This window comes from Streptomyces sp. NPDC096152, from assembly GCF_044763235.1.
Classification (GTDB): Bacteria; Actinomycetota; Actinomycetes; order Streptomycetales; family Streptomycetaceae; genus Streptomyces.
In genome coordinates, this window is sequence record NZ_JBIWFW010000010.1 from 1 (window position 1) to 56,739 (window position 56,739).

The following is a 56,739-nucleotide window of genomic DNA, read 5'->3' on the forward strand; positions in this document are numbered from 1 at the left end:
CAGCTCGCGGGTGTCGGAGACGGTGACCAGCTCCCGCAGCGGATACCGGGCCAGCGCCGCGTCCACCTCCGGCGTCAACCCCGCCGACAGCCGGGAGGACGCCGGAAGGCTCTCGTCCCGCAGGGCGCCGACCGCGGCCACCAGGGCGTCGCGCCGGCCGTCCTCCTCGGGGATCCCGGCGGCGGCGCGCTCGTACAGCCGGGCCCCCTCCTCCAGGACCAGCTCCGTGTCCTGACCGGCGGGGATCTTGATCTGGGCGTGGTGCCGCCAGGTGGTGACGGGATCGCCCCACGCCTCGACGGTGTACGTCCAGCGGCCGGGCTCCCCGGCGGTCACGGTGGCGCCCCAGCGGTCGGTGCCGGGGGCCAGTTCGCGCATCGGGGTCCAGGGGCCGGCACGCCCCTCCGGATCGCGCAGGACGACATTGGCGGCCACGGCGTCGTGGCCCTCACGGAAGACGGTGGCCGAGATCTCGAACGACTCTCCGGTCACCGCCTTGGCGGGGCGGCGGCCGCACTGGACGACCGGGCGCACGTCGAGGACGGGTATCCGGCCGACGGCGGTGGCGCCGCCCGCGGAGGGTCGCTCCGGGGCCGGCGGGCCGGCCCCGAGGGGGTGCGCCGGTGGTGCTTCGGTGCCGGGAATGCTGCTGGTCGGGGGTGCTGCCGAGTGGTGCGTGGCGGGCATGACCGCTCCTGTCCGCGTCAACGAGGGTGTGGGCGGATGTCTGTGGGGAGGTGGGTCCTGCGTGGTCTACCTGGGGCGTACCGGTGGAGCCTTCCCACCCTATTCGGGTGAGCAATCCGGCACTTTGTTAACTACTCACGCGTATGTCTACACACAAGACCGGCCCCGTCCAGGAGCGGGCGGGGCCGGGGTCCTGGACATCCCGCCTACCCCGTGGGCACCTGCACAAGCCGGTTCGGCGAGCCGGGGCCCGGGTCGCCGACCCTGCCGGTCGCGGCCCCGGTGACCAGTGCCTTCGCGACCTGCGCCGGAGCCGCCCGCGGATGGCCGGACAGGTAGAGGGCGGCCGCGCCCGCCGCGTGCGGGGCGGCCGTCGACGTGCCCGAAAAAGTTGCCCGGGAAGTGTCGCTCGCCGCGGAGGCGGAGGTGATCGACACGCCGGGGGCGAACAGGTCGAGTGCCGAGCCGGTGTTCGAGAACCCGGCCCGGGCGTCCCGGCCGTCGACGGCGCCCACGGTGATCGCCTCCCGCACGTCCGCGGGCGAGAACAGGGCGGCGGCACGGCCGCCGTTGCCCGCGGCCACGGTGTAGGTGACCCCCGACCTGATCGAGGCGCGCACCGCCGCGTCGAGCTGGGCGTCGTAGGGACCGCCGAGGCTGAGATTGGCGACCGCGGGCTTGCGGGCGTGCCGGGTCACCCAGTCGATCCCCGCGATGACCTGGGACATCGTCCCGGTGCCGTCGTCCCCGAGGACCCGCACGGCGACGACGCGGGCCCGCTTCGCGACGCCGTAGGCCGTGCCCGCGACGATGCCCGCGATGTGTGTGCCGTGGCCGTTGCCGTCCCCGGCGGCCGGGTCGTGACCGACGAAGTCCCAGCCGTAGCCGGCGCGGCCGCCGAAGTCCCGGTGGGTGATCCGGACCCCGGTGTCGATCACGTAGACGGTGACGCCCCGGCCGCCGGCGTCGGGAGCGGTGTACGTCCGGTTCAGCGGCAGCGTGCGCTGGTCGACCCGGTCCAGGCCCCAGGACGGCGGGTTCGTCTGGGTGCGGTCGAGCCGCACGCGGACGTCCTGGACCACCGAGGCGACCCGGGGGTCCGCCGCGAGCCGCCGCGCCTGTCTCGCGTCGGCGCGCACGGCGTAGCCGTTCAGGGCCCTGCCGTAGGCCTGGCTGACTCTCGCGCCGTAGGCCGTGGCGACCGCCCGCCCGACCGCCGACGCGGCCGGTGTGCCCGCCCGTAACGTGACCAGGTAGCTTCCGGTGACGGAGCCGGGCCGGCCGGCGCCGAACACCTGCCCCTCCGGGGCGGCGTGCGCGGGCAGGGTGGCGGCCGAAAGCGCCGCGGCGCAGACCGCCGCGATCAGGCCCCCCGCCCGGCGCAGACGCCGCGTACGCGTCCGTGCCATGGTCCGAGTCCCCTCCTCCACTCGGCGTACGGGAGCAGCCTCTCGTGGGCGGGAGGGGGCGACAAGAACGCCTGCGGGGCCGGAACCGGCCAAAGCGGAGGGAGCGCTTTGCCGGGCCGTGGGCCGCAGGCCCAGCGGTACCCGGCCCGTCACCGGTACCGTTCTGAGTGACCGTACGCACAGTGCCGTGCGTCCATCCAGCGAACGCGCCGAGGTGGAGTGTGAAGGCGATCCGTCGGTTCACCGTCCGTCCCGTTCTCCCCGAGCCCCTCCGGCCACTGAGCGAGCTGGCCCGCAACCTGCGCTGGTCCTGGCACGCCGAGACGCGCGACCTCTTCCAGTCCGTCGACCCGGAGCGCTGGGCCTCCTCCGGCGGCGACCCGGTGCGCCTGCTCGGCAGCGTGGCCCCCGCGCGCCTCGCCGAGCTGGCCGGGGACCGCCGTTTCCTGCGCCGCCTGACCGCGGCCGCCGACGACCTGCACGACTACCTGACCGGCGACCGCTGGTACCAGACCCAGTCCGCCGGACTGCCCGCCGCCGTCGCCTACTTCTCGCCCGAGTTCGGCATCACCGCCGCCCTGCCGCAGTACTCCGGCGGGCTCGGCATCCTCGCCGGCGACCACCTGAAGGCGGCCAGCGACCTCGGTGTGCCGCTGATCGGGGTGGGCCTGCTGTACCGGCACGGCTACTTCCGCCAGACCCTGTCCCGGGACGGCTGGCAGCAGGAGCACTACCCGGTCCTCGACCCCAACGAGCTGCCCGTCGGCCTGCTGAAGGAGGCCGACGGCTCCGCCGCGCGGGTCTCGCTCGCGCTGCCCGGCGGCAGGGCGCTGCACGCCCGTGTCTGGCTGGCCCAGGTCGGCCGGATCCCGCTGCTGCTGCTGGACTCCGACGTCGAGGAGAACGACCTCGGCGAGCGCGGGGTGACCGACCGGCTCTACGGCGGCGGCAGCGAGCACCGGCTGCTGCAGGAGATGCTGCTGGGTATAGGAGGGGTCCGGGCGGTACGGACGTACTGCCGGCTCACCGGCCATCCCGAGCCCGAGGTCTTCCACACCAACGAGGGGCACGCCGGGTTCCTCGGCCTGGAGCGCATCGCGGAGTTGTGCGACCGGGGGCTGGACTTCGACGCCGGCCTGGAGGCGGTGCGCGCGGGGACCGTCTTCACCACCCACACCCCCGTCCCGGCCGGCATCGACCGCTTCGACCGCGAGCTGGTCGCCCGGCACTTCGGGCCCGAGGCGGAGCTGCCGCGCATCGACGTGGAGCGTGTCCTGGCGCTCGGCATGGAGAGCTACCCGGGCGGCGAGCCGAACCTGTTCAACATGGCCGTGATGGGCCTGCGCCTGGCGCAGCGCGCCAACGGCGTCTCGCTGCTGCACGGGCGGGTCAGCCGGGAGATGTTCGCCGGCCTGTGGCCCGGATTCGACCCCGACGAGGTGCCGATCACCTCGGTCACCAACGGGGTGCACGCCCCGACCTGGGTCGCCCCCGAGGTCTTCCGGCTGAGCGCCCGGCAGATCGGCGCCCAGCGCACCGAGGACGCCCTCTCGGTCGGCGGGTCCGAGCGCTGGGACTCGGTCGCCGACATCCCCGACCAGGACGTCTGGGAGCTGCGCCGCGACCTGCGGGAGCAGCTCGTGACGGAGGTGCGCCGGCGGCTGCACGCCTCCTGGCGGCAGCGCGGCGCGGGGGAGGCCGAGCTGGGCTGGATCGAGGGGGTGCTCGATCCGGACGTCCTGACCATCGGGTTCGCGCGCCGGGTCCCGTCGTACAAGCGGCTGACGCTGATGCTGCGGGACCGCGACCGCCTGATGGACCTGCTGCTGCACCCCGAGCGGCCGATCCAGCTCGTGGTCGCGGGCAAGGCGCACCCGGCGGACGACGGTGGCAAGCGGCTCATCCAGGAACTGGTGCGGTTCGCCGACGACCCGCGGGTCCGCCACCGGATCGTCTTCCTGCCGGACTACGGCATGGCGATGGCGCAGAAGCTCTACCACGGCTGCGACGTGTGGCTGAACAACCCGCTGCGGCCGCTGGAGGCGTGCGGCACCTCCGGGATGAAGGCCGCGCTCAACGGCTGCCTGAACCTGTCGGTGCTGGACGGCTGGTGGGACGAGTGGTTCCAGCCCGACTTCGGCTGGGCGATCCCGACCGCGGACGGAGCGGGCACCGATCCGGACCACCGTGACGACGTGGAGGCCGCCGCCCTGTACGAGCTGCTCGAACAGCGGGTCGCCCCGCGCTTCTACGAGCGCGGGCGGGGCGGGCTGCCCGACCGCTGGATCGAGATGGTGCGCCGGACCCTGACCCTGCTCGGGCCGAAGGTGCTGGCCGGACGCATGGTCCGCGAGTACGTCGACCGCCTCTACAGCCCGGCCGCCCACGCCCACCGCGCGCTGGACCACGACGCGGCGCGTGAACTGGCGGCCTGGAAGGCGCGGGTGCGGGCGGCCTGGCACGAGGTGACCGTCGACCACGTGGAGACCTCCGCCGCCACGGCCACCGCTCAACTCGGCAGCACCCTCGACCTGCGGGTACGGGTCGGTCTCGGGGGCCTGGGCCCGGACGACGTCGAGGTGCAGGCCGTCTCCGGCCGGGTGGACGAGGAGGACCGCATCGCGGACGCGACCACGGTCCCGCTGAAACCGGCGGGCGGCCCCGACCCCGAGGGCCGCTGGCTCTACGACGGCCCCCTCGCCCTGGACCGCACGGGCCCCTACGGCTACACGGTCCGCATCCTCCCCTCCCACCGCCTCCTGGCCTCCAGCTCCGAACTGGGCCTCCTGGCGGTCCCCTCGGAGGAGACGGGAGAGGGAGCGGGCGTTCTCATGCGCTGATCACGACGGGCCGTACGCTCTCCGTCAGGGGCGAGCGATCTTTGCTCGCCCTTGACGCCCGCCATGCTCTCTCTATCCGCGTCATACCTGACGCATACTCAGCCTCATTACGGTCGTGCGTGACATGCGCACAACGTGAGCCCCGCCGCGTCGGTCGTCCTGGGCCTGGCCCTGACGGTCGCGGGCGCCGGCGAGGAGGTCGCGGGCGGGCTGCTGGACTGCACCGTCATCGGAGCCGCCCTCGGCATCCCCATCAACGTCGCCGCCGCGGCCCAGATGGCCGTCGGGGTGTCCATCGCGGGCGCCGGGATGGCCAACATCCTCAACGACGCCGCGGGCCCCGACCGGGTCCAGATGTCGTCCGACGGGTCGGGCGGCGGCGGGGGCGGTGACTGGGACCCCGCGGCCGCGGAGCGGACCAGGCCCTCGGGGCAGGCCGACCCGAATGCCCGGCCCCGCGGGAAGCCGGAGTCGCTCAGCAAGAACGACGACGCGGAGACGGTTCGCGCGAAGGGGCGGGAGGTGCACTCGGCCGACACCCTCGCGAAACAGGGATACGACGTCGAACAGACACCGGGTACCATCAACGGGAAAAATCCTGACTTTCGCATCGAGGGCAAGGTTTTCGACAACTACGCCCCCACGGCGAAGAATCCGCGTTCCATCTGGACTGCGGTGCAGAAGAAAGTGGACGCAGGCCAGACGGAACGCGTCGTGCTGAATCTCGGTGACAGTGACGCCGATCTCGGGGCGCTGCGGAGTCAGTTTCAGAGCTGGCCCATGGGCGGTCTGAAAGAGGTCATGGTGATCGACCGCGCGGGCAATGTGGTCCACCTTTATCCGTAGCATCCGGAGGAGTCCGTATGGCCATCGCATACGACCTTGACTGCGCGACGCGGTTGCCCGCGGACGAGGTTGCGGCCCACGTGCAGGAAATCGGCAGGGAGACCGGTGTCCTCGACGCCTCGGTCACGTCGGAGCGACTGGCCGGGGACGGTGCGGCGACACGGCTCGGCACCTGGATCCGCGTGGTCACCTCGAGACCGCCGCAGCCGTGGGACCCCATCGTCACCGACCTCGCCTTCACTCCGACGGTCGGCACTGTGTTCCGGATGGCCAAGGGGGTCGAGGTCTCGGACCAGCAGGACGACATGATCCGGCTGGTCGTCCCTCTCCTGGAGCGGATGGACGGCGACGCGGTGCTGCACTCCGATTTCGAGACCGTCTGGCTGCTTCGCAAGAAGGACGAGCTGAGCCTCAACGAGGACGACGACCTCTGGCGTCCCCAGCGGCTGGCGCTCGTGAAGCAGCCCTACCGTCGGGAAACGCACATCATGGAATCTCTTTTCTCGGACTGACTGGGTCATGACGTTCAGATTTCACTCCAGCGACCTGCCCGGACGGGACATCTGGTGTCCCGGCGCGGAGGTCGCCCACGCCTTCATCGGCAGTGCCACGGTCTTCTCCGGGGTGTTCGGCGTGGGCTCGGGCGTCGGCATCCCCGTCGACGGCGTATGCGTCGTGGACGTCCGGGACCTCGGCGCGCTCGTCGGCGCGGCCGTTCGCCGGTTCACCAGGACCGAGCAGGGCATCCTGCGCTCCCTGTCCCTCGGCTTCATCACCACGTCCCTGGTGCTCGTCGACCGGGCCGGGCACCCCGTGCCGGCGATGCCCGGACCGGAGCAGGAGCGGGCGTGGACGGCGCTGCGCGACCAGCACGCGCGGGCGATGCCCGTCTGACCGAATCCCGGCCGCGCCGCCGGAACTCTCAGAACTCCGAGGCGTCCGCGCACAGTCTGCGCAGGACGGTGCCGCAGCGGCGGGCGTAGGCGTGCTGGAGGCCTCGGGCGGCGGGGCCGCCGGCGCGGGTGTACCACTTGGCCGGGCGGCTGAAGGCGGACACCGTCAGCCAGACCGTGCCGTCGCCGGTGCGGTCCACGACGAAGGCCTCCTCGCCGCACTCCGGGTGGCCGGGCAGGGTGCCGTAGGCCCAGCCCGCCCGACGGGATTCGGCCATCGTCCAGACGACCCGGCACGGCGCCTTGATCACGCCGGCCACGGTGACGGTGACCTCGGCGCCGGGCTCCGCGCGCTCGGCGCCGGTCTCGATGCCGACGCCGATCGCCCGGTGCAGCTCCCAGCTCAGCAGGGCCTCACGCGCCCGCCGGAACACCTCCTCGCCCTCGCCGATGCGGGTGCGCACGTGCAGGTGGTGGAAGCCCGGCGGGCAGGTGGAGAGATCGTCGCGCGTGGCGCCGACCTCCGTGTAGGTGAAGTCCTGCGAAGACATGGGACCCAAGCGTAGGGCGGCACCCGGAACGTCTCCGTCCCGGGTGCCGCTTGCCTCAACAGCCTTTTGATCAGGCGACGTTGACGGCAGTCCAGGCCGCCGCCACCGCGTTGTACTCGGCGCTGCCGGAGCCGTACAGCGCCGACGCCGCGCTCAGGGTCGCCGTACGGGCGGCCGTGTAGTTCGTGGTCGACGTCATGTACGTGGTCAGCGCCTTGTACCAGATCTGCAGCGCCTTGTCGCGGCCGATGCCGGTGACCGTGGAGCCGTTGTACGTCGGCGAGTTGTAGCTCACGCCGTTGACCGTCTTCGCGCCGCTGCCCTCGGACAGCAGGTAGAAGAAGTGGTTGGCGACACCGGACGAGTAGTGCACGTCCAGGCCGCCCACGGACGAGGACCAGTAGTCGGCGGAGGAGCCGTCCTTGCTGGGCTTGTCCATGTAGCGCAGCGGGGTGCCGTTGCCGTTGATGTTGATCTTCTCGCCGATGAGGTAGTCACCCGGGTCGGACGCGTTGTTGGCGTAGAACTCCACGCCGGTGCCGAAGATGTCGGAGGTGGCCTCGTTCAGGCCGCCGGACTCACCGGAGTAGTTCAGGCCCGCGGTGTTGGAGGTGACACCGTGGCTCATCTCGTGGCCGGCCACGTCCATCGACGTCAGCGGGTGGGTGTTGCCCGAGCCGTCGCCGTAGGTCATGCAGAAGCAGCTGTCGTCCCAGAACGCGTTGACGTACGCGTTGCCGTAGTGGACGCGGGAGTAGGCGCCGACACCGTTGTTCTTGATGCCGTTGCGGCCGAAGGTGTTCTTGTAGAAGTCCCACGTCACCTGGGCGCCGTAGGCGGCGTCCGCGGCGGCCGTCTCGTCCGAGGCGGAGCTGGAGGCGGTGCCGGTGCCCCACACGTCGTCCGAGCCGGTGAACAGCGTGCCCTGGGTGGGGCTCTGCTGGTGGGCCTTGTTGTACACCTTGTGCCCGCCGCGCGTGGTGTCGTACAGCTGGTACGTCGACCCCGACAGGGTGGTGTTGAGGGTCACCGTGCCCGAGTAGAGGGTCTTGCCGGTGCCGGTCTCGATGCCCTGGTACTCGTAGAGCTTCTTGCCGGTGGCCGCGTCGGTGATGACGTGCAGCTCGTTCGGGGTGCCGTCGTCCTGGAGGCCGCCGACGACCGTCTCGTAGGCGAGGACCGGGGTGCCCTTGCCCGCCCAGATGACCTTGCGCGGGGCGCTGTCGGCCGCGGTCTTCTCCGAACCGGCGGCCCGGGCGACGGACAGGGCCTGCTTCTCCGCCTTGGCGGCGGCGATCTGCGGCTTGAGCGAGGCGACCTTGATGGCCGACTTGGCGGCCCGGGTGACGCCCTCCGTCCTGCCGGCCTCGGAGGTGTGCACGATGAGGTCGCCGCCGAGCACGGGCAGGCCGGCGTAGGTGCGCTCGTAGCGGGTGTGCAGGGTGCCGTCGACGTCCTTCACGACGTCCTTGGCGACCAGCTTCTCCTTGGTGCCGAGGCCTATCCGGCGAGCCGTGTCGCTCGCGCCGGCCTGCGCCTGCTGGATCAGGGTGTTGCGCGCCGCGGCGGACAGCGCGGTCGGGGCGGCGGCCAGGGGCGCCCTGCCGGCCGTGTCGGCCACGGGCTGGGCCGACGCGCTGGTGGTCAGAGCGGTGCTGAGCAGGGCTCCGGCGGCGACGGCGGTGGCGAGGGCCAGGGTGGTGCGGTGGTGACGCGCGTAGCGGGGAGTCACACAAGCTCCTTGGTGGGGGAGTCCGGTCGGTGTGGGGTCACCGGGCCGGATCGCTGGTGAGGGGTTGTGCAGTGCTCGTGCGGCGGGTGCAGGAAGAGTGACACCTGGGGCGCGTACATGTCAGGAGCCTGAAGTGATGTTGGCTGAAAATCGACTGTCCGGTAAATGTTTCGGCTACATGAACGGGCGCCGCCCCGGGCGTGCAATCGCCGGGACGGCGCCCTGAACGGGAGTGTCCGACGGGCCTACGGGAAGGTCAGCTTCCAGCCGTCGATGTAGCCGGTGTCGTAGGTCGCGACGTCCTGGACGCGCAACTTCCAGGTGCCGTTGGCCGTTTCGGAGGAGGCGTTGACCGTGTAGGTCGCGTGCACGTCGTCCGCCGAGTCGGAGCCGCTGGAGTTCTTCAGCCGGTAGGCGGTGCCCGACGGGCCGATCAGGTCGATCACCAGGTCACCGCGCCAGGTGTGCACGATGTCGACCGAGACCGAGAGGTTCGACGGGGCGTTGCCGGACCGCCCGGAGACGGTGATCGACGAGGTCACCGCGGGACCGTTGTCCGGAATCGAGACGTTCGTGGTGTTCTCGAACGAGGTGCCGCCGCCCCCGCCGCCACCGGACCGCGAGCCGACCGCGACGCCCGCCCACGCGTCCTGCACCGCCTTGTACTCGGCGCTGGAGGTGCCGTACAGCTCGCCCGCCGCCGCGAGCGTGCCGGTACGGGCGCCCGCGTAGTTGGTGGTCGAGGTGAACTTCGTGGTGAGCGCCTTGTACCAGATCTGGAGCGCCTTGGCGCGCCCGATGCCGGTGACCGGAAGTCCGTCCGCCGTGGGCGAGTTGTAGCTGACGCCGTTGATGACCTTGGCGCCGCTGCCCTCGCTCAGCAGGTAGAAGAAGTGGTTCGCCGGGCCGGACGAGTAGTGCACGTCGATCGACCCGATGCCCGAGTACCAGCTGTCCTTGGACGCGCCGTCCTTGCTCGGCTTGTCCATGTAGCGCAGCGGGGTGCCGTCGCCGTTGATGTCGATCTTCTCGCCGATGAGGTAGTCGCCGACGTCGGAGCTGTTGTTGGCGTAGAACTCCACGCCGGTGCCGAAGATGTCGGAGGTGGCCTCGTTCAGGCCGCCGGACTCGCCGGAGTAGTTCAGGCCCGCGGTGTTGGAGGTGACACCGTGGCTCATCTCGTGGCCGGCCACGTCCAGCGAGGTCAGCGGGTCCGCGTTCCCGGAGCCGTCGCCGTAGGTCATGCAGAAGCAGCCGTCGTCCCAGAACGCGTTGACGTACGCGTTGCCGTAGTGCGTCCGCGAGTAGGCGGCCACGCCGTCGTTGCGGATGCCGCTGCGGCCGAAGGTGCTCTTGTAGAAGTCCCAGGTGACCGCCGCGCCGTAGTGCGCGTCCGCGCCCGCGGTCGCCGCGTTCGACGTGGTGCCGTTGCCCCAGGTGTCGGTGGACTGCGAGAACAGCGTGCCGGTGCCCGAGGTGCCGTGGTTCAGGTTGTACGTCTTGTGGCCGCCGCGCGCGCCGTCGTTCAGCGTGTACGTCGAACCCGACTGCGTCGTCGTCAGGTTCACCTGCCCGCTGTACTGGGTGTTGCCGATGCCGGTCTCGATGCCCTGGTACTCGTAGAGCTTCTTGCCGGTGGCCGCGTCGGTGACGACGTGCAGCTCGTTCGGGGTGCCGTCGTCCTGGAGGCCGCCGACGACCGTCTCGTAGGCGAGCACGGGCCTGCCGCTCGCCGCCCAGATGACCGTGCGCGCCCTGTCGGCCGCCGACTTGGTGCTGCCGAGGGCCCTGGCGCGCTGGACGGCCTGCTTCTCGGCGGTCGCCCTGGACACGCTCGGGGTGAGGTCGCCGACCGCGAGCGCGGCGTTCGTCGCCTTGACGACGTGCTCGGTACGGCCGGATTTGGCGGTGTCGACGACGAGGTCGCCGCCGAGCACGGGCAGGCCGGCGTAGGTGCGCTCGTAGCGGGTGTGCAGCGTGCCGTCGGCGTCCTTGACGACGTCACGGACGACGAGCTTCTCCTTGGCGCCCAGACCGATGTCCCGCGCCGTCCGCGTCGTGGCGCCGTCGGCGGCGCGGATCAGCTCCGCGCGCTGCGAGGGCGTCAGCTTCACGGCGAGGTGGGCCGGGTCGGCCTTCCCGGACGGGGCCTGGGCCGGGGCGGCGGTCGCGGCGCCCGACTGGACGGCCACGGCGATGAGGGCGGCGACGCCGGCCAGGGCTATGCCGGCCGTGCGGCGCTGGGGGGTGTGGGAGGTGCGTCTGCGCGAGGAAATGCTTCTCAACACTGACTCCTTCTGCGGGCCGTGGGTCGCACGGCCAGGGGAGACCGGACGGAATGTGGGCCGTCCGGGCAGAACTGGGAACGCGGAACCAGGTGCGGAGGTGCCGTGCCGGGTCACAGGGGATGGTGCCGTGGACGGATCCGTGGGTGGATCCGTGGGCGCGTGGGGGGATCTGTGGGGGGTTTCGTGGGGTGATGCTGTGGGGCTGCTGTGCTCCCGGCCGTGGGAAGAGTGGCAGGAGATCGCCACTTCTGTCAGGAGCGCGTCACATATTTGGCCGGAATTCGTTCGTTGTCCGGATGTTCATGTTCGGTATGCGGACCGTCTGCCGGGCGGTCGACAGGGGGTGCGAGAGGCGGTTGCCGACGCGACGCTTCGGGGTCGCGGCCACCGGAGTCGGGGAAGGGCGAAGCGCTGGTCAGGCGCCGTGCCAGGTCCGCCACAGCGCCGCGTACGCCCCGCCCGCCGCGACCGGTTTCAGGCGTCGATCAAGGTCACACCAGGCTGTCGCGCCAGGCGCGGTGCAGGTCCGCGAAGTGGCCCGTGCCCGCGATGAGATCGGCCGGACGGCCGTCCTCGATGATCCGGCCGTGCTCCATCACCAGCACCCGGTCGGCGATCTCCACGGTGGACAGCCGGTGGGCGATCACCACGGCCGTCCGGCCCGCGAGGACGGTCGCCATCGCGCGCTGCACGGCCCGTTCACCCGGGATGTCGAGCGAGCTGGTCGCCTCGTCGAGGATCAGCACCGCCGGGTCGGCCAGCAACGCCCTTGCGAACGCGACCAGTTGGCGCTGGCCGGCGGAGATTCGGCCGCCCCGCTTGCGGACGTCGGTGTCGTAGCCGTCGGGCAGCGCGGCGATGAAGTCGTGCGCGCCGATCGCCTTCGCCGCCCGCTCGATCTCCTCGCGGCCCGCGTCCGGGCGGCCGATGGCGATGTTCTCGGCGACCGTGCCGGAGAAGAGGAACGCCTCCTGCGTCACCATGACCACCCCGCGCCGAAGTTCGGGCACGGCGAGGTCGCGCAGGTCGGTGCCGTCCAGCAGCACCCGGCCGTCGGAGGGGTCGTAGAACCGGGCGAGCAGCTTGGCCAGCGTGGACTTGCCCGCGCCGGTGGAGCCGACGACCGCGACGGTCTGCCCGGCCGGAACGGTCAGGTCGAAGCGGGGCAGCACCTCCCCGCCGGTGCGGTAGCCGAAGCGGACCCCGTCGAAGACGACCTCGCGGCCCGGCTCGCGCGAACGGCGGTCCGGAAGCCGCCTCGGCTCCGACGGCTCGGGCACGGTCGGCGTCTGCGCGAGCAGCCCGGCGATCTTCTCCAGCGAGGCGGCCGCCGACTGGTAGGAGTTGAGGAACATGCCCAGCCGGTCGATCGGGTCGTACAGACGGCGCAGGTACAGCACCGAGGCCGCCAGCACACCCAGCTCCAGCGAGCCCTCCGCCACCCGGTAGGCGCCCCACAGCACGATCACCGCGACCGTCGTGTTGGCCACCAGCCGGGAGCCGACGACATAGCGGGCCATCTCCAGCAGCGCGTCGCCGTTGGTCCGCTCGTGCCGCCCGTTCAGCACCCGGAAGTCGGCGTCGTTGGCCGCCTCGCGGCGGAACGCGCGCACCGGCCGGATACCGTTCATCGTCTCCACGAACTTCACGATCACCGCCGCGATCGCGGTGGACCGCGCGCGGTACACCCGGCCCGCGCGGCGCTGGTACAGCCGGACGAGCAGGTACAGCGGCACGAACGAGGCCACCGCCACCGCGCCCAGCCCGAGATCCAGCCACAGCAGCATCGCCGAGATGTAGACGAACGACAGCACGACGGTGACCAGTTCCTGAAGCCCCTCCTCGAGGAGTTCGCGCAGCGACTCGACGTCCGTCGTGGAGCGGGAGATGAGCCTGCCCGAGGTGTAGCGCTCGTGGAAGTCGACGCTGAGCGCCTGCGCGTGGCGGAAGATGCGTCCGCGCAGGTCCAGCAGCACGTCCTGGTTGACGTGGGCCGAGGCCACGATGAAGGCCCACTGCAGGGCGCCGGCGGCCAGCGCGCACAGCAGATAGGCGACGGCCACCGCGACCAGCGGTCCGCGCTCGTGCGCCCGGAAGGCCGGTACGGCGTGGTCGATGGCGTACGCCACCAGCAGCGGGCCCGCCTGGACGGCCGCCTGCTGGAGCAGCAGCAGGACGGTGGTACCGGCGACGCGGGCCCTCAGGGGGGCGAGCAGCGAGCGCAGCAGCGCCCCCGTGGCGCCGGGGGCGCTCGGCAGGACGTCCCGGTCGAAGGGGTCGCCGGCGTCGCCGGGGCCGGGCGGATCCTGCTCGTCGTCGGTGGCGGGGACGGACGTCATGGGGGCGGTCATCGTTCGTCCTCCTCCTCTTCCCGTGCGGTCCCGGACATCAGATGGGCGTACTCGGCGTTGGTGCGCAGCAGTTCGTGGTGGGTGCCTACGGCGCTGATCCGGCCGCCGGAGAGCAGGGCGACGCGGTCGGCGAGCAGGACCGTGGAAGGGCGGTGCGCCACGATGAGGGCGGTGGTGCCGGTGAGGACCTGCCGCAGCGCGGCCTCCACGGCGGCCTCGGTGTGCACGTCCAGGGCGGACAGCGGGTCGTCCAGCACCAGGAAGCGGGGGCGGCCGACGACGGCCCGGGCCAGCGCGAGCCGCTGCCGCTGCCCGCCGGAGAGGCTGAGCCCCTGTTCGCCCACCTGGGTGTCGGTGCCCTGGGGGAGGGCGTGCGCGAAGTCGGCCTGCGCGACGGACAGCGCGCGGTTCAGCTCGGCCGGGCCGGCGGGACCGCCGGCGCCCATGAGCACGTTGTCCCCGACGCTCGCCGAGAAGAGGGTGGGCTCCTCGAAGGCGACGGCGACGCGGGCGCGCAGGTCCGCGCGGGACAGGGCGGTGATGTCCTCGCCGTCCAGCGTGATCCGGCCCTCGGTCACCTCGTGCAGGCGCGGGACCAGGGCCGTGAGCGTGGTCTTGCCGCTGCCGGTCGCCCCGACGAGGGCAATGGACTCGCCGGGCCGGATGTGCAGGTCGATCCCGTCCAGCACGGGAGCGGAACCGGGCGGGGCGTCGGGGTAGCGGAAACGGACGCCGTGGAATCGGAGCCCCGTCTCCTCGGGGGCCGCCTCCGCCGCGGCCACCGAGCCGCGCCGCGCAGCCGCGGCCGCAGCCGTAGCCGCGGCCGTCTCCGTCTCCGGATCGGAGTCCATCACCTCGAAGTACCGCTCGGTCGCCGTCGCCGCCTCCTGGCTCATCGCCAGCAGGAAGCCGATCGACTCCACCGGCCAGCGCAGCGCGAGCGCCGTGGACAGGAAGGCCACCAGCGTCCCCGGCGACAGCTCTCCGTCGGCGACCTGCACGGCCCCGGTCACCAGCGCCGCGCCGATGGCCAGCTCCGGCAGGGTCATGATGACCGCCCAGATCGTCCCCAGCAGACGGGCCTTGCGCAGCTCGGTTCCGCGCAGCGTCCGCGACAGCTCCCGGAACGCCCGCGCCTGGCTGCGGTGCCGCCCGAACCCCTTGACGACCCGGATGCCGAGGACGCTCTCCTCTACCACCGTCGTCAGGTCCCCGACCTGGTCCTGCGCCTGCCGCGCCGCGGTGGCGTACCGCTTCTCGAAGACCACGCAGGTGGCGAGCAGAGGCGCCGCCGGACCGAGGATCACCAGCCCCAGGGTCCAGTCCTGCAGCAGCATGATGACGACGCCCACGACGATGGTCACGCCGTTGACCAGCAGGAACGTCAACGGGAAGGCGAGGAACATGCGCAGCAGCATCAGGTCCGTCGTGCCCCGGGACAGCAACTGGCCGGAGGCCCAGCGGTCGTGGAAGGCCACCGGCAGCCGCTGCAGATGCCGGTACAGGCCGGCCCGCATCTCCGCCTCGACGTGCGACAGCGGCCGCGCCACCAGCCAGCGCCGCAGCCCGAACAGCAGCGCCTCGGCCAGCCCGAGCAGCAGCAGGTACAGCGCCCCGAGCCATACGCCCCGCGGATCGCGATGGGCGACCGGTCCGTCCACCATCCACTTCAGGACCAGCGGGATCACCAGCCCCACACAGGAGGCGACGACCGCGACGAACGCGGCCGTGAACAGCCGCAGCCGCACCGGCCGCACATACGGCCACAGACGCAGCAGCGAGCGGACGGCGGAGCGCCCCGCGGGTTCCTCTAACGAGGCAGGCGTAGTGGACATCAGCAGCGAGCCTACGGATTGTTACTGACATCGCCCACCGAGTTTTGGCCGGACCTCGTTCGGCCGTTGGTCCTACGACCCGGCGGTTCGAGCGGTCGTACGGCGACTCGCGGTCACGGTGATTGCCCGCCCCGCCGTTGATCGCCAGCATGGGCCCGTGGTTCTGGTTCCGGGCTGGGTGTGGCAAGGGGGCCCGGTACGCAGGGCGCTGGGCGTCGGTCTGTGCGCCGGCGTCCTCTTCGGGGCCTTCGTCGCCGTCGAGTCCGGCTCCTGGGCGGCCGCCGCCGTGGCCCTGGTGGTGCTCGTTCCGTTGTACGGCGTTCGGTCGGCTCGCCGGATGAGCAGGGCGTGGCCCGGCGGCGCCGGCCTCGGGCCCGCGGACCGGGCGGAGGTGGTGCGGGCCACGCGCCGTGGCGAGGCCGTCGCGGACGCCCGGCTGGCGCCCGCGGTCCTCCAGTACGCCGGGGCGCTGCGCACGGTGATGGAGGAGGACCGGCTCCGATGGTGGGTGATGGCGCTCGTGGCCGCCGTGGCGGTGGCCCTGGGCGTGTACGACACGGCGGCCGGAACAGCCCGGGAGGCCCTGGTGTCGTGGCTGGTCGTCGTCCTGGTCGCGCTCGAGCTGACGTGGGCGCCCAGGAGGCGGGACCGCCTGGAGGCCCGGGTGGAGCGAGCGGAGGGCGAGGCCCGCGCGCTGTTGCGACCGGCCCCGTGAGCGGGGTCCCGCACCACAGGAGATCGCGGCACAGGGGATCGAGGTTCCCGCCGGGCGGCATCACGGCACCCCGAGTTCGAAGAGCGCGTATCCCGCGTACGACCCCGATGCCAGGGCCGCGACGCCGAGCACGGCGCACTGCGTGCGCAGGCCGAGCCGGCGCACGGCGACGGCCAGGGGGACGAACAACGGGAAGCAGGGGAGCAGGTAGCGCGAGACGTTGGCGAAGATCTGCTGGCTGCCGAGGACCAGGACGAGGGTCACAGCGGTGTGGACCATCAGCACCAGCGGTGGACGCAGCCGCAGCAGGAGCGGGACGAGGAGGACGGCGAGCAGAACGACTCCGACGCCGACGACATCCGCGAAGGGGAACGCCGACAGGTAGGTGAAGTGGCCCACCGGTACGGGCGTCAGCACGTCGAAGGTCTGCCGGCCGTAGTCGAAGCGGTGGGCCCAGGCGCCCGACTGGAGCTTGAAGTAGCCGCCGTAGTCGCCCATCCGGTGGCCCACCCAGCCCAGGTAGCCGAGCAGGCCGAGCGGGGCCAGGGCCACGGCCAGCAGGGGGCGCAGGACACCGTCCCGGCGGTCGCGCAGCGCGCCCAGCGCGGCCACGCCGAGCGCGGCGATCAGCGCGGCGGCCGTGGGACGGCTCAGGCCGGCCGTGAAGGTGAGCACCCCGGCGGTGAGCCAGCGGCGGGTCGTCACCGCGTAGCAGGTCCAGGCGGCGAGGGCGACGTAGAGGGACTCGGAGTAGACCGCCCACTCGGTGCCGGAGCCGGGCCAACCGCCCACAGGCCGGCCGCGGCGAGCCCGGCCCGCCGTCCGCCGAACCGGCCGGCGACGGCGCCGATCCCGAGGGCGGCGGCGAAGGAGGCGACGATCGAAACCAGCATCCCGGCGCCGTACGCACCCAGGCCGGTCGCCTCCGACGTCAGCCGCATCACCGCCGGGTAGAGCGGGAAGAAGGCCGCGGAGTTGCCCTCGAGGGTGATCAGGCCGGTGGCGCCCGGGACATGAACGAGCTTCGGGTCGTAGCCGTGCAGCGCGATCTGCCGGTACCACCAGCCGTCCCAGGTGGCCAGGACGTCCTACGGGTGCGCACCGCCACCGAAACGGGGGTTCCTGGTGCGGAAGTCACCGGCCGAGTGCAGCAGGTACATGAACGAGCAGAAGCCCGCCAGCTTCAGCGCGCCGAAGAAGGCGAGAACCGGGCCGTGCCGGCGGGCGGCGGCACGCAGCCGTTCCCGGGGGGCCGCGCACGCCCGCGCGGGCCGGCGCCGGCCCGCGGTCCCCGGGCCGTGCCCACCGGGCAGCCCAGGGTCTCCGCGACCTGCCGGTCCGGCAGGTCCTGGTAGTGGCGCAGCACGACGGCGGCCCGCTGCTGCGGGCGCAACTGGGCGAGCGCCGCCTCCAGTCGGGAGCGCTCGGCGACGGTCGCGGACATGTCGCCGGCCGCCGCCACCTCGGGCAGGTCCTCGACGGGACGCTCGCCCCACCAGCGCCGGCGGGCCGAGCGGGCCGCGGCCCGGGCCAGCACCTTGCGCACGTACGCCTCCGGCGCCTCGTCGGCGATCTTCGGCCAGACGAACCACAGCTTGACCAAGGACTCCTGCAACAGGTCCTCGGCCCGATGCCGATCACCTCCGGTGAGCAGACGGGCCAGATGGAACAACACCGGCCAGCGGGCCGCCACGAACGCGTCGTACTCACCGGCCCGAGCCTGCTCCATCCCCACGGTCCCCGTCCTCGCCGGCTGTCTGCACAAGGGGAAAGGCGCTGGACCCCCGCCCGCGCTGCACTCGGCGAACGTGAGCCGCGTCACGCGCGGAGGTCACACAGGGTCAGCCGACCCGCAGGAGCAGGACGGACCGTGCCGGAACCGTGGTCTCCGTGCCTGCCGCCAGGACCGTACCCGGCGTCCCGTCCTGGTCCTCGCGCGAGGTGTCCACGACGACCTCGTACCGCTCCGCCCACGGCGGCCCGGGCAGCACGAAGCTCACCGGGCGGTCCCCGGCGTGCAGCACGGCGAGGAAGCTGTCGTCGAGGACGGGCGCGCCGCGCTCGTCCCGCCCGGGGATGTCCCGGCCGGACAGGTACAGGCCCAAGGTGGCGGCCGGGGCGTACCAGTCCCGCTCCGTCATCTCCGTGCCGCGCGGGGTGAACCAGGCCAGGTCCCGCAGCCCGTCCGCCGAGTGCGCGCGGCCGGAGAAGAACGCGCGGCGGCGCAGCACGGGGTGCCGGTGGCGCAGCGCGATCAGCCGGGCGGTGAGCTCGAACAGCCCGCGCCAGCCGGGGTCGTCGAGCAGGCTCCAGTCCACCCAGCTGATCTCGTTGTCCTGGCAGTAGGCGTTGTTGTTGCCGCGCTGGGTGCGGCCCAGTTCGTCGCCCGCGACCAGCATCGGCACGCCCGTAGACAGCAGCAGCGTGGTCAGCAGGTTCCGCAGTTGCCGGCGCCGCAGCGCCCGGACCCGCCCGTCCTCGGTCTCGCCCTCCGCCCCGCAGTTCCAGGAGCGGTTGTCGTCCGTGCCGTCCCGGTTGCCCTCGCCGTTGGCCTCGTTGTGCTTGTGCGTGTACGACACCAGGTCGCGCAGGGTGAAACCGTCGTGCGCGGTGACGAAGTTGACCGAGGCGTACGGGCGCCGGCCGCCCCAGGCGTACAGGTCGCTGGAGCCCGAGAGCCGGTATCCGAGGTCCCGGACGTCCGGCAGCGCCCCGCGCCAGAAGTCCCGTACGGCGTTGCGGTAGCGGTCGTTCCACTCCGTCCACAGCGGGGGGAACGCGCCCACCTGGTAGCCGCCCGAGCCCACGTCCCAGGGCTCCGCGATCAGCTTCACCCGGCGCAGCACCGGGTCCTGGGCGATGACCGCGAGGAACGGCGAGAGCATGTCGACGTCGTGCATGGAGCGCGCCAGCGCGGCCGCCAGGTCGAAGCGGAAGCCGTCCACGCCCATCTCGGTCACCCAGTAGCGCAGTGAGTCGGTGATCAGGCGCAGCACGTGCGGCTGCACCACGTGCAGGGTGTTGCCGCAGCCGGTGTAGTCCGCGTACCGGCGGGCGTCCTGCTGGAGGCGGTAGTAGCCGTGGTTGTCGATGCCCTTCAGGGACAGCGCCGGGCCGTACTCGTTCGCCTCCGCGGTGTGGTTGTAGACCACGTCGAGGACGACCTCGATGCCGGCCGCGTGCAGCGCGCGCACCATCCGCTTGAACTCGCCCACCTGCTCGCCGGTGGTGCCGGAGGCGGCGTAGGCGGCGTGCGGGGCGAAGTAGCCGATCGAGTTGTAGCCCCAGTAGTTGCGCAGGCCCCGGCGCAGCAGGTGGTCCTCGTGCGCGAACTGGTGCACCGGCAGCAGCTCCACCGCCGTCACGCCCAGCCTCACCAGGTGCTCGATCGCCGCCGGGTGGGCCAGGCCCGCGTAGGTGCCGCGCAGTTCCTCGGGGATGCCGGGGTGCAGCCGGGTGAAGCCGCGCACGTGCAGCTCGTAGATCACCGAGTCCGCCCAGGGCGTCTTGGGGCGGCGGTCGTCCGACCAGTCGTCGTCGTCGTGCACCACCACGCCCTTGGGCACGAAGGGCGCCGAGTCCCGCTCGTCGCGCACCGTGTCCGCGACGGACTGGTCGGGCCAGTCCCGCACATGCCCGTAGACCTCCGGCGGCAGGGCGAACTCGCCGTCCACCGCGCGCGCGTACGGGTCGAGCAGCAGCTTCGCCGGGTTCCAGCGGGCGCCGGTCCACGGGTCCCAGCGGCCGTGCACCCGGTAGCCGTACCGCTGCCCGGGCATGACGCCCGGGACGAAGCCGTGCCAGATCTCGTGGGTCAGTTCGGTCAGGCGGGCGCGCGTCTCCCTGCCCCTCTCGTCGAACAGGCACAGTTCGACCGACTCCGCCCCGCCCGCCCACAGCGCGAAGTTGGTGCCGGCCACGCCGTCCGGGCCCACCCGGAAGCGGGCGCCCAGCGGTGTCGGCGCCCCCGGCCACACGGGCGCGCCGGGCGGCGGCGCTGCACGGCGCTCGCCGTTCACGACGGCGGCCGGGCGCCCCTCCCCGGCGGGGCGCCCGCCCGCCACCGCCTCCTGCTCGGCTGCGCTCGACACCTGTCGGCCCCTTTTTCTCGGCTCGTCGGCCCCGGGCAGCCCGGCCGGTGCCGGGTGGGCGGTCCGGCCCGCACCCCGATGGCGGGGCACGGGCGGGTCCGCTCCCGGCACCGGCGCGCCCCCGCGGCTCTGTCCTGGGGCTCGGCTCCCCGGCGTCGTCTCCCCACTGTTCTGCCCAGAGCTTGGGTCGCACTCACGTTTCCCGGAAGCGGGCCCGCTCGTTGGGCAGTCCGTGAGGCACGTACAAGGGCGCGCACGGCGCGCGGGGGCCGCGCTGGCCGCCGTACTGACATGGGCAGGACTGCTGGCCGGGGCCGCCGGCTGCACCTCGGGCGGCACCGACGGGTTCGGCGGCCTCCTCGCCGGACCCCCGTCCGCCGAGGACGTCATCCGGGTCTCTCCGGACGACGGCGGCAAGGGGGTCCGCGCCGACGGCAAGCTCCGGGTGCGGGCCGCGGACGGGCGCCTGGAGTCCGTGCGGGTCGTCCGGGCCCAGGACGCGCAGGACACCCCGGTGCCCGGGCGCCTGACCTCCGGCGGCCGGGAGTGGCGGCCCGACGACGACCGGCTCGCCCTCGCCGCCAAGTACACGGTCGACGCGGTCGCCGTCGACAGCCGGGGCCGCCGCTCAGCCCGGCACACCAGCTTCACCACGTACGTCCCCGAGGAGCGTTTCATCGGGTACGTCACCCCGGAGAACCGCGCCACCGTCGGCACCGGGATGATCGTCTCGCTGGCGTTCAGCCGGAAGATCGCCGACCGGGCCGCCGTGGAGCGCGCGGTCCACGTCACCGCGGACCCGCCGGTCGAGATCCGGGCCCACTGGTTCGGCGGGGAGCGCCTCGACCTCCGGCCGCGGACCTACTGGAGTCCCGGCACCCAGGTCACCGTCGACCTGCGTCTGCGGGACGTGGAGGGGGCGCCCGGGGTCTACGGACTGCAGGACAAGTCCTTCTCCTTCACCATCGGCCGCAGCCAGGTCTCCCTGGTCGACGCGGCCGCGCACACCATGGAGGTGCGGCGCGAAGGCACCCTGCTGGCCACCGTCCCCGTCACCGCCGGAGCCCCCAAGTCCACGACGTACAACGGCAAGATGGTCGTGATGGAGATGCACGAGGTCACCCGCATGAACAGCCGCACGGTCGGCTTCGGCGGCGAGTACGACATCCCCGACGTCCCGCACGCCATGCGGCTCACCGACTCGGGCACCTTCCTGCACGGCAACTACTGGTCCCAGGACGTCTTCGGCCGGGTCAACGTCAGCCACGGCTGCGTCGGGCTGCAGGACGTCAAGGGCGGCGGCGCCGAGACCCCGGCGGGCTGGTTCTTCGACCGCAGCCTCGTCGGGGACGTCGTCGAGGTGGTCCACAGCGACGACGGATACGTCGCTCCCGACAACGGCCTCGGCGGGTGGAACATGGACTGGACGCAGTGGACGGCGGGCAGCGCGCTCAACTAGCCGCGGAGCGGCGGAGGTCGGGGCTTCGGCAGACTGTTGAAGTTGGGACTGAACGGTGACAATTCCCGGTCGCCGACGGCCCTGACCTTGCGGTTAATATGCGCGAACGCGCGTTGTGGCGCTGGGGCGCGGGCCTGACCAGGCCCAGGGAGGGGAGAGACGACTTTGAACGTGCGACCGATATCGGGGGCGTCGGTTGACGCGCGGGGGAAGAACCGCGGACGCAGGGGGCTGGCGCTCCTCGCGGGCGCGCTGCTGCTCGCGGTCACCGGCTGCGGCGGAGGGGCGGGGTCGGGCACGGGCGCCGGCGGAGGCAAGGGGGAGGGCGCCGGTGCGGCGCAGGGCAAGCAGTCGCAGGCGGTGGTCACCATCGCGCCCAAGGACGGCGCCAAGTCCGTCCGGACCAGCGACGCCCTCAAGGTCAGCGCGCGCGAGGGCCGGCTGACCGAGGTCGTGGTGAAGGACGCCAAGGGCACCGCGATACCCGGGAAGATAACCGGCGGCGGCGCCACCTGGACGCCGTCCACCCACCTGGCCGCCTCCACCAAGTACCGGGTGCACGCGGTCGCCAAGGACTCCGCGGGCCGCGCGGCGGCCGAGGACTCCAGCTTCACCACCCTGACCCCGCAGAACACCTTCGTCGGGTACTTCACCCCCGAGGACGGCTCCACCGTCGGTGTCGGAATGCCGTTCTCCATCCGCTTCACCCGGGGCATCACCCACCCGGAGGACGTCGAGCGGGCCGTCCAGATCAAGACCGAGCCGGCCGTCGAGGTCCGAGGCCACTGGTTCGGCAACGACCGCCTCGACTTCCGTCCCGAGGAGTACTGGAAGTCCGGCACCAAGGTCACCGTCCGGCTGAACCTCGACGGCGTCGAGGGCCGCGCCGGCGTCTACGGCAAGCAGACCAAGACGGTCTCCTTCACCATCGGCCGCAACCAGGTGTCCGTCGTGGACGCCAAGAAGCAGACGATGAAGGTCACGCAGGACGGCAAGGTCGTCAAGACCCTGCCCGTCACCACCGGCAAGCCCGGCTACGAGACCTGGAACGGCCAGATGGTGATGAGCGAGAAGCTCACCGTCACCCGCATGAACGGCGAGACGGTCGGCTACGGCGGCGAGTACGACATCAAGGACGTCCCGCACGCCATCCGGCTCACCACCTCGGGCACCTTCATCCACGGCAACTACTGGGGTGGCGGCGCCTTCGGCAACTACAACGCCAGCCACGGCTGCGTCGGCCTGCGCGACGTGCGCGGCGGCTACGACAGCAAGGTGCCGGCGGCCTGGTTCTTCAACCACTCGATGATCGGCGACGTGGTGGTGGTCAAGAACTCCCACGACCGCACGGTCTCCCCGGACAACGGCCTCAACGGCTGGAACATGTCCTGGAAGGAGTGGACGGCGTAGCCCACGGCGCGCTGACGGGCCCGGTGCGATCCACGGCACCGGGCCCGTCCCCGTTGACCCCCGTGCTGTGTCTGCCTGGGGGGCGGCCCCCGGACCCCCGGCCGGGTGTGATCGACCGCACGAGCCCCCGCGCCGTTGATCCCCGTTAACCTGCCTGCATGACCGCAACTCTCGAAGTGGCCGAGGGCGTCGGCACGCTGCGCCTGGACCGCCCGCCCATGAACGCGCTCGACATCGCCACGCAGGACCGGATCAGGGAACTCGCCGAGGAGGCCGCCCGCCGCGAGGACGTGCGCGCCGTGGTGATCTACGGCGGCGAGAAGGTGTTCGCGGCGGGCGCGGACATCAAGGAGATGCAGGTGATGGACCACGCGGCGATGGTCCTGCGCGCCCGCGCCCTGCAGGACTCCTTCACCGCCGTGGCCCGCATCCCCAAGCCGGTGGTCGCCGCGGTCACCGGGTACGCGCTGGGCGGCGGCTGCGAACTCGCGCTCTGCGCCGACATCCGCATCGCCGGGGAGAACGCCAAGCTGGGCCAGCCCGAGATCCTGCTCGGCCTGATCCCGGGCGCCGGCGGCACCCAGCGGCTGGCCCGGCTGATCGGCCCCTCCAAGGCCAAGGACCTGATCTTCACCGGCCGTCAGGTGAAGGCCGACGAGGCCCTCGCCCTGGGCCTGGTGGACCGGGTGGTGCCCGCCGCCGACGTGTACGCCGAGGCGCACGCCTGGGCCGCGAAGCTCGCCCAGGGCCCGGCGATCGCCCTGCGCGCCGCCAAGGAGTCGGTCGACACCGGGCTGGAGACGGACATCGAGACCGGACTCGCCGTGGAGCGCAACTGGTTCGCGGGGCTGTTCGCCACCGAGGACCGCGAGCGCGGGATGCGCAGCTTCGTGGAGGAGGGCCCGGGCAAAGCCAAGTTCCTCTGAATCCTTACGAATCTCTCGCCGGCCTCTTGCTGTTGACGCGGCGTCTGATCCGGTGTCCCTCGATGGGGCGGATTAGGGGAGCCTTAAGGCACCCTTAAGCCTGCCTAGTCGAGGGAGGCCGCCGGTAACCGCCCGCGGGCCCGTCGGCGCAGGTCAGCCGGGCCGTTCCGGACACCGAAGTGCCTTTGGCATATGCCGTACGCATTCGGTACGGCAGGGGCGCTCAGGGGGCGTATTCGCCCGGAACGGCCCCGGAGGGAGCCCCGTACGGCCATGATGGGGGGCATGGCGGGGCTGGAGGGCATCGAGCAGCCGCGGGGACAAGGGCGGGCGACCGCCGCGCGCTGGTCGCCTGCGGTCGAGGACGAACGGGCACTCAAAGCGCTGGAGTTGTTCGGCAACCCGACGGAAGCAGAGGTTCCGCTGCCGTCCCGCCCCGAGTCCGCCGCCACCGCACGCCGGCTCGCCCAGGTCGTCGTCCTGCGCCAGTGGGGGCTGACCCCCAAGATGACGGAGGACGCCGTCCTCCTGGTCTCCGAACTCGTCGGCAACGCCGTACGGCACACCGGGGCCCGGGTGTTCGGCTTACGGATGCGCCGCCGCCGCGGCTGGATCCGCGTGGAGGTCCGCGACCCCTCCCGCGGGCTCCCGTGCCTGATGCCGGTGCAGGAGATGGACGTCAGCGGCCGCGGACTCTTCCTCGTCGACAAACTGGCCGACCGCTGGGGCGTGGACCTCCTGCCGCGCGGCAAGACCACCTGGTTCGAGATGCGGGTGGCGGACCGCTGACCGACGCTCACCCCGGCGGCCATACGCGTGAATCGGCCGTTTTCTTACCCTTCACCCCTTAAATGGTGTGGGTGACCACCACCGACCGCCGAGGGGTGCTGCGCACGGGCGCCGGGCTCGTCGCCGGGGGCGCGCTCGCCGCCGGTTGCTCCGCCGCCGGTGCCGACGCGCCCCCGTCCAGCGCCACGCCCTCGCCCCGCGCCCCGCACGCGACCGCCACCCCGCTCGCCGCGCCCGCCCCCCGCGCCTTCCCCCGGCAGCCCGCACAGATCACCCACGGGCCCCGCGACCGGCCCCGCGTCGCCCTCACCTTCCACGGCCAGGGCGACCCGGCACTCGCCCGCGCCCTGCTCACCGAGGCCGAGCGGCACGGCGCCCGCGTCACCGTGCTCGCCGTCGGCACCTGGCTCGACGAGCACCCGGAACTGGCCCGCCGCATCCTCGACGGCGGCCACGACCTCGGCAACCACACCCAGCGCCACCTCGCCGTCAACACCATGTCCGAGGCGGACGCCCGGTCGGAGATCACCGCCTGCGCGGACCGGCTGCGGCGGCTCACCGGATCCATCGGCACCTGGTTCCGCCCCTCGCGCGCCCCGGCCGCCTCCCCGCTGGTGGCACGGCTGGCCCGCGGCGCCGGATACCCGCACGTGCTGTCGTACGACGTCGACTCGCTCGACTACACGGACCCCGGCGCCCCCGCGATCACCCGCAAGATCCTGGCCGAGGTCCGGCCCGGGTCCGTGGTGAGCCTGCACTTCGGCCACCCGGGCACGGTCACCGCCCTCCCCGGTCTCCTCACCGAACTCGACCGCCGCGGCCTCCACGCGGTCACCACCACGGAGCTGCTGAGCTGATGCGACCCACCCTCCTCACCCGGGCCCTGATCGCCGGCGCCGCCGGCCTCGCGCTGGCCGCGCTCTCCGCCTGCGACGGCTCCGCGCACCACGCCGACGAGGCCCTCGGCAGCAAGGCGGCCGCCGTGCCGCAGCCGAAACGGCAGGCCGTGGGCGCCCTGCCCGGCATGCCGCCCGTCCTCGACCCGTCCGACGTCTACGCCGCCGACCGCCCGAACAAGCTCTCCCCGGTGGTCAAGGACTTCCCGTCCCGGATCTACGTCCCCAACACCAACTCCAACACGGTCTCGGTCATCGACCCCGCCACGTACCGGGTGGTCGAGACGATCCGGGTCGGCCGCCAGCCCCAGCACGTGGTCCCCTCCTGGGACCTGAAGACGCTGTGGGTCAACAACGACCTGGGCAACAGCCTCACCCCCATCGACCCGAGGACCGGCGAGGCGGGCGAGCCGGTCGCCGTGCACGACCCCTACAACCTGTACTTCACCCCCGACGGCAAGTACGCGGTGGTCATGGCCTCCGCCGACCACCAGCTGGTCTTCCGCGACGCGCACACCATGAAGACGGTGAAGGCCCTCCCGGTCGGCTGCGCGGGCGTCAACCACGCCGACTTCTCCCTGGACGGCCGCTACTTCATCGTCTCCTGCGAGTTCAGCGGGGAACTGCTCAAGGTGGACACGGCGCGGATGGAGGTGGTCGGCCGGCAGAAGCTGCCGCTGCACGGCGCCATGCCGCAGGACGTGAAGATGTCCCCCGACGGCAAGCGTTTCTACGTCGCCGACATGGTGGCCGACGGGCTGTGGATCCTGGACGGCGCCACCTTCGGCAAGCCGGAGTTCCTCCACACCGGCAAGGGCGCCCACGGCCTCTACGTCAGCCGCGACTCCCGCGAGATGTACATCTCCAACCGCGGTGAGGGCACCGTCTCGATCTTCGACTTCACCCGGAACGAGCTCACCAAGAAGTGGCGCCTTCCCCACGGCGGCAGCCCCGACATGGGCGGCGTCTCCGCCGACGGCAAGGTCCTGTGGCTGTCGGGGCGCTACAACTCCGAGGTGTACGCCATCGACACCCGCACCGGCGCCCAGCTCGCCCGCATCAAGGTCGGCAGAGGCCCGCACGGCCTCGCCGTCTATCCCCAGCCGGGCCGCTACTCCCTGGGGCACACGGGCATCTTCCGCTGACCCGCCCTCCGCGGAGGAGCGCCCGGGGGCGGTCGCCGCACCGAGGTCGCGCGAGGGCCGTTAATCTGACCTGCGTCAGTACGACAGCAAGACAGATCAGACGCGACACAAAGGGGCGGATCGGTGGCGGACATCGAGGAAGCACGCAAGGAGTTCCAGCGGATCGATGCGGACGGTGACGGGTTCATCACCGCCGCCGAGTTCAAGTCCGCCCTGGCCCAGGGGGGCGACTGGAACGTCACCGACACGGTGGCGGAGGTCCTCATCAAGACCCGCGACCTGAACGGGGACAAGGTCCTGTCCTTCGACGAGTTCTGGGCCTACGTGAGCAAGTGAGTCCGAGGCGGAGGGGCGCCGGGCGGTGAGCCGCCGGGCGCCCCTCCGCCGTCTCACCCGTTCGCCGGGGTCAGGAATAGCGCGCGTCCGACGTGGGTTGGAGGTCGGCTGCAAGGCTGTGCTTCGGACACCGACCCCGGAAGGGCTGGGCGAATCCAGACATGAAGATCGGCATCATCGGCGCGGGCAACATCGGCGGCAACCTCACCCGGCGGCTCACCGCCCTCGGCCACGACGTCTCCGTCGCGAACTCCCGTGGCCCGCACACCCTCACGGCACTGGCCGAGGAGACCGGCGCGACCCCCGTCCGCGTCGAGGAGGCGGCGCGCGGCGCCGAGGTCGTCGTGGTCACCGTTCCGCTGAAGGCGGTCCCGGACCTCCCCGCCGGCCTGCTCGACGGGGCGGCGGAGGGCGCGGCGGTCATCGACACCGGCAACTACTACCCGCAGCAGCGGGACGGCCGTATCGCGGAGATCGAGGACGACGGACTCACCGAGAGCCGCTGGACCGAGCGCCGGATCGGGCACCCCGTGATCAAGGCGTTCAACGGCACCTACGCCCAGGACATCGTGGAGCGGCCCCGTCCCGCCGGCGACCCGGAGCGGATGGCGCTCCCGGTGGCGGGCGACGACGCGGAGGCCAAGGCGAAGGTCCGGGCGCTGATCGACGAGCTCGGCTTCGACACCGTGGACTCCGGCGGCATCGACGACTCCTGGCGCCAGCAGCCCGGGACCCCGGTCTACGGCCTCAGGGCGGGCGTCGATGCCGTCGTCGGGGCACTCGCAGAGGCGTCCCCGGAACGCCCGGCGGACTTCCGGGCGTAGGGCGGCGGGTCCGGGGCGGGGGGACGGACCCCGGGTCGCGGGGCCGGTCTCCGGGCCGTACCACCCCGCCGGCCGGTCCGACGGGCTCACGTCCCCTGGGGGGTCGCCCACTTCCGCAGGTCGGCGTGGGTGGTGAAGCGGGCCACGTTGGTGTCGTGGGGCTCGTCGGTGTACTGGTGGAAGCGCCAGGCGGCCTCGATGCGCGGTTTGCCCGCGGTGACGTAGTCCGCGATCCACAGACCGTCGCCCGCGTACGAGGTCCGGTCGCGGTTGAGCCAGAAGTCCCGGCTGCAGTACAGGACGACCCGGTGGTGCGGCCGCAGTTGCTTCACCTTGCGGACGAAGGCGTCCTTCTCGGCGTTGGAGGCGTGGGTGCCGTCGCCGGTGGTCTCCCAGTCGACGGCGAGGATGTCGCCCGCCCTCTCGGGGGCCTTGGCGACGAAGTGCTCCGCCTGGGCGGTGAGGTTGCCCGGCCAGAGGAAGTGGTAGAAGCCGACGGTCAGACCGGCGTCCCTGCCGTGCTTCGTCTGGGCGGCGAGTTTCGGGTTGACGTACGAACGCCCCTCCGTCGCCTTGATGAAGACGAAGGAGAGGCCGTCCGTGCCGTAGCTGGAGGACTGGTACGCACTGACGTCGATGCCGCGCAGCATGGGAACTCCCTGAAGGCGCTGTGGGGGAGGAGTCGTTGACTGGGTTGTGCCCCCCACAGGTACGGACGATCCCTGCCGGTGGTTCGAACGTCAGTCTCGTGGCAGCGTCAGTCCCGCGGCACCGTCGACCCCAGCACCGCGGCCGACTTGGCCGACCAGTCCGAGGTGATCACGCTGGCGTGATGCGCGGCCAGCAGGGACAGGCGCGCGGCCACCTCGGCGTCCGTGGGGTTCGTCGAGGAGATCGCGGGGGACACCCCGGCGGCGTCCGTGGTGATCAGGATGTAGTGGTTCCGGGAGTAGAACGACGTGTCGTAGCCCTTGTCGACGTAGCTCGCCGCGTCGCCGTCGAAGAAGACGAACCAGGGGCGGATCGAGGCGTCGTAGCGGCCGGTGCGCGGGTCGCCGGCCTCGGCGCCCAGCACGGCCGGGAAGGCCTGTGCCGCCGTCAGGTCCCCGCCCGCGTACAGGTCGCGCAGGTGGTCCCCGTACTCCTCGTCCGTCCAGTAGTGGTCGAAGGGGTTGGCCTGCTCCACCGTGCCGGGTATCAGCTCGAAGAGCACCTTGCCCCGCAGGTCGTCCCGGGCCGGCCACGCGTCGGCCTTCGCGGCCGCGTCCGCCGAGGTGTACGTGCCGCCCAGCAGGTCGGCCGGCCTGTAGACCATGCCGCCGAGCTTCTGCCGCACCAGCGTGTCGAACTCGTCGGGCCCGAGCCCCACGTTGTTGTTGAAGCCGTTCTTCATCTCCACCTTGAAGACGATCGGCCGGTGGTCGGGGTGCAGCCGGTGCCAGGCGGCGATGTTGTCCAGGCAGCCGCCGAGGTCCTGGTTGCGGCTCTTGCCGTAGAGCTCGGCCGGGGTCTTGGCGGCCTCGCAGTTGTTGTCGTCGCCGAAGGGGTTGCTGTGGCTGACCCGCCAGCGCCTGCTCAGGCTGTCGGTGTAGACGTCGATCTCCAGCAGCGAGGCACCGGAGTCCAGCGCCTGCGCGAAGTACGTGTACTTGGCCTTGTCGTACGCGTTGTGCGTACCGATCGCCGTCGTCTCCGAGAACTTCGGCGACGCCGCTTGCGCGGCCTGCGCCGGCACCGCCGCCACTAAGCCCGCGACCCCCAACGCCGCCGTCATCCGTCTCACCGCACGCATAAGTCAACTCCCCTACACCGACGCCAAGTTGGCGGCAGCGTAGAGCCAACCGGTTACCGCGCGGTAGCCCCTGGGGGAACGACTGCCTCAGATCATGAAGACGCGGACGCCGGTGCCGCACAGCGTGCGGAGGCCCTCGGGATCCGAGGTCAGCAGGGTCACCGGGGCGGGCGCGGCGAGTGCGGTGGCGGCCACGAGGGCGTCGAGGGCGTACCTGTGGCCGTGCAGTCCCGCTGCTGCGAGAAGCCTGCTCGCGTGGCGGGCGATGCCTTCGGTGGGCGGAACGATGTTCACCCGGGAGACGGCGTAGTCGAAGCGGGCCTGGTGGGTTCTGGGGTCGCGGGCCTCGACGAGGGTCACCGAACTGATGACGACGCGGATGTCCTCCGCTTCGGCCGCGGCCAGCCACTCGATGAGCTCGGGAGTGCGTCGTGCGAGGCTGGACAGGCCCTCGCAGTCCAGGATGAGCGTGCCGCTCACGCGGCGTCCGTCGAGCCTGCCGCGTCACCGCGCAGAAGGGCTCGCTTGGCTTCGACGGTGGCCTGGTCGACGGGGCCGTGTTCGGCTTCGCCGTCTTCGATGAGTTCGCGCAGCCGGTCGCGCTCCAGTTGGCGCTGGATGAGTGCTTCCACGTAGGCCGACATGCCCCGTTTGCCGGTGCGTTCCTTGAGAGCCGCGATCGTGCCCTCGTGAAGGGAGACGGAGACCGGCCGCACGAGGCCTTCGCCGGGAGCCGGAGAGGCAGCCATGCGGCAATCTTAACAAAAGTCTTGTTATTTGGGTGGGATGTGGCAGTGAGGACCCCTGACAGCGCCGAAAGACACGAACGCGCGGCTCAAGACCCGATCAGCACTCGATGATGTTCACCGCCAGCCCGCCGCGCGCCGTCTCCTTGTACTTGACGGACATGTCGGCGCCGGTGTCCTTCATGGTCTTGATGACCTTGTCGAGGGAGACCTTGTGGGAGCCGTCGCCGCGCATCGCCATGCGGGCGGCGGTGACGGCCTTGACCGCGGCCATGCCGTTGCGCTCGATGCACGGGATCTGGACCAGGCCGCCGACCGGGTCGCAGGTGAGGCCGAGGTTGTGCTCCATGCCGATCTCGGCGGCGTTCTCGACCTGTTCGGGGGTGCCGCCCATGACCTCGGCCAGCGCGCCCGCCGCCATCGAGCAGGCCGAGCCGACCTCGCCCTGGCAGCCGACCTCGGCGCCGGAGATGGAGGCGTTCTCCTTGAACAGCATCCCGATCGCGCCGGCGGCGAGCAGGAAGCGGACCACGCCCTCCTCGTCCGCGCCGGGGACGAAGTTGATGTAGTAGTGCAGGACCGCGGGGATGATGCCCGCCGCGCCGTTGGTGGGGGCGGTCACGACCCGGCCGCCGGCCGCGTTCTCCTCGTTCACCGCCATCGCGTAGAGCGTGATCCACTCCATCGAGCGGGCCAGCGCGTCGCCCTCGGCGCGCAGCTGGCGCGCGGTGACGGCCGCGCGGCGGCGCACCCGCAGTCCGCCGGGCAGGATGCCCTCGCGGGACATGCCACGCCCCACGCACTCCCGCATCACCCGCCAGATCTCCAGCAGGCCCGCGCGTATCTCCTCCTCGGTGCGCCAGGCCCGCTCGTTCTCCAGCATCAGCGAGGAGATCGACAGGCCCGTCTCCTTGGTCAGGCGCAGCAGCTCGTCGCCCGTGCGGAAGGGGTACTTCAGGACCGTGTCGTCGAGCTTGATGCGGTCGGCGCCCACCGCGTCCTCGTCCACGACGAAGCCGCCGCCGACCGAGTAGTACGTCTTGGCGAGCAGCTCGTCCCCCGAGGCGTCGTGGGCCCACAGGGTCATGCCGTTGGCGTGGTACGGGAGGGCCTTGCGCCGGTGCAGCACCATGTCCGCGTCGAAGTCGAACGCGATCTCGTGCTCGCCGAGCAGCCGGATGCGGCCCGAGGTCCTGATCGCCTCCACGCGCTCGTCGGCCGTCTCCACGTCCACCGTGCGCGGGGAGTCGCCCTCCAGGCCGAGCAGCACCGCCTTCGGCGTGCCGTGACCGTGGCCGGTGGCGCCGAGGGAGCCGTACAGCTCCGCCCGGACCGACGCGGCCCTCTCCAGCAGGCCCTCGTTGCGCAGCCGGCGCGCGAACATGCGCGCCGCGCGCAGCGGGCCGACCGTGTGGGAGCTGGACGGGCCGATGCCGATCGAGAACAGGTCGAAGACCGAGATGGCCACGGGGACTCCTCAATACGGGGGTGGTGCGGTGGTGCGGGGCGGGCGCTGGGTGCGAGTGCGAGTGCGGGTTCGTGTTCGGGGCGTAGGGGTGGGGCCGTGGGTGGGCGGGCGCCGTGCTCACCTCTCAGTGTGCGCGGTGCCCGCCCGAACCGCGGGACCGGCTACTTCCCGAGCCCCGGGTACAGCGGGTGCCTGTCGGCCAGGGCCTTGACCCGGGCCCTGAGCGCCTCGGCGTCGTAGGACGGCTTCAGCGCCTCGGCGATCACGTCCGCGACCTCGGCGAAGTCCTCGGCCGTGAAGCCGCGGGTCGCCAGGGCGGGCGTGCCGATCCGCAGCCCCGAGGTGACCATCGGCGGACGCGGGTCGTTCGGGATCGCGTTGCGGTTGACCGTGATGCCGACCTCGTGCAACCGGTCCTCGGCCTGCTGTCCGTCCAGCTCCGAGTTCCGCAGGTCGACCAGGACCAGGTGGACGTCCGTGCCGCCGGACAGCACGTCGACGCCGACCGCGCGGACGTCGTCCCGCACCAGGCGCTCGGCCAGGATGCGGGCGCCGTCCAGGGTACGGCGCTGCCGCTCCTTGAAGTCCTCGCTAGCCGCGACCTTGAAGGCCACCGCCTTGGCGGCGATCACGTGCTCCAGCGGTCCGCCCTGCTGACCGGGGAAGACCGCGGAGTTGATCTTCTTGGCCAGCTCGGCCGTGGACAGGATCACACCGCCGCGCGGGCCGCCGAGCGTCTTGTGGGTGGTGGTGGTGACGACATGGGCGTGCGGGACCGGGTTGGGGTGCAGGCCCGCGGCCACCAGGCCGGCGAAGTGCGCCATGTCGACCATGAGGTACGCGCCGACCTCGTCCGCGATCCTGCGGAAGGCGGCGAAGTCGAGCTGCCGCGGGTAGGCCGACCAGCCGGCCACGATCAGCTTCGGCCGGGCCTCCTTCGCCAGCCGCTCCACCTCGGCCATGTCGACCCGGCCGTCCTCGCCCACGTGGTAGGCGACGACGTCGTAGAGCTTGCCGGAGAAGTTGATCTTCATGCCGTGGGTCAGGTGCCCGCCGTGCGCGAGGTTCAGACCCATGATCGTGTCGCCCGGCTTGAGCAGCGCGAACATCGCGGCCGCGTTCGCCTGGGCGCCGGAGTGCGGCTGCACGTTGGCGTGCTCGGCGCCGAAGAGCTCCTTGATGCGGTCGATGGCGATCTGCTCGACCACGTCGACGTGCTCGCAGCCGCCGTAGTAGCGGCGGCCCGGGTAGCCCTCGGCGTACTTGTTGGTGAGGACCGAGCCCTGGGCCTCCATGACCGCGACCGGAGCGAAGTTCTCCGAGGCGATCATCTCCAGCGTGGACTGCTGGCGGAGCAGCTCGGCGTCGACCGCGGCGGCGACGTCGGGGTCGAGCTCGTGCAGGGGCGTGTTCAGGACAGTCATACGGCTACGACTCCTCAGCCGGCGGTGAACGCGGTGTACTCGTCGGCGGAGAGCAGCTCCTCCGGCTCGCCGGCGACGCGCACCTTGAACAGCCAGCCGCCCTCGAAGGGGGCCGAGTTCACGAGCGAGGGGTCGTCGACGACGTCCTGGTTGACCTCGGTGATCTCGCCGGTGACGGGCGAGTACAGGTCGGAGACCGACTTGGTCGACTCGAGCTCGCCGCAGGTCTCGCCCGCCGACACCGAGTCACCGACCTCGGGGAGCTGGACGAAGACGACATCGCCGAGCGCGTTGGCCGCGTGCTCCGTGATGCCGACCGCCGACACGCCGTCCTCGGCGGGCGACAGCCACTCGTGCTCCTTGCTGTAACGCAGCTGCTGGGGGTTGCTCATGAGCTGAATTCTCCTGTACGCGGGGGAGTGCTGGTGAAGAGGGAGGCTGCTGGAAGCGCCGGTGAGCGGGAGAGGGTGTGCCCGGCGCCACGGACGCGCGGACGGGAACCCGCGGGCGGGCCGGTGCGCGCGGACGGGCGCCGGAGGGCGCCGGCCGGGCCGTGTGCCCGCCCGGACCGCTCCCAGTCTCTACTTCCGGCGCTTGTAGAAGGGCAGCGCCACGACCTCGTACGGCTCGTGGCTGCCCCGGATGTCCACGCCGACGCCCGCCGTGCCCGGCGCGGCGTGCGCGGCGTCGACGTACGCCATGGCGATGGGCTTGCCCAGCGTGGGGGAGGGGGCGCCTGAGGTGACCTCGCCGATCACCTCGCCGCCGGCGACCACGGGGTAGCCCGCGCGCGGGACCCGGCGGCCCTCGGCGACCAGGCCGACGAGGACCCGGGGCGGCTCGGCGGCGGCACGCTCGGCGGCGGCCGCCAGCGCCTCGCGCCCGACGAAGTCGCCCTCCTTGTCGAACTTCACCACCCGGCCGAGCCCGGCGTCGAAGGGGGTGAGCGAGGTGGACAGCTCGTGCCCGTACAGCGGCATTCCCGCCTCCAGGCGCAACGTGTCCCGGCAGGACAGCCCGCACGGGACCAGCCCGGCTGGCGCGCCCGCGTCGGTCAGCGCCTGCCACAGCTTCTCGGCGTCGGCCGGGGCGGCGAACAGCTCGAAGCCGTCCTCGCCGGTGTAGCCGGTGCGCGCGATCAGCGCCGGGACGCCCGCGACCGTGCCGGGCAGGCCCGCGTAGTACTTCAGGCCGTCCAGGTCGGCGTCGGTCAGCGTCTTGAGGATGCCGGGGGACTCGGGGCCCTGGACGGCGATCAGCGCGTAGGCGTCCCGGTCGTCGCGGACCTCGGCGTCGAAGCCGGCCGCCCGCTCGGTCAGCGCGTCGAGCACGACCTGGGCGTTGGAGGCGTTGGCGACGACCATGTACTCGGTCTCGGCCAGGCGGTAGACGATCAGATCGTCCAGGATGCCGCCGTCGGCCCGGCAGATCATGGTGTAGCGGGCGCGGCCCACGCCGACGGAGGCGATGTTGCCGACCAGGGCGAAGTTCAGCAGCTCGGCGGCCTGCGGGCCGGTGACCGTGATCTCACCCATGTGGGACAGGTCGAACAGGCCCGCCCTGGTGCGCACGGCGAGGTGCTCGTCCCGCTCGGAGCCGTAGCGCAGCGGCATGTCCCAGCCGGCGAAGTCGGTCATCGTCGCGCCGAGCGAGCGATGCAGCGCATCGAGCGCGGTACGGCGCTTCTCGGAAGGTTCGGTACTGCTCATCGGTCGGTCTCCCAGGGAGATGGGGGTCCCCCCGCGCGAGCAGAGCCGGGCATGGGGGAGGGCGAGGAACGTTCCTCCCCATCTGTCATCGGAACCTGAGAGGTTCGCAGTGACCCGCCGGTGGACGGACGGTCACGGCTTGCACCTTGGGTGGAGCCACTGCGGCAGCGGCCCGCTTTTCAGATGTGCCTCGCCCACGCGGTAATGGTGCCTGAGAGATTCAAGGGAGGGACTTGCTCCTTCGGCGCCCCAGCGACCTGCTGGGAACTCTCCCGCGCGGATTCAAGCGGCCGGTATGCAGTTGGCGCGCACATCATTGCACGCCCGGCCCGATCGTGGCAGGCCACGTCTGTAACCGGTCTGTGGCGGTACGCGTACGAAAACGCGAGACACCCCGTATTACCGTCTCTTTACACTCGGCGGGGAGGGAGAACTGTGACTGACCCCAGGGGAGGACGATCACGGTGAAGAGGACGACGGCGCAGGCGACCACCCCGGCCCTCGCGCTGCCCGAGCGGGGCCTGGCCCTGTCCCGGCGGCCCGCGCCCGGCGAGCGGTGCGGCGGGCGCCCCGCGCCCGTGGTCCGCGATCTGCGCGACCGGGCCGGCCGGGGCCCCCGCGCCCTTCTCTTCGGCCCCGGCGACGTGGTCGTGATCACCGGTCTGCCCGGCAGCGGCAAGTCCACCCTGATGCGCCGCGCGGTGCGCGGGGCGCGCGTGGACTCGCAGGACACCCGCGACCGCTGGGACGCCCGGGCGCCCCGCCTCCTGCCGTACGCGCTCTACCGCCCGCTGGTCCGCCTCGCCCACTACGCCGGGCTGCGCCGCGCCCTGCGGGCCGGCGGCGGAGTGGTGGTGCACGACTGCGGGGCCCAGGCCTGGGTGCGCGGCTGGCTGGCCCGCGCCGCCCGGCGCGGCGGCGGCACGATGCACCTGGTCCTGCTCGACGTGACCCCGGACACCGCGCTGGCCGGCCAGCGCGAGCGCGGCCGCGGCGTCTCGCGGTACGCCTTCCTGCGCCACCGCACGGCCGCCGCCCGGCTGCTGCGCGCGGTGGAGCGGGGGGAGCTGCCGGAGGGCTGCGGCTCGGCGACCCTGCTCGACCGGGACGCGGCGGACGCGCTGCGCCGGATCGGCTTCGCGGGCTGACCGGCTCCGGACGCGCTGCGCCGGATCGGCTTCGCGGGCTGACCGGCTCCGGCCGGTGCGGGCCCGGCGAGACGCCCGTGCCCCGGTACCCGCTAGCCTTGCCGGTCAGAGCAGTGGTTCCCAGCAGGCGGTAGGCAGATGGACTTCCCGGCGGACTTCCCCGCGGATCTTCCCGCGGACTATCCGGCACAGGCGCACCCCCACCCGCACGGCGGATGGCCCGGCAACGAGCTGGAGGAGGTGCTGTCGGCCTCCCTCGGCGTCCCCTCGGCCGGCGCCCGGATCGTCGAGGTCCTGGGGCGCAGCTTCGTGTGGGTCCCGCTGCCCAACGGCGGCGGCCCGAACAGCGGCCCGCTCGACCTGCCGACGCTGGAGGTCGAGGGCCAGGCCTATGTCCCGGTGTTCAGCTCCGAGGAGCAGCTCCGCCAGGCCGCCGGCTCCCAGATGCCCTACACCGTCGCGCCCGCCGTGGAGTTCGCGCGCGGCCTGCCCCCGCAGGTCGGGCTGGCCCTCAACCCGGACGGCGTGGTCGGCATCCCGCTGCCCCCGCCGGTCGTGGCCGAACTGTGCCGGACGGGACTGACCCCGCTCGACGGCCCCGCGAGCGGCGGCCGGGTCCGCCTCTACGAACCCGACTGGCAGGACGACCCGGTCGACTTCCTCTCCGCCGCCTCCGCCGAGTTCGCCGAGACCGGCGTGGTGCTCACCGCCCGCCGCTGCCTCGCCGTCATCGAGACCGCCGACCCGGTCCTGTTCGTCGGCGTCGAGCTCTCCCAGTGGGAGGGCGACCTGCGCATCCGCCCCATGGACGCCCTCGGCCGCGCGCTCGGCCGGGCCCCCGCCCCGTGGCCGGTCAACCTGATCCTCCTGGACGCGGCCCAGGACCCGGTGGGCGAGTGGATGCGCGAGAAGGTGCGGCCGTTCTACCAGCACGGCAACTGAGGGCCTCCCGGACGGGCCTGGGGGATCGCGTGGTGGCCCGCGGGCGGCCCGCGGCCGGGCGAGGACGGCAGGCGTCCCGGGCCCCCGGGCGGGCTTAAGCTAGGCCCTGTCGTCAAACTCCCGTCTGCCGTGCGACGCCAGGACCTGGGGCCCGTCGCGAGGCAGGCGGGACTTTCACCACAGGCCCGAGGGGCACGGCCGGGTCGAGGGGTTGCACAGAGGGGCGGTCGGTTCAAGGTGAGCGCAAGCGGCACGGCCGCGGCCGGGCAGGTCGAGCAGATGCTGCGCCAGGTCACGCCCGGGCGTTACGACGCCTACGAGGCACTCCTGCGTGCCCTCGCCACCCCCTCCTCCGGCCAGGTCTGGATGCTGCTCTGGCACGGTCAGGCCGGCTCGCCCGACGCCCAGTACGGCCACATGGAGGCCGACGGCCACGGCTACGCCCCCTGCGTGACCTCCGCCCAGGAGCTGTCGGCCAGCGGCTGGAACCGGTCGTACGAGGTGGTGGACGGCCTGGACGTCGCCCGCACCCTCTACCCCGACCACTACGGCCTCTGGCTCAACCCGCACGCGCCCGGCGGCGGCGTCGGCATCCCCTGGCTCGACCTGCGGCGCATCGCCGCCGGCCTGGACCGCCAGCCGGCCGGCCCGCTGCGGCTGGCGGAACCGGCCATCGAGATCCCGCAGTTCTACGCCCTGCTCGCGCAGAACGCGCACCGCACGCCCGCGGTCCGCTCGCTGCGCCGCGCCTGGGTGCAGCCGGCGCTCGGCGCCCCCTACCTCGCCATCGGCCTGGACGTGTACGACACCTCGCCGCAGGCCGTGGACTCGGTGCGCGCGATGATGCAGCAGTCCATCGGCGCGGTCCCCGACGGCCTGCCGGTGTCGACCGTCGCGATGTCCGACGAGTACGACCCGGTCGCGATGTGGCTGCGCGCCCAGGCGCGCCCGTTCTACGACCGTGAGGCCCACGCGGCCCCCGCCCAGGCCCCGGCGGCCGGGTACGGCTACCCGCCGGTTCACGGCGGCTACTGACCGGCCGCGCACACTCGCACCGCATCGTCATCACCGTCCGTGCACATCTCCCCGCGTAGACCGCGGACGAATGATGCCAAAAGGCGCAGTTTTGCCGTTCTGTCCCAACTGTCCCGCGTCCGAGGGCCGTTCATCGCCGTTCGGATAACGGAATCCCCAGGACAGCATCACGGTTGCGCATACATTCCCGGTCAGCTCTGGCGAGTGATCGTGAGCCCGTTGAAGACTCGCCTCTCAGACGCGAGGCCATCGATCCTGTGATCGAACCAATCCACAGATCCGCTGGACAGTTGGGCCGCAACCATCGGCGGCCGCCGCGCAGCAGGTAAGCGAACCAAGCCGTCCACAGCGGCGGGCAAAGGCCGGTCACCACCGGCGCGAGAGGGGTCAGGTCACTGTGACCGCACCGATCGAGACCACGGGGGCGGAGGCCGAAGCGCAGCCTGAGGCCGTGCTCGCCGGGGCCAAGAAGAGCCAGATCGAAGGGCGTTCACTCACCCAGATCGCCTGGACGCGGTTCAAGCGGGACAAGGTGGCCGTGGCGGGTGGCGTCGTGGTCATCCTGCTCGTCCTCATGGCGGTGCTCGCCAAGCCGATCGAGTGGGTCTTCGGGCTCGACCCCGACAAGTTCAACCAGGACCTCATCGACCCCGCCCTGCTGGCCCCCAAGGGTGCCTGGGGCGGCATGAGCATGGCCCACCCGCTGGGCATCGAGCCCCAGTACGGCCGCGACATGCTCGCCCGCATCATCGACGGCTCCTGGGTCTCCCTCCTGGTCGCCGGCGGCGCCACCCTCCTCTCGGTGATGATCGGCGTGGTGCTCGGTGTCGTCGCCGGGTACTACGGCGGCTGGGTGGACAGCCTCATCAGCAAGCTGATGGACACCTTCCTGGCCTTCCCGCTGCTGCTGTTCGCCATCGCCATCTCGGCTTCCGTGCAGGACGGCTTCTTCGGCCTCGACGGACTCTCGCTGCGCATCTGCGTGCTGATCTTCGTGATCGGCTTCTTCAGCTGGCCCTACATCGGCCGCATCGTGCGCGCCCAGACGATGAGCCTGCGCAAGCGGGAGTTCGTCGAGGCCGCGCAGAGCCTCGGGGCCCGGGGCCCGTACATCCTGTTCCGAGAGCTGCTCCCCAACCTCGTCGCGCCGATCCTCGTCTACTCGACGCTGATCATCCCGACGAACATTCTCTTCGAGGCCGCGCTGAGCTTCCTCGGAGTGGGTATCGCTCCGCCGCAGGCCTCCTGGGGCGGAATGCTCAGCAACGCCGTGGATCTCTACACAGCTGATCCGCAGTTCATGTTCGTGCCCGGTCTGGCGATCTTCATCACCGTCCTGGCATTCAACCTGCTGGGTGACGGGCTGCGTGATGCCCTCGACCCTCGCAGCAAGTGATCCATCGATAGAGGGGGTCTTCCTCACGTGAAGACGAGAAGGGTAACCGCGGCCGTGGCGTCCGTCATGGTGCTCTCCCTGGGTGCCGCCGCGTGCGGCCCCGGCGGGGGCGGCAGCGACAAGGGCTCCGGTGGCAGCGGTAAGAAGGATGCGGCGCTGGACTCCATCGTCAACGCGTCGAGCAAGAAGGGGGGGACGGTCAACCTCGAGGACTCGGACGTGCCGGACTCCCTGGACCCGGGCAACACGTACTACGGCTTCGTGCAGAACTTCTCGCGTCTGTACGCCCGTACGCTCGTCACGTTCAAGCCGGCCGCGGGCAAGGACGGCCTCACGGTCGTCCCTGACCTCGCGACCTCCCTCGGCAAGGCCAGTGCCGACGCGAAGACCTGGACCTACCACCTGCGTTCGGGCCTGAAGTTCGAGGACGGGACCCCGATCACGTCCAAGGACGTCAAGTACGCGATCGAGCGCTCCAACTTCGCGCCCGAGGCCCTGTCCAACGGCCCGACGTACTTCAAGGCGTACCTCGAGGGCGGCGACAAGTACAAGGGCCCCTACAAGGACAAGTCGGCCGAGGGCCTGAAGTCCATCGAGACGCCGGACGACACCACGATCGTCTTCCACCTGGCGAAGCCCTTCGCGGACTTCGACTACCTGGCGACCTTCTCCCAGACGGCCCCCGTGCCGCAGGCGAAGGACGACGGCGCGAAGTACGTCCAGCACATGGTCTCCTCCGGCCCCTACAAGTTCGCCTCGTACGAGGAGGGCGCCAGCGCCAGCCTCGTCCGCAACCCGAACTGGGACCCGAAGACGGACCCGATCCGCAAGGCTCTGCCGGACAAGATCAACGTCAAGTTCAAGGTCAACCCGGTCTCGATCGACAACAACCTGCTTGCCGACAAGACCACGGCCGACATCACCGGTGCCGGTGTCCAGGCGCAGACCCAGCCGCGCGTCCTGAGCGGCAAGTACGCCAAGCAGACGGACAACTCGTACGCGGGTGCCACCGGCTACATGGCGCTGAACCTGCACGTGAAGCCGTTCGACAACGTCCACTGCCGCAAGGCCGTCCAGTGGGCCGTCGACAAGCAGTCGGTCATCGACGCCGCGGGCGGCTCGCCCAAGGGCGACGTGGCCACCACGCTGCTGCCGCCGTCGGTCAACGGCTACACCAAGTTCGACAGCTACGCGACCCAGGGCAGCAAGGGTGACGTGGCCAAGGCCAAGGACGAGCTGAAGCAGTGCGGCAAGCCCAACGGCTTCGCCACCACGCTGACGGCCCGCTCCGACCGCCCCGTCGAGGTGGCGATGGCCACGGCCATCCAGAACTCGCTGAAGGCCGCCGGCATCAAGGTCGACATCAAGCAGTTCCCCTCCGGCAAGTACTTCGCCAACTTCGCCGGTGTCCCGAGCTACGTCCACCAGCACAAGCTCGGCATGATGATGATGGCGTGGGGCGCCGACTGGCCGACCGGCTACGGCTTCCTGGACCAGATCATCGACGGTTCGGCCATCAAGCCCTCGGGCGGCAACAACCTGATGGAGCTGAACGACCCGAAGATCAACAAGGCTCTGTCCGACGCCATCGCCAACACCGACGCCGCGGCCCGCACCAAGGCCTGGGGCGACATCGACAAGATGGTCATGGACAACGGCTCGGTCGTCCCGCTGATCTACCGCAAGAACCTGCTGATCAGGCCTACGTCCGCGACCAACGTCACGGTCACGCAGGCGTACCTCGGCATGTACGACTACACGCTGCTGGGCTCCTCCAAGTAACCAGCAGGCCGGATTCCTGAAAGGCAGGTGAAGGCACCGGGTGGCCGGGACGGACACACTCCGTCCCGGCCACCCGGAGCCGCACAGCTGTGGCTGCGTACATCATCCGACGCGTCTTCGGCGCCGTGGTACTGCTGCTGGTGGTCAGCGCAGTCACCTTCGCAATCTTCTTCCTGGTCCCCCGCCTGGGCGGCCAGACAGCCACTCAGCTGGCCACCCAGTACGTCGGCAAGGACGCCAACCCCGAGTCCATCGCCGCGATCAAGAAGAACCTGGGTTTCGACCAGCCCATCTACGTCCAGTACTGGGACTACATCAAGGGCCTGTTCGTCGGCGCCGACTACAAGTTCGGCCCTGATGCCTCCCACTGCGACGCTCCGTGCTTCGGCTACTCCTTCAAGAGTCACGTCGAGGTGTGGCCGCAGCTCCTGAAGCGCATCCCGGTCTCCTTCTCGCTGGCCGTCGGCGCGGCGGTGATCTGGCTGATCTTCGGTGTGACCACCGGTGTCGTCTCGGCGCTGCGCAAGGGCAAGCCCATCGACCGCATCTCGATGTTCATCGCGCTCGCCGGCGTCTCCCTCCCGATCTTCTTCACCGGTCAGGTCATCAACGCGCTGTTCGTCTACCAGTGGCCCATCTGGGACAGCACGGACTACGTGCCGTTCACCGAGAACCCGGCCGACTGGGCCTGGCACATGCTGCTGCCCTGGATCAGCCTCGCCTTCCTCTTCTCCGCCACGTACGCCCGGCTCACCCGCGCGGGCATGCTGGAGACGATGAGCGAGGACTACATCAGGACCGCCAGGGCCAAGGGCCTGCGGGAGAGCACGGTCGTGACGAAGCACGGTCTGCGGTCCACGCTGACCCCGATCGTCACCATCTTCGGCATGGACTTCGGCACCCTCGTCGGCACCGCGGTGCTCACCGAGACCGTCTTCTCCCTGCAGGGCATCGGTGCGTACTCGATCCAGGCCATCAAGGACAACGACCTGCCCATCGTGATGGCGGTGACCCTGGTCGCCGCGTTCTTCATCGTCTTCTGCAATCTCCTCGTCGACCTGGTGTACGCAGCCATCGACCCCCGCGTGAGGTACTCGTGAGCAAGCTCGACAAGGCGGCGCTGGGCGAACCGGCCCCCGTCGCCCCCTCCGATGCCGACGACGCGTTCCTCTCCGTTCGCGATCTGCGCATCCACTTCGACACCGACGACGGTCTGGTCAAGTCCGTGGACGGCGTCAGCTTCGACGTGCGCCGGGGCAGGACCCTGGGCATCGTGGGCGAGTCCGGTTCGGGCAAGTCCGTCACCTCGCTGGGCCTGATGGGCCTGCACCGCTCGGCCAACGCCAAGGTCTCCGGCGAGGTCTGGCTGGACGGGCAGGAGCTGATCGGCGCCGACCCCGACGCGGTGCGCCGGCTGCGGGGCCGGAAGATGGCGATGATCTTCCAGGACCCGCTGTCCGCGATGCACCCGTACTACACCGTCGGGACGCAGATCGTGGAGGCCTACCGGGTCCACCACAAGGTCACCAAGAAGGCCGCTCGGCAGCGTGCGATCGAGATGCTGGACCGCGTGGGCATCCCGGAGCCGGGCAAGCGGGTGGACAGCTACCCGCACGAGTTCTCCGGCGGTATGCGCCAGCGCGCGATGATCGCGATGGCGCTGGTGAACAACCCCGAACTGCTGATCGCCGACGAGCCGACCACCGCGCTGGACGTCACCGTGCAGGCGCAGATCCTCGACCTGATCCGGGATCTGCAGAAGGAGTTCGGCTCCGCGGTCATCATGATCACGCACGACCTCGGTGTGGTCGCCGAGATCGCCGACGACCTGCTGGTCATGTACGGCGGCCGCTGCGTGGAGCGCGGATCGGCCGACGAGGTGTTCTCCGCGCCGCGTCATCCCTACACCTGGGGCCTGCTGGGCTCGATGCCCCGGCTCGACCGTGATCAGACCGACCGGCTCATCCCGATCACGGGCTCCCCGCCCTCCCTGATCAACGTCCCGTCCGGCTGCGCCTTCAACCCGCGCTGCCCGTACGCCGACGTCCCGAAGGACAACGTCACCCGCACGGTCCGCCCCGAGCTGACCGAGGTCGGCCGCGGGCACTGGGCGGCCTGCCACATGACGCAGGAGCAGCGGGAGCGTATCTGGACCGAAGAGATTGCGCCGAAGCTGTGAGCGAGGAAAAGGCAGTGAGCATCCCTGCGCAGAGTGACGGTGCCGCCCTCGACGGCAAGGCCCCGGCGGGCAAGGCCCCGTCGGGCGAGGCCCTGCTGAAGGTGACCGGGCTGCAGAAGCACTTCCCCATCCGGAAGGGACTGATGCAGCGCCAGGTCGGCGCGGTACGGGCCGTCGACGGCATCGACTTCGAGGTCCGCAAGGGCGAGACCCTGGGCGTCGTGGGCGAGTCGGGCTGCGGCAAGTCGACGATGGGCCGCCTGATCACCCGGCTGCTGGAACCGACGGCGGGCAAGGTCGAGTTCGAGGGCAAGGACATCACGCACCTCGGCGTCGGTGGGCTGCGCCCGATGCGCCGCGACGTGCAGATGATCTTCCAGGACCCGTACTCGTCGCTGAACCCCCGCCACACCATCGGCACCATCGTCGGGGCCCCCTTCAAGCTCCAGGGCGTCCAGCCCGAGGGCGGCGTCAAGAAGGAGGTCCAGCGTCTGCTGTCGGTGGTCGGACTCAACCCCGAGCACTACAACCGCTACCCGCACGAATTCTCCGGCGGTCAGCGCCAGCGCATCGGCATCGCCCGCGCGCTCGCGCTCAACCCCAAGCTCGTGGTGGCCGACGAGCCGGTGTCCGCGCTGGACGTGTCGATCCAGGCGCAGGTGGTGAACCTCCTCGACGACCTCCAGGAGGAGCTCGGCCTGACGTACGTGATCATCGCGCACGACCTGTCGGTCGTCCGGCACGTCTCGGACCGGATCGCGGTGATGTACCTGGGCAAGATCGTCGAGCTGGCGGACCGCGAATCGCTGTACAAGGCGCCGATGCACCCGTACACCAAGGCGCTGATGTCGGCGGTGCCGATCCCGGACCCGAAGCGCAAGAACGCCAAGAGCGAGCGGATCCTGCTCAAGGGCGACGTCCCCTCGCCGATCGCGCCGCCGAGCGGCTGCCGCTTCCACACCCGGTGCTGGAAGGCCACGGAGATCTGCCGGACGACCGAGCCGCCGCTCAAGGAGCTGAAGCCCGGTCAGCAGGTGGCCTGCCACCACCCGGAGAACTTCGAGGACCAGGCCCCGCAGGAGACGGTGCTGCTGTCGGCCGCGAAGGAGGCGGCCGAGCTGGTCTCCGACGAGGTCCTGGCGGAGTCGGCCGCGACCTCGGCGGCGGTGGCCGCGGAAGTGGGCGCCCCCGAGCCGGAGCCGGCGGAGGCGGAGGCCACGGAGACGGGGTCCCCGGCTGCCGTGGACCCCGCGACCGAGGCGGCCGGATCGGCCGGATCGGACGGGGCTGCTGAGGCGACCGAGCCGGCGGAGGCTGCTGAGGCGGCGGAGCCGGCCGAGGAGCCCGTCGCCGAGTCCGGGTCCGAGCCGGCCGAGGAGCCTGCCGCGGCCGAGTCCGCCGAGGACGCTGCGGAGGCCCCCGCCCCGGAGGCGCCCGAGGCGACCGGGACGCCGGAGACTCCGGAGGCTCCGGAGACGCCGGGTGCTCCGGAAGCTCCCAAGAGCGCCGACCGTCAGGAGTCAACTGACAAGTAAGGCATGACCAGTTGGCAAAGTCATGCACATGACCGAACGGGAGAGCGCAGAGTCGAGCGTGTCCGTCTGATGGGCACATCCGAAGGGACGACTCATGGCACTCTCCCGTTCGGCACGCTTAACGGCTCTCGCCACCGCGGTGGCCTCCTCCTTCCTCGTCGCCGCCGCCAAGCCCCCCACCCCGGGCGCCGACGGCATCGGCGACACCTACTTCCCGCGCCTGGGCAACGGCGGCTACGACGCCCGCCACTACGCCCTGGACCTCGCCTACGACCCGGCCACCGGCCGCCTGGACGGCCGTACCACGCTCACCGCCCGGGCCACCCAGAACCTGTCCTCCTTCGACCTGGACCTGCAGCGGCTGGAGGTCGCCCGGGTCGAGGTGAACGGCAGACGGGCCGCCTTCACCCGCGACGGCGACGAACTGCGCGTCACCCCGCGCGGCGCCCTGGCGAAGAACCGGACCTTCACGGCCGCCGTCACCTACGGCGGCACACCCGAACCCCTGAACGGCCCCATCGTCTTCGGCTCCGACTACGGCTGGATGAAGACCGACGACGGCGTCTTCGTCGCCTGCGAGCCCAACGCCGCCTCCACCTGGTTCCCCTCCAGCGACCACCCCGCCGACAAGGCCACCTACGACATCCGGATCAAGGCGCCCCGGGGCCTGACCGGCGTCTCCAACGGCCGGCTCGTCTCGACGTACGACAAGGGCGGCTCGACGTACACCCACTGGCGCGAGAGCAGGCCCATGGCGACCTATCTCGCGACCGCCACCATCGGGAAGTTCGACGTGCGGACCGGGAAGACCCCCTCGGGCATCCCGATCTACGTCGCCACCGACCCGAAGCTGGAGAACGGCAGCGCCGTCGACGTGTACGCCGTCACCGCCGCCGCCACCGACTACTGGTCGCAGGTCTTCGGGCCGTACCCGTTCGAGGAGACCGGCGCGATCGTCGACGACATGCCGGAGGCCGGGTTCTCGCTGGAGGTGCAGAGCAAGCCCGCCTACTCGGCCGTGCGCAACGAGTCGACCATCGTGCACGAGCTGGCCCACCAGTGGTTCGGCGACTCGGTGTCGGTGGAGCGCTGGAAGGACATCTGGCTCAACGAGGGCTTCGCCACCTACGCCCAGTGGCTGTGGGCCGAGCACCAGGGCACCCGCTCGGCGCACGACTCCTTCCGCGCCGCCTACGACTCCCGCCCGGCCGACAGTCCCTTCTGGCAGATCGAGGTCGCCGACCCGCGGCGGGACACGATGTTCGCCACGGCCGTCTACCAGCGCGGCGCGATGACCCTCCAGATGCTGCGCGAGCGCATCGGCGACCCGGCCTTCTTCCGGCTGCTGCCCGCCTGGACGAGGCTGCACCGCTACGGCAACGCGAACACGGCCGGCTTCATCCGGCTCGCCGAGCGTGTCTCCGGGCAGCAGCTCGACGATCTGTTCCAGAAGTGGCTCTTCACCACAGGGAAACCCGCCCTCTGAACCTTGCATAGCAAGGTCGGCACCCGATTCTGAGTAAGAATGTGGGGGTGCTACAGCAACTGTTCAGTCCCTCCGTCCAGCACACGCTCGACGTGATCGGCATCTTCGTGTTCGCCATCTCCGGCGCGCTGCTGGCCGTCCGCAAGAACTTCGACGTCTTCGGCATCGCCGTGCTCGCCGAGGTCACCGCGCTGGGCGGAGGGCTGTTCCGCGACCTGGTCATCGGCGCCGTGCCGCCGGCCGCCTTCACCGACCTCGGCTACTTCATCACCCCGCTGTTCGCCGCGCTGCTGGTGTTCTTCCTGCATCCGCACGTGGAGCGCATCCAGGTGGCGGTCAACGTCTTCGACGCGGCCGGCCTCGGCCTGTTCTGCGTCGCCGGGACCACCAAGGCGTACGCGTACGGCCTGAACCTCACCGCGTCGGCGACCCTGGGCCTGGCCACCGCGGTGGGCGGCGGTGTGCTGCGGGACGTGCTCGCCAACGAGGTGCCGTCGCTGCTGCGCTGGGACCGCGACCTGTACGCGGTCCCGGCGATCGTCGGCGCCACCATGGTGGTGCTCTGCATCCACTACGACACGCTGACCCCGTTCACCAGCGGGCTCGCGGTGGTCACCGCCTTCGTCCTGCGCCTGCTCGCGATGAAGTTCCACTGGCGAGCTCCGCGGGCGTGGAACCGCCGGTCGACGGTCCGGGAGGAGTGACCGTGCCGGGACGGGCGCCGGGGCGACCGCCGGGCCGGGGCGCCAGCTCCGCGGTCAGCCAACGGAACACCGTCGGCACCTGCGGGCGCCACAGCGCCATGCTGTGGCCGCCCGCGCTGCGCGGCAGGAACACCACGCGCACGGTCGTCGGCGGCTTCGCGATCTGCTCCAGGGCCACGCCCGCCTGGTACCCGTCGCCGGACTCGCCCGAGAGGTAGAGGGCGACGCGCGGCGGCCTGCGGTACCCGCGCAGCAGGAAGTACGGATTGTTCGCCCGGCGCAGCTGCACGTTCTGGGCGGCCAGCGAGGCGCGCTCGCCGATCGGGTCGTTGTACCCGGACAGGCTCACCGCGGCCCGGTAGCGGTCGGGGTGGGCGACGGCGAGTTTGACCGCGCAGTGCGCCCCGGCCGAGTAGCCCGCGGTCGCCCAGCCGTTCGGCCCGGGCTCGGCACGGAAGTTGTCCGTGATCATCTTCGGTACGTCGATGCTCAGCCAGCTGTCCGCGTTCACGGTGCCCGGGATGTTGGCGCAGCCCGTGTCCACCTTGGCGATCAGGTTGGTGCGCGGGGCCACCAGGATGAACGGCGCGACCCGCCCGCTGCGCATCAGCGGGAGCAGTTGCTCGTGCACCTTCAGGGAGCCGAACCAGGCCTTCGCCGAGCCCGGGTAGCCGGACAGCAGTTCGACCACGGGGAACTTCCTGGTGCGGTACGCGGGGTCGTCGTACTGCGGCGGCAGCCAGACGTAGACCTCGGCGCCCACCCCGGAGACCCGGCCCTTGAGCTGGGTGACCCGGACGCCGCCGGCCGCGCGCATCCCCGGCCCCTCGGCCGGACCGAACTCCTGCCGCACCTTCGGCAGCTTCCGGTAGGCGATGCCGCCCGTGCCGTCGGCGCCCAGGTCGGCGGCCTGCTGTACGTGGTTGCCCGTGCCGAGCAGGTCGGCCCAGTTGTCGTACAGGTTGTTGGCGTTGTTGACCAGGACGAAGACCAGGGTGACGGCCGTGGCCTGGGCGAACAGCAGCATCAGCACCCGGGCGGCGGCGCGCAGCGCCCGCGGCCCCGGCAGCCGCGACCACAGGACGAGCGGCAGGGCGAGGGCGACGGCCGCGAGCACGACGGTGGTGTACAGGAACGCGGTCCCGGTGAGGCTCATGTCCCCATAGAGGGATTGCGGAGGGCTCGGGTTACGGGCGTGTACGGACACTTACCGAGAAATTGCCGGACCCTCACCCGGGATTCGGTGTCGCGGGGGGATCGCGAGAGGCAAAGCTACCGCTTAGTAGTTACCTGTTGTACGGTTCACGCATGCCAGAAGCAGCTTCCGCCCCGGCCACGCGGGCCACGATCGGCGACAGTGAGTTCGACCGCGACACCGCGCTCGTCCGGCGCGCCCCCGGCGTCTACGACATCGACCTCTCCGCCGGCTGGACGATCATCAACGCCGTCAACGGCGGCTATCTGCTGGCCGTGCTCGGCCGTGCGCTCGCGGACGCTCTGCCGCACCCGGACCCGTTCACCGTCTCGGCGCACTACCTGACCGCGTCCCAGCCGGGCCCGGCCGTCGTCCGCACCGACGTCGTCCGCACCGGCCGCACCCTCTCCACCGGCCAGGCCTCCCTCTTCCAGTACGACGAAGAAGGCCGCGAGGTGGAGCGCATCCGCGTCCTGGCCTCCTACGGCGACCTGGACACGCTGCCCGAGGACGTCCGCACCACGGCGGCCCCGCCCGCGATCCCGCCGATGGGGCAGTGCTTCGGGCCCGAGGACGGTCCCGCCCCGGTCTCCGGCAGCTCGGCCATCGCCGACCGCCTGATGCTCAAACTGGACCCGGCCACCCTCGGCTGGGCACTCGGCGCGCCCTCCGGCAAGGGGGAGATGCGGGCGTGGTTCGGGCTCGCCGACGACCGGGACGCCGATCCGCTCTCCCTGCTGCTGGCGGTGGACGCGCTGCCCCCGACCGCGTTCGAGATCGGCCTGACCGGCTGGGTCCCGACGGTCGAGCTGACCGTGCACGTCCGCTGCCGCCCGGCGCCGGGTCCCCTGCGCGTCTCCATCACCACCCGCAACCTCGCCGGCGGCTTCCTGGAGGAGGACGCCGAGGTCTGGGACAGCGCCGACCGCCTCGTCGCCCAGTCCCGCCAGTTGGCCCGCGTCCGGCTGGGCTGAGCGGTCCCCGCGGCGGTCCGGCCGGCCCGGGGGTCTCGCCTCCCGGCGCCGGCCGGCCGCCGCCCGGCGCGCGTCACTCCCGGCCGAGCCAGTGACGGCGCCCGACGCTGATCAGCCGCAGCTGGCGGGTGGCGAGCAGGGTCACGTGCTCCCGGTCCTCCGCCGGGGAGTCCAGCGCCTCCAGGAAGAGCGAGGCGGTGATCAGCATCTGGTCCACGTACAGATGGGCGAGCATCAACAGGTCGTCGTCGCTCCACCCCTCCGACTGCGGGTCCTTGGCGAGTTCGGCCTTCACCTCCCGTGCGAACCGCAGCAGTTGCTCCCGGATGGCCTCCCGGACCGGCTGCACCCCGCCGTGCCGCTCGCGGGCGACGAACCGGACATGTGCGGGGAACGCGTCCACGTGACGGGCGATCAGCTCGATGGCACGCGTGATGCGCTCCTCGCTGTCGCCGGCCGTGGCCACCGTCGTCCGGATCATCGGGTGCAGGCTGCCCAGCGCCTCCTCGACCAGTGCCACGCCGAGGTCCGCCGTGGAGCGGAAGTGCCGGTAGAAGGCGGTCGGCGCGACGCCGACGGCGCGCGTGACCTCGCGCAGGCCCAGGCTGCTCAGGCTCTGCTCCTCCAGCAGCCCCAACGCCGCGTCCAGGAGGGCCTGTCGGGTCTTCTGCTTCTGGGCCTGCCGGACGCCGAGAGTGTGACTCATACCATACAGTTAACAACTGTTCTCTGAAATTTCCAAGCCCTGGGCGCGCTAGACTCAGAAGTCAGTGAACAACTGTAACTACATCCGTTCACCGAGACTTCGCGGGCGGCCGTCCGAAGGCCCCCCGAAGCACGTTGGAGGGGGATTCGATCCCATGCTGTTCCTCGTCGCCGCACTTCTGCTGTTCGGCGTCGTGCTGGGCACCGTCGCCCACGCGCCGCTCGACTTCACCGTCGTCACCGCCGTCGTGATCGCCGTCTGGCTCGGGGGCTTCGCGCTCCGCGAGCGTCTCGGCCGCCGTCGCGGCACGTCGGCCCGCTGACCCCGCGACCGGACACCGCCCCGTCCGGGCGGCGGTCCGGCCCGAGCGACCTCAACGTCCTTACGCCCACAGGGAGCTGACCCGTCATGCACCTCACCGCACCGGCCACCCGCCCGACCGGCAGGCGCGACGCCGACGGCATGGCCGTCGCGTCCTTCGTTCTCGGCCTGCTCGGCCTGCTCGTCCTCAACCTCTTCCTCGGCCCCATCGCCATCGCCCTGGCCGCCGTGGCCCTGTGGCGCGGCACGGCCCGCCGCGGCCGCGCCTACCTCGGCCTCGGCCTGGGCGTCGCCGACCTCCTCGTGCTGCTCGCCTTCGTGCAGGCGGACAGCACCGTGTCGTGGAGCTTCTGAGCCGGCTCCTGCCGGCCACGGCGATCCGCGGTCCCGCCCCCGAGGACGACGGGGACGGGTCCCCCTGCGGCGTCGACCGGCCTCGAGCCGGGGCCGCCCGAACGCGCCCCGTAGAATCGGCGTCACCATGGCATACCTCGACCACGCCGCGACCACCCCCATGCTCCCGGAGGCGGCAGAGGCACTGACCGCCGCGCTGGGCGTCACCGGCAACGCCTCCTCCCTCCACGCATCCGGCCGCAGGGCCCGCCGCACGGTCGAGGAGTCCCGCGAGGCCCTCGCCGAGGCCCTCGGCGCCCGCCCCAGCGAGGTCGTCTTCACCTCCGGCGGCACCGAGGCCGACAATCTCGCCGTCAAGGGTCTGTACTGGTCCCGCCGCGCCGCCGACCCGCGCCGCACCCGCGTCCTGGCCAGCCCCGTCGAGCACCACGCGGTGCTCGACGCCGTGCACTGGCTCGGCGAGCACGAGGGCGCCACCGTCGAGTACCTCCCGGTCGACTCCTACGGCCGCGTCCACCCCGGCGCCCTGCGCGAGGCGATCGCGCGCGACCCCGGCGACGTCGCCCTCGCCACCGTCATGTGGGCGAACAACGAGATCGGCACCGTGCTGCCGATGCGGGAACTGGCAGACGTGGCTGCGGAGTTCGACGTCCCCCTGCACTCCGACGCGGTCCAGGCCTTCGGCCAGGTGCCGCTCGGCTTCGCCGCCTCGGGCCTCGCCGCGATGACCGTCTCCGGCCACAAGGTCGGCGGTCCGTACGGCATCGGCGCCCTGCTCCTCGGCCGCGAGCACACCCCCGTACCCGTGCTGCACGGCGGCGGGCAGGAGCGGCACGTCCGCTCCGGCACCCTCGACGTCCCCGCGATCGCCTCCTTCGCGGTGGCCGGCCGGCTCGCCGCCGAGCGGCGCGAGTGGTTCGCCCGGGAGATCGGCGCGCTGCGGGACGCCCTGATCACCGCGGTCCGCACGGCGGTGCCGGACGCGATCCTGGGCGGGGACCCGGTGGACCGCCTGCCGGCCAACGCCCACTTCACCTTCCCCGGCTGCGAGGGCGACTCCCTGCTGCTCCTGCTGGACGCGCAGGGCATCGAGTGCTCCACCGGTTCCGCCTGCACCGCGGGCGTCGCCCAGCCCAGTCACGTGCTGCTCGCCACCGGCACCGACCCCGACCTCGCCCGCGGCACCCTGCGCTTCTCGCTCGGCCACACCTCCACACAGGCGGACGTCGAGGCGGTCGCCAAGGCCATCGGCCCGGCGGTGGAACGGGCCCGCGTGGCCGGCCTGAGCTAGGGGGTCCGGGGCCGCCTCAGTGAGGCGGGGGCCCCGGCATGGAGCAGCGGGAACCCGGGCACAAAAAAGCGACCTACGAGGCGGGTTCCCTTCGCCGGTATTGTCCGGATCAGGTAATGGGGGTCGCCTTCCGATCTCTCGATCTTCCGGCCTCTCAGCCCGACCGTCGATGTCGGCACCGGCGGAAATCGAAACCTCACGCCGAAGTCGGCTACTCCGCTCGAACTCCCTCACTCGTCCCGTAGGCCTATGTTCAGGATATAACCCCAGGAAACGGGCGCAACGGGTGCAGACGGAATATTCATGATTTTCTTCCCGAATCGCTCACCAGGCGCAGATACCGGCCCCAGTCCCAGTGCGGCCCCGGATCCGTGTGGTCGGTGCCCGGCACCTCCACGTGCCCGACGATGTGCTCCCGGTCGACGGGTATGCCGTACCGCGCGCAGATCCGGGCCGTCAGCCGCGCCGAGGCGGCGTACATCGCGTCCGTGAAGGACGCGGCGTCCTCGACGAAGCCCTCGTGCTCGATGCCCACGCTCCGTTCGTTGTACCTCCGGTTGCCGGCGTGGAAGGCCACGTCCAGCTCGCGGACCAGCTGCGTGACACGCCCGTCCCGGCGGACGACGTAGTGGGCCGCGGCCGCGTGCTCCGGGTCCTGGAAGACCTTCACCGCGCTCGCGTAGTCGCCCTGGGTCACATGGACGACGATCCGGTCGACCGGGTAGTCCGCCGGGCGGTCGGCCCGCCGGTAGTTCGCCGGGGAGGCCGCCACCCACCTGGCGCCCCGGAAGTCGACCGCGCCCGCGACCCGCGGCTTCTCCACACCCGGCAGCCGCCACCACAGCCGGGCCAGCTCCGCGCGCCCCAGCGCGATCCCGCCCACGGCCGCCGCCGCGCCGCCGACGAGCAGGGCCCGCCGCCCCAGCCGCCGCTCCGCGCCCTCGCCGTCCGCGTCCCTCGTCGCCCCCATGTGATCGTCAACGGATGTCCGGCGCCCCCGGTTCCCGTGGCCCCGTACCCTGGAGGGGTTATGACTGAGACCCCGCAGCGCCCCCTCCGCGTCCTCGCCGCCATGTCGGGCGGCGTCGACTCCGCCGTCGCCGCCGCGCGCGCCGCGGAAGCCGGCCACGACGTGACCGGCGTCCACCTCGCGCTCTCCGCGAACCCGCAGTCCTTCCGCACGGGCGCGCGGGGCTGCTGCACCATCGAGGACTCGCGCGACGCCCGCCGGGCCGCGGACGTCATCGGCATCCCCTTCTACGTCTGGGACCTCGCCGACCGCTTCCGCGAGGACGTCGTCGAGGACTTCGTCGCCGAGTACGAGGCCGGCCGCACCCCCAACCCGTGCCTGCGCTGCAACGAGAAGATCAAGTTCGCCGCGCTGCTGGACAAGGCGCTGGCGCTCGGCTTCGACGCGGTCTGCACCGGCCACTACGCGAAGGTGATCCTCCACGAGGACGGCACCCGCGAGCTGCACCGCGCCTCCGACATGGCCAAGGACCAGTCCTACGTCCTCGGCGTGCTCGACGACCGGCAGCTCGCCCACGCGATGTTCCCGCTCGGGGACACCGTCACCACCAAGGACGAGATCCGCGCGGAGGCCGAGCGCCGCGGCCTCGCGGTGGCCAAGAAGCCCGACTCGCACGACATCTGCTTCATCGCCGACGGCGACACCCAGGGTTTCCTGGCCCAGCGGCTGGGCCGGAGCGAGGGCGACATCGTCGACGAGTCAGGCGCCAGGGTGGGCACCCACGAGGGCGCGTACGGCTTCACCATCGGCCAGCGCAAGGGCCTGCGGATCGGCACCCCGGCCCCCGACGGCAAGCCGCGCTACGTCCTGGACATCTCCCCGGTGACCAACACGGTCACGGTCGGCCCGGCCTCCGCCCTGGACGTCACCGGCCTCACCGCGATCCGGCCGCGCTGGTGCGGCGCCGCCCCGGTCGGGCCCGGCACCTACACCGCCCAGCTGCGCGCGCACGGCGGCGAGACCGAGGTCCGCGCCGAACTCGTCGACGGCGAGCTGCGGGTGGGCTTCACCGAGCCGGTGCGCGGCGTCGCCCCCGGCCAGGCGATCGTCCTCTACGACGGCACCCGCGTGGTCGGCTCGGCGACGATCGCCTCGACGGTCCGTGCGCAGGACCCGGCCGAGGACACGGCCACGGCGGTGTGAGGCCCGGGCCGAGCGCGGGACGGGCGCTCGCGGTCGCGTCACACCCTTCGGCGACGACACACCTGGGGCCTGTCCGGCGGATCAAGTCGCAGAGAGGCAACGGCGCCTCATCAGCGCAGACGGGCGTGCTAGACCCCGCGTCACCAGCCTGCCCGAACAACACACCTAGTCCCAGTCCCACATCACCCCCACATGCCCGGGGCGGGTCTCCGGCTCCAGGACGTGCACCGTGCCGTACGCGTTCAGCGTCAGGTCGGCGACGAACTCCCGCGGTGCCTGCAACGAGGGCCGCCCGAACCGTCGGCACCGCACCGGCAGCGCCGCCCTGTCGAAGGCGACCTGCAGCACATAGCTGCCGCCCCCGTACGTGAAGCCGCGAGAGTACTCGCGGCTCGGCTCGCCCGTGCCGTCCTCGAAGCGGTACCGCAGCACCGCCGTCGAACCCGCCGCCAGCCGCGCGTCGAACAGCAGCTCCGCGACCACCACCGCGGCCTCCTGCGCCCGCCGCACCCGCCCGACCCGGCAGTTCTCCAGGCCCAGCACCCGCACCCGAGGCTTCGGCCGGGACTCCGCCCGCGCTGCCACCGTGGCCGCGGCGGCGGACCGGGAGTCCGGCCCGGACACCGGCACCCCGGCCGGCCTCGGCGTCGCCGGTGCCGGGCTCGCCCCGGGCGCCGTGCTCGCCGGGCGAAGGCTGCTGCGAGGCCCGGGATCGCGGTGACCTGACCCCCCGCGACCCGAGAGAGCGCGTACGACGACGGCCCCACACGCCGTCGGCGCGCACCGGGGGACGAGGACGGGCCGGGCCGGGCCCCACACCGGCCCGTCCCCGAACCGCCGCCGGGCCCTTCTCGGACGGGTACGGCGTGTGCGCGCCCGGGCCGAGCGGCGCGCGCGGGCATCGCCGTGCGCCTACGAAGCCGCCCCTGCCGCGAAGAACTCCGCCAGCACCGGCGCCAGCACCTCCGCCTCCACGGCATGACTCTGGCCCTCCAGCGTGCGGTACGTGCCCTGGGCCGCGAGCTGGGCGACCTGCTGGGCCGCCACGCGCATCCACCCCGGGCTCGCGCCGCCCGCGACGGCCAGTACCGGCACCTTGATCGACGCCACCAGATCCCGCGGCACCAGGCCGTCGCCCATCACCGCGTCGTCGTAGGCGAGGGTCGGCGCGATCGACTCCATGCCGGCCCACATGGGTGCCTGGCGGGCGTTGGCGATCACCGCGGGGGCCAGCCCGGTCAGCCGCAGGAACAGCTCCACCGCGTCCCCGCGCCGGTCCTCCGCCAACGCCCTGTTCAGGTCCCTGGTGTACGTCGCGCGCTCCTCCGCGCCGCCCTCGTACACCGCGAACGGCGGCTCGTAGACGGCAACCTGACGCACCGGCAGTCCGCTCGCCGCCGCGCGCAGGGCCAGCGCCCCGCCCGAGGAGATGCCGTACAGCGCCGCCTCGCCGCCCACCGCCTCGATCAGCGCCGCGAGGTCCTCGACCTCGCGCTCCACCGCGTACGGCGCCGTGTCGCCGCTCCCGCCGCGGCCCCGGCGGTCGTAGACGACGGCGGCGAAGCGGCCGGAGAGAGCCGCCGCCAGCGGCGCCAGCGTGGCGCCCGTCGACATCGCGCCGCTGACGAGGACGACCACCGGGCCCTGGCCGGTGCGGTGGTGGGCGAGGAGGGTGCCGTCACGCGAGATGGTCTTGTTGTCCATGCCTGTGAAGACTGCCACGCCGCACCGGACTCATCGGGGAGGCGCCGGGCTCCGGTCGGTCACGGGCGTCGCCGCCGCCCGGCTCGCCGCCGGGTCACGTCACCTCCGCGTCGTAGAAGCAGAGGTGGTCCTTGATCTCGGCGACGTCCGGCTTCGGGTCGGGGTACGCCCACACCAGGTCCGCAGCGTCCGGCAGCGACCAGTAGGACGCCGTGCCCTTGAAGGGGCAGTAGGTGTGCGAGTCGGACGGGGTCAGCAGGTCCAGGCGCACGTCCTGCGGCGGCAGGTAGTAGCGCGGGGGACAGCCGGTCTCGCGCAGCACCAGGGCCCGGTCGCTCTCCGCGAGAACCCGGCCGTCGTGCACCACGCGCACGTGCCCGCCGCTCGGCTCGATGGTGATCGTGTGTCCAAGGGTCATACCGGGACAGCGCCGCCGGGGCCGGACTTCTTCCCGCACTTCTTCCCGCGCGGGCGCACGTCTCACGCCCGCGTACCGTGGGGCCCATGAACATCTGCGTCTTCCTCTCCGCCGCCGACCTCGACGACCGCTACACGCGCCCCGCGCGGGACTTCGCCCGGCTGATCGGAAAGGGCGGCCACACCCTGGTCTGGGGCGGTTCCGACAGCGGGCTGATGAAGGTGGTCGCGGACG

52 protein-coding genes, 1 pseudogene and 1 riboswitch (1 of these 54 only partly in view) are annotated in these 56,739 nt (G+C 71.9%); of the genes and pseudogenes, 29 read left to right on the forward strand and 24 right to left on the reverse strand.

What is annotated here, in order from left to right; all coding sequences use genetic code 11:
• Positions 1–687, reverse strand: a 687-nt coding sequence (locus ACIQ9G_RS30435; protein WP_403615931.1) for a maltotransferase domain-containing protein, incomplete at its 3' end; no start/stop codon positions are given.
• Positions 688–893: 206 nt separating this feature from the next.
• Positions 894–2,096, reverse strand: coding sequence for a S8 family peptidase (locus ACIQ9G_RS30440; RefSeq protein ID WP_403615934.1), 1,203 nt, complete (start codon positions 2,094–2,096; stop codon positions 894–896).
• 221 nt (positions 2,097–2,317) lie between these two features.
• Here ACIQ9G_RS30440 and ACIQ9G_RS30445 point away from each other — a divergent pair, with 221 nt between their 5' ends.
• The 4 genes from ACIQ9G_RS30445 to ACIQ9G_RS30460 all read left to right on the forward strand — a co-directional run bounded on the left by ACIQ9G_RS30445 (position 2,318) and on the right by ACIQ9G_RS30460 (position 6,676).
• Positions 2,318–4,936, forward strand: coding sequence for a glycosyltransferase family 1 protein (locus ACIQ9G_RS30445; protein WP_403615937.1), 2,619 nt, complete (start codon positions 2,318–2,320; stop codon positions 4,934–4,936).
• A gap of 135 nt (positions 4,937–5,071) precedes the next feature.
• Positions 5,072–5,782: a hypothetical protein gene (locus ACIQ9G_RS30450; RefSeq protein WP_403615940.1), complete on the forward strand. Its 711-nt coding sequence runs from the start codon at positions 5,072–5,074 to the stop codon at positions 5,780–5,782.
• Positions 5,783–5,799: 17 nt separating this feature from the next.
• Entirely contained in the window at positions 5,800–6,294 is a 495-nt protein-coding gene (locus ACIQ9G_RS30455) for a SitI3 family protein (protein ID WP_403615944.1), read from the forward strand.
• 7 nt (positions 6,295–6,301) lie between these two features.
• Positions 6,302–6,676, forward strand: a complete 375-nt coding sequence (locus ACIQ9G_RS30460) for a DUF6086 family protein (RefSeq protein WP_403615946.1) — start codon at positions 6,302–6,304, stop codon at positions 6,674–6,676.
• Positions 6,677–6,704: 28 nt separating this feature from the next.
• Here ACIQ9G_RS30460 and ACIQ9G_RS30465 read toward each other — a convergent pair whose 3' ends face one another.
• The 5 genes from ACIQ9G_RS30465 to ACIQ9G_RS30485 form a co-directional block, all read right to left on the reverse strand.
• A complete protein-coding gene (locus tag ACIQ9G_RS30465; RefSeq protein ID WP_403615949.1) occupies positions 6,705–7,226 on the reverse strand; it encodes a DUF1990 family protein in 522 nt (173 codons plus the stop codon).
• Positions 7,227–7,296: 70 nt separating this feature from the next.
• On the reverse strand, positions 7,297–8,958 hold the full coding sequence (locus ACIQ9G_RS30470) for a M4 family metallopeptidase (RefSeq protein WP_403615952.1): 1,662 nt from the start codon (positions 8,956–8,958) through the stop codon (positions 7,297–7,299).
• Between the two features lie 245 nt (positions 8,959–9,203).
• Positions 9,204–11,243 carry a M4 family metallopeptidase gene (locus ACIQ9G_RS30475; protein ID WP_403615955.1) on the reverse strand — a complete coding sequence of 680 codons (2,040 nt, stop codon included), beginning with the start codon at positions 11,241–11,243 and terminating at the stop codon, positions 9,204–9,206.
• Positions 11,244–11,737: 494 nt separating this feature from the next.
• Positions 11,738–13,597 carry an ABC transporter ATP-binding protein gene (locus tag ACIQ9G_RS30480; RefSeq protein ID WP_403615957.1) on the reverse strand — a complete coding sequence of 620 codons (1,860 nt, stop codon included), beginning with the start codon at positions 13,595–13,597 and terminating at the stop codon, positions 11,738–11,740.
• Positions 13,594–15,432, reverse strand: coding sequence for an ABC transporter ATP-binding protein (locus ACIQ9G_RS30485; RefSeq protein ID WP_403615959.1), 1,839 nt, complete (start codon positions 15,430–15,432; stop codon positions 13,594–13,596). The genes ACIQ9G_RS30480 and ACIQ9G_RS30485 overlap by 4 nt, the downstream gene beginning before the upstream one ends.
• A 157-nt stretch (positions 15,433–15,589) precedes the next feature.
• Here ACIQ9G_RS30485 and ACIQ9G_RS30490 point away from each other — a divergent pair, with 157 nt between their 5' ends.
• The gene (locus ACIQ9G_RS30490; protein ID WP_403615961.1) at positions 15,590–16,147 is read left to right on the forward strand and encodes a hypothetical protein; all 558 of its coding nucleotides are present in this window, start codon (positions 15,590–15,592) and stop codon (positions 16,145–16,147) included.
• 60 nt (positions 16,148–16,207) lie between these two features.
• Here the strand turns inward: ACIQ9G_RS30490 and ACIQ9G_RS30495 are convergent.
• The 3 genes and pseudogenes from ACIQ9G_RS30495 to glgX form a co-directional block, all read right to left on the reverse strand.
• Positions 16,208–17,385, reverse strand: a pseudogene (locus ACIQ9G_RS30495) (hypothetical protein).
• Complete coding sequence (locus tag ACIQ9G_RS30500; RefSeq protein ID WP_403616449.1) at positions 17,331–17,876, reverse strand: SigE family RNA polymerase sigma factor; 546 nt, start codon at positions 17,874–17,876, stop codon at positions 17,331–17,333. The pseudogene ACIQ9G_RS30495 and the gene ACIQ9G_RS30500 overlap by 55 nt, the downstream one beginning before the upstream one ends.
• Positions 17,877–17,988: 112 nt before the next feature.
• Positions 17,989–20,238: a glycogen debranching protein GlgX gene (glgX, locus tag ACIQ9G_RS30505; protein WP_403615964.1), complete on the reverse strand. Its 2,250-nt coding sequence runs from the start codon at positions 20,236–20,238 to the stop codon at positions 17,989–17,991.
• Positions 20,239–20,470: 232 nt separating this feature from the next.
• Between glgX and ACIQ9G_RS30510 the strand changes: the two genes are divergently transcribed.
• From ACIQ9G_RS30510 to ACIQ9G_RS30545, 8 genes are all read left to right on the forward strand, one after another.
• The gene (locus ACIQ9G_RS30510; RefSeq protein ID WP_403615967.1) at positions 20,471–21,697 is read left to right on the forward strand and encodes an Ig-like domain-containing protein; all 1,227 of its coding nucleotides are present in this window, start codon (positions 20,471–20,473) and stop codon (positions 21,695–21,697) included.
• A 165-nt stretch (positions 21,698–21,862) separates the two neighbouring features.
• Positions 21,863–23,107, forward strand: a complete 1,245-nt coding sequence (locus tag ACIQ9G_RS30515; protein WP_403615969.1) for an Ig-like domain-containing protein — start codon at positions 21,863–21,865, stop codon at positions 23,105–23,107.
• A 158-nt stretch (positions 23,108–23,265) separates the two neighbouring features.
• Positions 23,266–24,033 carry an enoyl-CoA hydratase/isomerase family protein gene (locus tag ACIQ9G_RS30520; protein WP_403615971.1) on the forward strand — a complete coding sequence of 256 codons (768 nt, stop codon included), beginning with the start codon at positions 23,266–23,268 and terminating at the stop codon, positions 24,031–24,033.
• Between the two features lie 285 nt (positions 24,034–24,318).
• Complete coding sequence (locus ACIQ9G_RS30525; protein ID WP_403615974.1) at positions 24,319–24,822, forward strand: ATP-binding protein; 504 nt, start codon at positions 24,319–24,321, stop codon at positions 24,820–24,822.
• Positions 24,823–24,893: 71 nt separating this feature from the next.
• Positions 24,894–25,679, forward strand: a complete 786-nt coding sequence (locus tag ACIQ9G_RS30530) for a polysaccharide deacetylase family protein (protein ID WP_403615977.1) — start codon at positions 24,894–24,896, stop codon at positions 25,677–25,679.
• Positions 25,679–26,863 carry a YncE family protein gene (locus ACIQ9G_RS30535; RefSeq protein WP_403615980.1) on the forward strand — a complete coding sequence of 395 codons (1,185 nt, stop codon included), beginning with the start codon at positions 25,679–25,681 and terminating at the stop codon, positions 26,861–26,863. Before ACIQ9G_RS30530 ends, ACIQ9G_RS30535 begins: the two co-directional genes overlap by 1 nt.
• Positions 26,864–26,986: 123 nt before the next feature.
• Entirely contained in the window at positions 26,987–27,199 is a 213-nt protein-coding gene (locus tag ACIQ9G_RS30540) for an EF-hand domain-containing protein (protein ID WP_403615983.1), read from the forward strand.
• Between the two features lie 161 nt (positions 27,200–27,360).
• Positions 27,361–28,023 carry an NADPH-dependent F420 reductase gene (locus ACIQ9G_RS30545; RefSeq protein WP_403615985.1) on the forward strand — a complete coding sequence of 221 codons (663 nt, stop codon included), beginning with the start codon at positions 27,361–27,363 and terminating at the stop codon, positions 28,021–28,023.
• Positions 28,024–28,109: 86 nt separating this feature from the next.
• Here ACIQ9G_RS30545 and ACIQ9G_RS30550 read toward each other — a convergent pair whose 3' ends face one another.
• The 8 genes from ACIQ9G_RS30550 to gcvT all read right to left on the reverse strand — a co-directional run bounded on the left by ACIQ9G_RS30550 (position 28,110) and on the right by gcvT (position 35,162).
• Entirely contained in the window at positions 28,110–28,673 is a 564-nt protein-coding gene (locus tag ACIQ9G_RS30550) for a glycoside hydrolase family 25 protein (RefSeq protein ID WP_403615988.1), read from the reverse strand.
• Positions 28,674–28,780: 107 nt separating this feature from the next.
• Positions 28,781–29,797, reverse strand: coding sequence for a phosphatidylinositol-specific phospholipase C domain-containing protein (locus ACIQ9G_RS30555; RefSeq protein WP_403615992.1), 1,017 nt, complete (start codon positions 29,795–29,797; stop codon positions 28,781–28,783).
• Between the two features lie 105 nt (positions 29,798–29,902).
• A complete protein-coding gene (locus tag ACIQ9G_RS30560; RefSeq protein WP_403615995.1) occupies positions 29,903–30,295 on the reverse strand; it encodes a type II toxin-antitoxin system VapC family toxin in 393 nt (130 codons plus the stop codon).
• On the reverse strand, positions 30,292–30,564 hold the full coding sequence (locus ACIQ9G_RS30565) for a hypothetical protein (RefSeq protein ID WP_403615998.1): 273 nt from the start codon (positions 30,562–30,564) through the stop codon (positions 30,292–30,294). The genes ACIQ9G_RS30560 and ACIQ9G_RS30565 overlap by 4 nt, the downstream gene beginning before the upstream one ends.
• 97 nt (positions 30,565–30,661) lie before the next feature.
• The gene (locus ACIQ9G_RS30570) at positions 30,662–32,029 is read right to left on the reverse strand and encodes an L-serine ammonia-lyase (protein ID WP_403616001.1); all 1,368 of its coding nucleotides are present in this window, start codon (positions 32,027–32,029) and stop codon (positions 30,662–30,664) included.
• Positions 32,030–32,190: 161 nt separating this feature from the next.
• On the reverse strand, positions 32,191–33,453 hold the full coding sequence (gene glyA, locus ACIQ9G_RS30575; protein WP_403616004.1) for a serine hydroxymethyltransferase: 1,263 nt from the start codon (positions 33,451–33,453) through the stop codon (positions 32,191–32,193).
• Positions 33,454–33,467: 14 nt separating this feature from the next.
• Positions 33,468–33,845 (reverse strand): glycine cleavage system protein GcvH, encoded by a 378-nt coding sequence (gcvH, locus tag ACIQ9G_RS30580; RefSeq protein WP_403616007.1) that lies wholly within the window; start codon positions 33,843–33,845, stop codon positions 33,468–33,470.
• Positions 33,846–34,034: 189 nt separating this feature from the next.
• Positions 34,035–35,162: a glycine cleavage system aminomethyltransferase GcvT gene (gene gcvT / locus ACIQ9G_RS30585; RefSeq protein WP_403616009.1), complete on the reverse strand. Its 1,128-nt coding sequence runs from the start codon at positions 35,160–35,162 to the stop codon at positions 34,035–34,037.
• Positions 35,163–35,351: 189 nt separating this feature from the next.
• Positions 35,352–35,447, reverse strand: a riboswitch (glycine riboswitch).
• 173 nt (positions 35,448–35,620) lie between these two features.
• Here gcvT and ACIQ9G_RS30590 point away from each other — a divergent pair.
• The 10 genes from ACIQ9G_RS30590 to ACIQ9G_RS30635 all read left to right on the forward strand — a co-directional run bounded on the left by ACIQ9G_RS30590 (position 35,621) and on the right by ACIQ9G_RS30635 (position 47,369).
• Entirely contained in the window at positions 35,621–36,310 is a 690-nt protein-coding gene (locus tag ACIQ9G_RS30590; protein WP_403616451.1) for an AAA family ATPase, read from the forward strand.
• A gap of 138 nt (positions 36,311–36,448) precedes the next feature.
• Positions 36,449–37,252 carry an enhanced serine sensitivity protein SseB gene (locus ACIQ9G_RS30595; protein ID WP_403616012.1) on the forward strand — a complete coding sequence of 268 codons (804 nt, stop codon included), beginning with the start codon at positions 36,449–36,451 and terminating at the stop codon, positions 37,250–37,252.
• A 237-nt stretch (positions 37,253–37,489) separates the two neighbouring features.
• Positions 37,490–38,287, forward strand: coding sequence for an enhanced serine sensitivity protein SseB C-terminal domain-containing protein (locus ACIQ9G_RS30600; RefSeq protein WP_403616015.1), 798 nt, complete (start codon positions 37,490–37,492; stop codon positions 38,285–38,287).
• 397 nt (positions 38,288–38,684) lie between these two features.
• Positions 38,685–39,683, forward strand: coding sequence for an ABC transporter permease (locus ACIQ9G_RS30605; RefSeq protein ID WP_403616018.1), 999 nt, complete (start codon positions 38,685–38,687; stop codon positions 39,681–39,683).
• 66 nt (positions 39,684–39,749) lie between these two features.
• A complete protein-coding gene (locus ACIQ9G_RS30610) occupies positions 39,750–41,465 on the forward strand; it encodes an ABC transporter substrate-binding protein (RefSeq protein WP_403616454.1) in 1,716 nt (571 codons plus the stop codon).
• Between the two features lie 89 nt (positions 41,466–41,554).
• Positions 41,555–42,565 carry an ABC transporter permease gene (locus tag ACIQ9G_RS30615; RefSeq protein ID WP_403616021.1) on the forward strand — a complete coding sequence of 337 codons (1,011 nt, stop codon included), beginning with the start codon at positions 41,555–41,557 and terminating at the stop codon, positions 42,563–42,565.
• The gene (locus tag ACIQ9G_RS30620; RefSeq protein ID WP_403616022.1) at positions 42,562–43,644 is read left to right on the forward strand and encodes an ABC transporter ATP-binding protein; all 1,083 of its coding nucleotides are present in this window, start codon (positions 42,562–42,564) and stop codon (positions 43,642–43,644) included. The genes ACIQ9G_RS30615 and ACIQ9G_RS30620 overlap by 4 nt, the downstream gene beginning before the upstream one ends.
• A gap of 14 nt (positions 43,645–43,658) precedes the next feature.
• Positions 43,659–45,179, forward strand: coding sequence for an ABC transporter ATP-binding protein (locus ACIQ9G_RS30625; protein ID WP_403616024.1), 1,521 nt, complete (start codon positions 43,659–43,661; stop codon positions 45,177–45,179).
• Between the two features lie 94 nt (positions 45,180–45,273).
• Positions 45,274–46,665: a M1 family metallopeptidase gene (locus ACIQ9G_RS30630; protein ID WP_403616027.1), complete on the forward strand. Its 1,392-nt coding sequence runs from the start codon at positions 45,274–45,276 to the stop codon at positions 46,663–46,665.
• Between the two features lie 47 nt (positions 46,666–46,712).
• The gene (locus ACIQ9G_RS30635) at positions 46,713–47,369 is read left to right on the forward strand and encodes a trimeric intracellular cation channel family protein (protein ID WP_356187837.1); all 657 of its coding nucleotides are present in this window, start codon (positions 46,713–46,715) and stop codon (positions 47,367–47,369) included.
• On the opposite strand, the gene ACIQ9G_RS30640 is transcribed toward ACIQ9G_RS30635, so the two are convergent.
• Positions 47,278–48,525, reverse strand: coding sequence for an alpha/beta hydrolase (locus tag ACIQ9G_RS30640; RefSeq protein ID WP_403616029.1), 1,248 nt, complete (start codon positions 48,523–48,525; stop codon positions 47,278–47,280). The genes ACIQ9G_RS30635 and ACIQ9G_RS30640 overlap by 92 nt on opposite strands.
• A gap of 152 nt (positions 48,526–48,677) precedes the next feature.
• Between ACIQ9G_RS30640 and ACIQ9G_RS30645 the strand changes: the two genes are divergently transcribed.
• Positions 48,678–49,538: a thioesterase family protein gene (locus tag ACIQ9G_RS30645; protein ID WP_403616032.1), complete on the forward strand. Its 861-nt coding sequence runs from the start codon at positions 48,678–48,680 to the stop codon at positions 49,536–49,538.
• A 73-nt stretch (positions 49,539–49,611) separates the two neighbouring features.
• Here ACIQ9G_RS30645 and ACIQ9G_RS30650 read toward each other — a convergent pair whose 3' ends face one another.
• Positions 49,612–50,244: a TetR family transcriptional regulator gene (locus tag ACIQ9G_RS30650; protein WP_403616034.1), complete on the reverse strand. Its 633-nt coding sequence runs from the start codon at positions 50,242–50,244 to the stop codon at positions 49,612–49,614.
• A 154-nt stretch (positions 50,245–50,398) separates the two neighbouring features.
• Between ACIQ9G_RS30650 and ACIQ9G_RS30655 the strand changes: the two genes are divergently transcribed.
• The 3 genes from ACIQ9G_RS30655 (at position 50,399) to ACIQ9G_RS30665 (ending at position 52,210) form a co-directional block, all read left to right on the forward strand.
• Positions 50,399–50,566, forward strand: coding sequence for a hypothetical protein (locus tag ACIQ9G_RS30655; protein WP_403616036.1), 168 nt, complete (start codon positions 50,399–50,401; stop codon positions 50,564–50,566).
• Positions 50,567–50,652: 86 nt separating this feature from the next.
• A complete protein-coding gene (locus ACIQ9G_RS30660; protein WP_356187847.1) occupies positions 50,653–50,919 on the forward strand; it encodes a DUF4190 domain-containing protein in 267 nt (88 codons plus the stop codon).
• A 127-nt stretch (positions 50,920–51,046) separates the two neighbouring features.
• Positions 51,047–52,210, forward strand: coding sequence for a cysteine desulfurase family protein (locus ACIQ9G_RS30665; RefSeq protein ID WP_403616038.1), 1,164 nt, complete (start codon positions 51,047–51,049; stop codon positions 52,208–52,210).
• A gap of 301 nt (positions 52,211–52,511) precedes the next feature.
• Here ACIQ9G_RS30665 and ACIQ9G_RS30670 read toward each other — a convergent pair whose 3' ends face one another.
• Positions 52,512–53,180: an N-acetylmuramoyl-L-alanine amidase gene (locus tag ACIQ9G_RS30670; RefSeq protein ID WP_403616040.1), complete on the reverse strand. Its 669-nt coding sequence runs from the start codon at positions 53,178–53,180 to the stop codon at positions 52,512–52,514.
• Positions 53,181–53,240: 60 nt separating this feature from the next.
• Between ACIQ9G_RS30670 and mnmA the strand changes: the two genes are divergently transcribed.
• The gene (mnmA, locus tag ACIQ9G_RS30675) at positions 53,241–54,383 is read left to right on the forward strand and encodes a tRNA 2-thiouridine(34) synthase MnmA (RefSeq protein WP_403616042.1); all 1,143 of its coding nucleotides are present in this window, start codon (positions 53,241–53,243) and stop codon (positions 54,381–54,383) included.
• A 165-nt stretch (positions 54,384–54,548) separates the two neighbouring features.
• On the opposite strand, the gene ACIQ9G_RS30680 is transcribed toward mnmA, so the two are convergent.
• The 3 genes from ACIQ9G_RS30680 to ACIQ9G_RS30690 form a co-directional block, all read right to left on the reverse strand.
• On the reverse strand, positions 54,549–55,007 hold the full coding sequence (locus ACIQ9G_RS30680) for a hypothetical protein (RefSeq protein WP_403616044.1): 459 nt from the start codon (positions 55,005–55,007) through the stop codon (positions 54,549–54,551).
• Positions 55,008–55,295: 288 nt separating this feature from the next.
• Entirely contained in the window at positions 55,296–56,087 is a 792-nt protein-coding gene (locus ACIQ9G_RS30685) for an alpha/beta fold hydrolase (RefSeq protein ID WP_403616457.1), read from the reverse strand.
• Positions 56,088–56,181: 94 nt separating this feature from the next.
• A complete protein-coding gene (locus ACIQ9G_RS30690; protein WP_403616047.1) occupies positions 56,182–56,505 on the reverse strand; it encodes a DUF427 domain-containing protein in 324 nt (107 codons plus the stop codon).
• Between the two features lie 86 nt (positions 56,506–56,591).
• Between ACIQ9G_RS30690 and ACIQ9G_RS30695 the strand changes: the two genes are divergently transcribed.
• Positions 56,592–56,739 carry the 5' end (the start) of a TIGR00730 family Rossman fold protein gene (locus ACIQ9G_RS30695; RefSeq protein ID WP_403616049.1) on the forward strand. It continues 410 nt past the right edge of the window, so 148 of the gene's 558 nt are visible here — the first part of the coding sequence; its start codon is at positions 56,592–56,594; its stop codon lies off the right edge, out of view.

Excerpts from the sequence above, each read along its gene's own strand:
- ACIQ9G_RS30690 (WP_403616047.1), bottom strand. The coding sequence starts at position 56,505 with ATGACCCTTGGACACACGATCACCATCGAGCCGAGCGGCGGGCACGTG.
- ACIQ9G_RS30440 (WP_403615934.1), bottom strand. The coding sequence starts at position 2,096 with ATGGCACGGACGCGTACGCGGCGTCTGCGCCGGGCGGGGGGCCTGATC.
- mnmA (WP_403616042.1), top strand. The coding sequence starts at position 53,241 with ATGACTGAGACCCCGCAGCGCCCCCTCCGCGTCCTCGCCGCCATGTCG.
- ACIQ9G_RS30455 (WP_403615944.1), top strand. The coding sequence starts at position 5,800 with ATGGCCATCGCATACGACCTTGACTGCGCGACGCGGTTGCCCGCGGAC.
- ACIQ9G_RS30555 (WP_403615992.1), bottom strand. The coding sequence starts at position 29,797 with ATGACGGCGGCGTTGGGGGTCGCGGGCTTAGTGGCGGCGGTGCCGGCG.
- ACIQ9G_RS30460 (WP_403615946.1), top strand. The coding sequence starts at position 6,302 with ATGACGTTCAGATTTCACTCCAGCGACCTGCCCGGACGGGACATCTGG.
- glyA (WP_403616004.1), bottom strand. The coding sequence starts at position 33,453 with ATGACTGTCCTGAACACGCCCCTGCACGAGCTCGACCCCGACGTCGCC.
- ACIQ9G_RS30525 (WP_403615974.1), top strand. The coding sequence starts at position 24,319 with ATGGCGGGGCTGGAGGGCATCGAGCAGCCGCGGGGACAAGGGCGGGCG.
- gcvH (WP_403616007.1), bottom strand. The coding sequence starts at position 33,845 with ATGAGCAACCCCCAGCAGCTGCGTTACAGCAAGGAGCACGAGTGGCTG.
- ACIQ9G_RS30480 (WP_403615957.1), bottom strand. The coding sequence starts at position 13,597 with ATGACCGCCCCCATGACGTCCGTCCCCGCCACCGACGACGAGCAGGAT.
- ACIQ9G_RS30610 (WP_403616454.1), top strand. The coding sequence starts at position 39,750 with ATGGTGCTCTCCCTGGGTGCCGCCGCGTGCGGCCCCGGCGGGGGCGGC.
- ACIQ9G_RS30685 (WP_403616457.1), bottom strand. The coding sequence starts at position 56,087 with ATGGACAACAAGACCATCTCGCGTGACGGCACCCTCCTCGCCCACCAC.
- ACIQ9G_RS30545 (WP_403615985.1), top strand. The coding sequence starts at position 27,361 with ATGAAGATCGGCATCATCGGCGCGGGCAACATCGGCGGCAACCTCACC.
- gcvT (WP_403616009.1), bottom strand. The coding sequence starts at position 35,162 with ATGAGCAGTACCGAACCTTCCGAGAAGCGCCGTACCGCGCTCGATGCG.
- ACIQ9G_RS30550 (WP_403615988.1), bottom strand. The coding sequence starts at position 28,673 with ATGCTGCGCGGCATCGACGTCAGTGCGTACCAGTCCTCCAGCTACGGC.
- ACIQ9G_RS30650 (WP_403616034.1), bottom strand. The coding sequence starts at position 50,244 with ATGAGTCACACTCTCGGCGTCCGGCAGGCCCAGAAGCAGAAGACCCGA.
- ACIQ9G_RS30670 (WP_403616040.1), bottom strand. The coding sequence starts at position 53,180 with ATGGGGGCGACGAGGGACGCGGACGGCGAGGGCGCGGAGCGGCGGCTG.
- ACIQ9G_RS30520 (WP_403615971.1), top strand. The coding sequence starts at position 23,266 with ATGACCGCAACTCTCGAAGTGGCCGAGGGCGTCGGCACGCTGCGCCTG.
- ACIQ9G_RS30565 (WP_403615998.1), bottom strand. The coding sequence starts at position 30,564 with ATGGCTGCCTCTCCGGCTCCCGGCGAAGGCCTCGTGCGGCCGGTCTCC.
- ACIQ9G_RS30630 (WP_403616027.1), top strand. The coding sequence starts at position 45,274 with ATGGCACTCTCCCGTTCGGCACGCTTAACGGCTCTCGCCACCGCGGTG.
- ACIQ9G_RS30500 (WP_403616449.1), bottom strand. The coding sequence starts at position 17,876 with ATGGAGCAGGCTCGGGCCGGTGAGTACGACGCGTTCGTGGCGGCCCGC.
- ACIQ9G_RS30665 (WP_403616038.1), top strand. The coding sequence starts at position 51,047 with ATGGCATACCTCGACCACGCCGCGACCACCCCCATGCTCCCGGAGGCG.
- ACIQ9G_RS30595 (WP_403616012.1), top strand. The coding sequence starts at position 36,449 with ATGGACTTCCCGGCGGACTTCCCCGCGGATCTTCCCGCGGACTATCCG.
- ACIQ9G_RS30660 (WP_356187847.1), top strand. The coding sequence starts at position 50,653 with ATGCACCTCACCGCACCGGCCACCCGCCCGACCGGCAGGCGCGACGCC.
- ACIQ9G_RS30535 (WP_403615980.1), top strand. The coding sequence starts at position 25,679 with ATGCGACCCACCCTCCTCACCCGGGCCCTGATCGCCGGCGCCGCCGGC.
- ACIQ9G_RS30485 (WP_403615959.1), bottom strand. The coding sequence starts at position 15,432 with ATGTCCACTACGCCTGCCTCGTTAGAGGAACCCGCGGGGCGCTCCGCC.
- ACIQ9G_RS30640 (WP_403616029.1), bottom strand. The coding sequence starts at position 48,525 with ATGAGCCTCACCGGGACCGCGTTCCTGTACACCACCGTCGTGCTCGCG.
- ACIQ9G_RS30465 (WP_403615949.1), bottom strand. The coding sequence starts at position 7,226 with ATGTCTTCGCAGGACTTCACCTACACGGAGGTCGGCGCCACGCGCGAC.
- ACIQ9G_RS30655 (WP_403616036.1), top strand. The coding sequence starts at position 50,399 with ATGCTGTTCCTCGTCGCCGCACTTCTGCTGTTCGGCGTCGTGCTGGGC.
- ACIQ9G_RS30645 (WP_403616032.1), top strand. The coding sequence starts at position 48,678 with ATGCCAGAAGCAGCTTCCGCCCCGGCCACGCGGGCCACGATCGGCGAC.